The following is a 57671-nucleotide window of genomic DNA, read 5'->3' as shown; positions in this document are numbered from 1 at the left end:
TTCCGTTCGGTCCCGGGACGCAGGGGTTGTCGGCGATTGTCGGGCACGGCCGCTCCTCCCAGGTCTTGTCGGTGAACCCGTTGATCGAGGAGATCCGGTTGCGGATTTCGGCGACCTGCTGGTCGGTGACCTTGGTGTGGTTGTCGCTCTCGATCACCACGGTCAGCTGCTCGGTGCGGTAGCCGGGGAAGAGCTTGTCGAAGTGCTGCTGCGCCAGGCGCACCGGGTTGTCCGGCGGCAGGTATTTCTCGCTCATACCACCGAGCGACAGGTTCCCCAGCGGGATGACCAGCAGGATCATGCCGACGGCGATCGGGATGGCGAAGGCCAGCGGCCGTTTCATCACCCAGTTGACCAGCTTGCCCCAGAAGCCGGCCTCGACCTCTTCGCGCGTCTTGGTCTTCTGCAGCCGGTCCGCAAGCCAGTTGAGGTAGGCGCGTGAATACTTCCAGTTCCGCAGGAACGGCACCCGGAACGCGGTCCGCACGCCCAGCGCGTCCACGTGGCGGCCGAGGATGCCCAGGCACGCCGGCAGGAACGTGATCGACAGCAGGGCCGCCAGCCCCACCGCGGCGAAGATCGCGTAGGTCAGCGAATGGACGAATCCCTGTGGCAGCACGAGCAGGCTGGCGCTCGACGCGATGATCAGCACCGCCGAGAACGTCACGGTGCGACCGGCCGTCATCACGGTGCGTCGCACCGCGGCCTCGGTGTCGTAACCCTCGGCGATCTCCTCCCGGAACCGGCTCACCACGAAAAGCCCATAGTCGATGGCGATACCCAACCCGATCAGCGAGACCACCGGCTGGGCGAAGAAGTGCACCGGACCGAACATGGCCACCAGCCGCAGGATGCCCAACGCGCCCGCGATACTCAGGCCGCCCACGATGGCCGGCAGGCCGGCGGCGACCGCGCCGCCGAACACCAGGAACAACACGACCGTCACCAACGGCAGCGCCAGCACCTCCATGCGGCGTTGGTCGGTGGCGATGGTGCCGGTCAGGGCATTGGCGATCGGCTCGAGGCCGGCGAGCTGCACGGTGCCGCCGTCGAGCTTCTGCAGGTCGGGGGCGACGGCCTTGTAGTTGTTGAGGATGGTGTCGTCGTCATTGCCCTTCAACGGGATGGTGACGAAGGTGTGCTTCTTGTCCTCGGTCGCCATGCCCTTGATCTGGGCGTTGGGGGGCTCGGCGCCGGGGGCCAACGCGAGGTAGCCGGCCCAGCCGAGCACCTGGTCGGGATGGTCCTTGACGAACTTGTTGAGCTCGGCGACGATCTTGCTCCGCCAGGCCGGGTCGTCGACCGTCTTTCCCTTGGGCGCGGTGAACGTAGCCACAATCTGGCTGGTGCGGTCCCGGCCGTAGACGTTGTCGCCGATGATCGAGGCCGTCACCGACTGGCTGCCCTCGTCGTAGAAACCGCTCTGCGTGACGTGCTTGCCCAGGCTGATCCCGAAAGCGCCGCCGATCAGGCACAGAGCTACCGTGACCCCGATAACGATGTACCGGTAGCGGTACACCGTTCGACCCCACCAGGCGAACACGCAAGCTCCTTACTGGATCGTTATCGACCCGCGCATAGGTTTTCCAGTGTCACACACGGGTGGTCAACAGCGCTGACAGCGGCCGGAACGGCTGCAGCCACGCCCCCTGATCGGGCAGCGAATCCAGGCCGATCCGCGGCAACGGTTCCCGGAAGACACCGGCGATGTCCTCCAGGTCGACGAAGTCCAAGGTATCCGACGCTAGCGCCCAACTCGCGTGTTCGCGAAATCCGAGCACCTGGACGGGCACCCCGGTGTGAGCGATCTCCTCCAGCGGCTCCCGGAACGCCTGACCGTCGGCGGACGCGACGACCAGCCCCGCGAGCCCCTCGGAGCGCCGCTGTTCGATGTGGCTGAGCATGTCGCGATCGACGTCGCTGTCCTCGTCGATCTTCGGCTTGGCGAAGACTGCGAACCCCACGTTGCGCAGGGCGTCGACCCAGGGCCGCACCACGTCGGCGCTGCCCGGCGCGATGTTGGTGAAGACGGTGGCCTCGGGTTCGATCACGACGCCGGGCCGGCCGGCGCTGATCTCGGCCGTCCGCGCCAGCAGCCAGCGGCCCAGCGCGTCGAAGCGGGGACGTTCCAGGGCGGTGGGCCGGCGGCCCAGGATGGAGCCCAGGCCCATGTCGAGGTTGGGCGCGTCCCACACCAGCAGGACGCGCCCGCCCGACGGCTGGAAGCCCGACAGGCCGCCACCGGAGAGTTCCCCCGGGGATTCCGCGGGTTCGGATGCCGCCGCGGTCTCTTCTGCGAGGCTCATGTGCATTGCCTCATTCCGGGCCTCATTCCGGGCCTCATTCCGGCCTCACCCAGATCAACTCGGTCACGGTGCTGCCCGCCTCGTGGGCCTTCGTCTCGTACTTGGTGGTGGGGCGGGCGACCGAGATCGGCAACGGCGCGCCGGGATCCGCTCGGCGCAGCCGCGGTTCGCCGTCGCCGGCCTCGGCGATGTGCCCGGCGTACCCGGGGTGGTCCGTCGCCGCGTGCAGGACACCGCCGGGGAGTAGCCGGTCGGCGATCATGCCCATCGTGGCGGGCTGCAGGAAGCGGCGCTTGTGGTGGCGGGCCTTGGGCCACGGATCCGGGAAGAACACGCGGACCCCGATCAGCGAGCCCGGGGCGATCAGGCGTTGCAGCACCTCGATCCCGTTGCCGCGGATCATCCGGATGTTGGCGACCCGGTCGCGGTCGACCGCGCACAGCAACTGGGCCAGGCCCCGCCGGTAGACCTCGACCGCGATCACGTCGATGCCCGGCTCCTGCTTGGCCATCGCCAGGGTCGACGACCCGCTGCCGCAGCCGACCTCGAGCACCAGCGGTGCCGCGCGGCCGAACCAGCCGCGGGTGTCCAGCGGTTCGCCGCCAACCGAATCCCGGTCACCCAGCGACAGCCCGAGCTCGGGCCAGCGGCGCTCCCAGGTGTCACGCTGGGCCCCCGACAGCGCGGAACGCCGCGAGCGGAAACTCGTGGCCGGCAGGTGGCGCTGATCAGGGCCGGCCATGGGCGGGTCCGGCGCGGACCGCATCGCGGGTGCCCCCGCATCCACCGGTGTGTCGGGACGTATCCCCACGCCGGGTTGCGCATGCATCTGCTCATGGTGGCCCATAAATGTCCCTCGATGTCCGATGTAGCCGCCTCTGGTCCGGATTGATACCCAACGGTTGCCTTCAGCTGGTAACAGATAAACGGTGGCTCGCATCTCCCTCATTCAGGTGCCACCATTCGGTGGGACCGCTCAGCGACGGCGCGGGCCGCGGCGGGCCGCCGGGGTGGGCTGGGAGCGGGCCCGCACACCGGCCGCCCGGCAAATGCACCCGGCCTCGGAAACGACCCTACAGCGGTCGATGCCGCCGCCGGGCCGACCGAGGCCGGCGGGCCGACCGGATGGGGGCAGGACATGAAGGGGCAGGGCCACCGGATCTTCGTCGACGGGCTGACGCGGTTCGCCGCCGGGCTCGCCGAGCCCCGTGTGACGGCGATCGCCGAGCGCACCGCCGAACCGCTGCGCGTGGCGGTCCGTGGACGCCGCGGGGCGGGGCGCGGCACGGTGGCGCGCGGGCTGCGGGCGGCGGCCGGCGAGCGGGCCGCCATCGGCTCGGCGGCGTTGTGCGAGATCTCCCCGGCGGGTGAGGTTGCGCCCGACGTCGAGGTGATCGTCCACGTCGTCACCGAGGTGATCAAACCCGAGGACGCGGCCGCGATCGCGAGCGCCCGACAGCCGGTTCTGGCGGTGCTGAACAAGGCCGACCTGGTCGGCTCGCTGTCGGGCCGCACCGGTGACGGACCGATCGCGGCGGCGCGCACCCGGGCCGCCGAACTGTCCGCGCTCGTCGGGGTCCCCGTCGAACCGATGATCGGATCGCTGGCCGTCGCCGCGCTCGGCGGCCTGGACGGCGGCCTGTGGGCCGCGCTGCGGCTGCTGGCCGACCATCCCGGTCACGCCGACCTTTTCGATCTCTCCTGCGACGGGTTCCTCGCGGCGCAGTCCGCGGTGCCCGCCGACGTGCGGCGGCGCCTGCTGGACACGCTGGACCTGTTCGGCACCGCGCTTGCGGTGGCCGCGGTGCGCCAGGGCCGGACACAGGCCCAGGTCCGGGTCCTGCTGCGGCGCATGAGCGGCGTCGATGCCGTCCTGGGCGCGCTGGCCGCCGTCGGCGCCGAGGCGCGCTACCGGCGCGTGCTCGACGCCGTCGCGGAACTGGAGGCCCTCGCCGTCGGTGACGAGCGGATCGGCGGCTTCCTCACCCGGGACGACACCGTGCTGGCGCGGATGGCCGCCGCGGTCGACGTGGCGGAGGCGGCCGGGCTCGAGGCCGGCCCCGTGTGGGCCGACGGCCGCGACGCGGCCGCGCACTTGCCGCGCGCCGTGCGGTGGCAGCGTTACAGCCTCGGTCGGATGGGCCCCGTCAGCGACCTGCACCGCGCCTGCGGCGCGGACATCGCCAGGGGTTCGCTGCGGTTGTGGTCGCAGGCCTGCGGGTCGTTGCCCGAACAGTCGGGGCACGCGTGGTGAGCGGCGACGGCGATGCCGGCGATCCGGCCGACCGGGTCGATGCCCGGGTCGCGGCGGTGGCGCCGCGGCTGGGTCTGCCCGCCGTCACCCGCCGCGACGTGGTGCTGGTCGCCGGGCCCTGGTTGGCCGGCGTGAGCGCGGTAGCCGAGGCGCTGCGCGAGCGGTTGCCGCAGCACAAGTTCGTCGAGTCGGCGGACCTGGCTCCCGGTGACGCGCCGGCCGCCGTGGTGTTCGTCGTCTCCGCGGCGGCCCCCCTGACCCCGTCCGACTGCGCGCTGCTGGACGCCGCGGCCGGCAGCACCGACGTGGTGGTGGGTGTCGTGTCCAAGGTCGACGTCCATCACGCCTGGCGCGACGTGCTCGAGGCCAACCGCGAGACGCTGGCCGCGCATGCGCCGCGCTACGCCCGGGTGCCCTGGGTGGGCGCGGCGGCCCGGCCCGACCTCGGCGAGCCCCGGGTGGACGACGTGGTCGGCTGCGTCGCCGCCGGGCTCGCCGATCCCGACATCGCGCGGCGCAACCGGTTACGGGCGTGGGAGGCGCGGCTGTGGCACGCCGCGCAACGGTTCGACCGCGACGCCGAGGGATCCGGCCGCCGGGCCCGGGTCGATGCGTTGCGCGACGAGCGCAGCACCGCGTTGCGGGAGCGGCGCCAGGCCAGATCCGAGCGCACCATCACGCTGCGCGGCCAGATCCAGCAAGCCCGGGTCCAGTTGTCCCACTTCGCGCGCAACCGGTGCGCGTCGGTGCGCGGCGAGTTGCAGGCGGACGCCGCGAACCTGTCGCGGCGGGACATGCCCGGCTTCGAGGCCGGGGCGCGCAGCCGGGCGGACGAGGTGGTCGCCGAGGTCAGCGAGGGCACCGCCACCCACCTGGCGGACGTGGCGCAGGCGGTGGGCGTGCCGGTGGACCTGCCGGGCTTGAGGGACCTGGATGCCGGCTCGGGGGCGTTGCCGTCGGTCGACGCCGCCGCCCCGCCCCTCAGGTCGCGGCGGCAGGAGACCTGGCTGATGACGCTGCTGGGCGCCGGATTCGGGTTGGGCGTGGCGCTGACCCTGAGCCGGCTGGTGTCCGGTCTGGCCCCGCGGCCCAATGCCGCGGTGGAAATGGCCGGTGCCGCGGCCTGCGTGGCGGTCGGACTGGCCGTCACGTTCGTGGTGGTCCACCTGCGCGGCCTGCTGCATGACCGCGCGATGCTGGACCGCTGGGCCGGCGATCTGACGGCATCGCTGCGCTCGGTCGTGGAGGAGTTGGTCGCGACGCGGGTGCTGGCCGCCGAGGCGGCGCTGAGCACCGCACTGGTCGCCCGTGACGAGGCCGAGAACGTTGCCGTCGGCGAGCGGGTCGACGCCATCGACACCGAGCTGCGCGAGCACGCCGTCGCGGCCGCGCGGGCCGCCGCGGCGCGCGACAAGGAGATGCCGGCGCTGCGCGCCGCGCTCGAGTTCGTGCGTGAGGAACTGGGCGAACCGGGTATCCGGCAGAACGAGGGCCGTGCCGAGGATGCCGACACCGGCTGACCGCAGTCAAGGAGCGCAACGGCAGTGATTGTCGATTCCGGGATTGCCGACTTCGGGATTGCCGACTTTCGGCACTGGTTTCTGAATCGTTGTTGTGAGCAGGCTTATACCTGCCCGAGCCTCACTCGACAAGTTGCTCACGATAACCTGTAGTCAACGCCACCATGTCAATCGTTGTGTGGGCGCGGCGATAGGTACAGACGCCCGTAAGCACGCAGGAGAATTCAGGAGAGTCCGATGACCTCAGCGACCATTCCCGGTCTGGATAACGCGCCGACGAAGCATCAGGGTCTGCTGTCGTGGGTCCGGGCGGTCGCCGAGCTCACCGAGCCGGACCGGGTGATGTTCGCCGACGGTTCCGACGAGGAGTGGCAACGGCTCTGCGAGCAGTTGGTCGAGGCGGGCACGTTCCAACGGGTCAACGAGAAGAATTTCCCCAATTCGTTCGTGGCGCGGTCGGACCCCTCCGACGTGGCGCGGGTGGAGTCCCGGACGTTCATCTGCTCGGAGCGCGAGGAAGACGCCGGCCCGACGAACAACTGGAAAGACCCCGCCGAGATGCGCTCCCTCCTGACCGACCTCTACCGCGGCTGCATGCGCGGCCGCACGATGTGGGTGGTGCCGTTCTGCATGGGGCCGCTGGGCGCCGAGGACCCCAAGCTGGGCGTGGAGATCACCGACTCCGAATACGTCGTCGTCTCGATGAAGTTGATGACCCGGATGGGCACGGCCGCCCTGGAGAAGATCGGCGACGACGGGTTCTTCGTCAAGGCGATTCACTCGGTCGGGGCGCCGCTGGAACCGGGCCGGCAGGACGTGCCCTGGCCCTGCAACGACACCAAATACATCACCCACTTCCCGGAAACCCGGGAGATCTGGAGCTACGGCTCCGGCTACGGCGGCAACGCGCTGCTGGGCAAGAAGTGCTACGCGCTGCGCATCGCGTCGGTCATGGCCCGCGACGAGGGCTGGCTCGCCGAGCACATGCTGATCCTCAAGTTGATCTCCCCGGAGAACAAGGCCTACTACATCGCGGCGGCGTTCCCGTCGGCGTGCGGTAAGACCAACCTGGCCATGCTGCAGCCGACCATCCCGGGCTGGCGCGCCGAAACCCTCGGCGACGACATCGCCTGGATGCGTTTCGGTAAGGACGGCCGACTGTACGCGGTCAACCCCGAGGCGGGGTTCTTCGGCGTGGCGCCGGGCACGAACTGGAAGTCCAACCCCAACGCCATGCGGACCATCGCCGCGGGCAACACGATCTTCACCAATGTGGCGGTCGACGACGACGGCGACGTGTGGTGGGAGGACTTGGAGGGCGAGCCGCCGCACCTCATCGACTGGAAGGGCAACGACTGGTACTTCCGGGATACCGAAACCGCGGCGGCCCACCCGAATTCGCGCTACTGCACCCCGATGTCGCAATGCCCGATCCTGGCGCCGGAGTGGGACGACCCGCAGGGCGTGCCGATCTCGGCGATCCTGTTCGGAGCCCGCCGCAAGACGACCGTGCCGCTGGTGACGCAGGCCCGCGACTGGCAGCACGGGGTGTTCATGGGCGCCACCATGGCCTCCGAGCGCACCGCGGCCGCCGAGGGCACGGTGGGCTCCGTGCGGCGCGACCCGATGGCGATGCTGCCGTTCATGGGCTACCACGTCGGCGACTACATGCAGCACTGGATCGACATCGGCAAGAACTCCGACGAGTCCAAGCTGCCCCAGGTGTTCTTCGTCAACTGGTTCCGCCGCGGCGAGGGCGGCAAGTTCCTGTGGCCCGGGTTCGGGGAGAACAGCCGGGTGCTCAAGTGGATCGTCGACCGCATCGAGCACAAGGCCGGCGGCCAGGACAGCCCGATCGGGATGGTGCCCTCGGTCGAGGACATGGACCTCGACGGCCTCGACGCCAGCCCGGCGGACGTGGCGGCCGCGCTGGCGGTCAAGCCCGCCGAATGGCGTGCGGAACTGCCGCTGATCGAGGAGTGGTTCGAGTTCATCGGCGACAAGCTGCCCACCGGCGTCAAGGACGAGTTCGAGGCGCTCAAGCAGCGGCTGGCCGAGGCCGAGTAACCCGCGCGCCTGCCCGGCGGACAGTTGACACCCGTCAATTTCCGTGGCGGTACAGTCGGCGCATGCAGATTCGGGAGCACCTCGGCGCGGGCAAGCCGGCCGTCATCCTCCACCCTTCCGGCACGGTGGTCACCTTCGACGAACTGGAGGCGCGGGCCAACCGGCTGGCGCACTACTTCCGCAAGGCCGGCCTGGTCGAGGGCGACGCCGTGGCGATCCTCATGGAGAACAACGAGCACATCCATGCGGTGATGTGGGCGGCGCGCCGCAGCGGCCTGTACTACGTGCCGATCAACACCCACCTGACCGCGGCCGAGGCGGCCTACATCGTCGACAACAGCGGCGCCAAGGCGATCGTCGGCTCGGCGGCGCTGCGCAAAATCTGCGAGAACCTGGGCGAGCACTCCCCCGCAAGCGGGAGGGGCCCCCGGCCCGGTGGCCTGCCCGAACTGCGGCTGATCGCGTGCGAAGAAGGGGAGGCCGAGCTACGCGGCTGGCAGCGTTACCCCGAATGCGTTGCCGACCAACCCGATACGCCGATCGACGACGAACTCGAGGGTGACCTGCTGCAGTACTCCTCGGGCACCACGGGCCGCCCCAAGGGCATCAAACGCGAACTCCCGCACGTCGCGCCGGCCGAGGCGCCCGGCATGATGTCGGCGCTGGTGAGCTTCTGGATGAACCCGGACTCGATCTACCTGAGCCCGGCGCCGCTCTACCACACCGCCCCGTCGGTGTGGTCGATGAGCGCGCAGGCCGGGGGCATCACCACGGTGGTGATGGAGAAATTCGACCCGGAGGGCTGCCTGGACGCCATCGCGCGCCACCACGTCACGCACGGCCAGTTCGTGCCGGCGATGTTCACCCGCATGCTGAAACTTCCTGAGGCGGTGCGTAATTCATACGACCTGTCCAGCCTGCAAAGGGTGATGCACGCGGCGGCGCCGTGCCCGGTGGAGATCAAGAAACAGATGATCGACTGGTGGGGGCCCATCATCGACGAGTACTACGCCTCCTCGGAGGCGATCGGGTCGACGCTGATCAGCGCCGAGGAGTGGCTGGCCCACCCCGGCTCGGTCGGCAAGCCGATGTCCTGCCAGATCCACATCCTCGACGAGGACGGCAACGAGCTGCCCCCGGGGCGGGCCGGCGAGATCTACTTCGAGGGCGGCCTTTCCTTCGAGTACCTCAACGACGAGGCGAAAACCGCCGCCTCACGCGACAGGCGCGGGTGGGTCACCGTCGGCGACGTCGGCTACGTCGACGACGAGGGCTACCTCTACCTGACCGACCGGCGTCACCACATGATCATCTCCGGCGGGGTGAACATCTACCCGCAGGAAACCGAGAACCTTCTGGTCACCCACCCGAAGGTGCTGGACGCGGCGGTGTTCGGCATTCCCGACGACGAGATGGGCCAGCGCGTCAAGGCGGTGGTGCAGACCGTGGACCCGGCCGACGCCACCGAGGCGTTCGCCGGCGAGTTGCTGGTATGGCTGCGGGATCGGTTGTCGCACTACAAGTGTCCCCGGTCGATCTCGTTCGAGGCGCAGCTGCCGCGCACCGACACCGGCAAGCTCTACAAGGGGGAGCTGGTCAAGAAGTACTCGATGTGACGCTGCGCGTCGTCGATCTGGCCGAGCCGGCGCAGGCCGACGAGCTGATGCCGGCAGGGCAGCCGCCCGGGGTGGTGGTGGCCGTCGGGCCGGTCGCCGGTGCGCCCGAATACTGGCTCGAGCGAGCAACTTTCACCCTCACCGAACAGCGCTGCGAGGACCGGCGGGTCGTCACCGTCGACTCGGTGCCCGACACCCTGGCCGAGCTCGGCGAACGTTGCCGGCGCTGGCCGCACGCCAGCAGCGTCTGCGACGACGTGCTGCGCTCGGTCGATCCCGCCGGCCCGGCGCTGGCCGGCGTGCTGACCGAGTCGCTGGCCTACTCGACCCTGCAGGCGGGTCCGGAGTTCGCGCGCTGGCTCGCCGGCCGCGGCCCGACAAGCATGCCCGAGATCGCCGACCCGGTGCGACTGCAGCGCGACGGCGACACCCTGCGTATCGAGTTCAACCGGCCGCAGCGGCACAACGCGTTCTCCACCGACGCGCGCGCGGCGCTGCTCGACGCGCTGACCGTCGCTCAACTGGACCCCTCGGTGACGGGAATCGTGTTGCGCGGCAATGGTCCCTCGTTCTGCAGCGGCGGAGACCTGGCCGAATTCGGCACGCTCGCCGACCCGGCGAGCGCACACCTGGCCCGCACCCGGCACAGCCCCGCCCTGGCACTCGACGCGCTCACCGCCCGGCTGGGCCGGGACTGCCGGGCGCAGGTGCACGGCCGGGTGATGGGCAGCGGCCTGGAGATGGCGGCCTTCTGCGGGTGGGTCGACGCCGCAGCCGACACGGTGTTCGGGCTGCCCGAGCTGGCGCTGGGCCTGATCCCGGGCGCCGGCGGGACCGTCAGCGTGACGCGCCGCATCGGGCGCTGGCGCACGGCATATCTGGTGTTGTCGGGGCGTACGGTCGGCACCGCGACCGCACTTGCCTGGGGGCTGGTGGACGCGGCGCATGCGGGGGCCCCGGGTGGTGGCCGGTAGCCGGGAAAACATCGTCGCGGCGGTGGGGCGGATGGACGGTCATCTCAGATGCCGCCGCGGGCCACCAGCTGCGCGGCGATCACGTTGCGCTGGATCTCGTTGGTGCCCTCGCCGACGATCATCAAAGGCGCGTCGCGGAAGTACCGTTCGACGTCGTATTCGGTCGAGTAGCCGTAGCCGCCGTGGATGCGCACGGCGTTCAGGGCGATCTCCATCGCCACCTCGGAGGCGAACAGTTTGGCCATCCCGGCCTCCATGTCGGCGCGTTCACCGCTGTCGTAGCGCTCGGCGGCATACCGGGTGAGCTGGCGCGCGGCGGTGAGCTTGGTGGCCATGTCGGCCAGGTAGTTGCCGATGGACTGGTGCTGCCAGATCGGCCGGCCGAAGGTTTCCCGCTGCCGGGCATAGGCGAGCGCGTCCTCGAGCGCGGCCGTCGCCACGCCCAGCGCCCGCGCGGCCACCTGAATACGGCCCGTCTCAAGGCCTTTCATCATCTGGGCGAAGCCCTGGCCCGGCTCGCCGCCCAGGATGGCCGAGCGCGGAGCGCGGTAGCCGTCGAACGACAGCTCGCAGGCTTCGACGCCCTTGTAGCCCAGCTTCGGCAGGTCCCGCGACACCGTCAGGCCGGGGCCCGGTTCGACGAGGACGACGGAGATGCCCGCGTGACGCGGCGTGGCGAGCGGGTCGGTCTTGCACAGCAGCGCAATCAGCCCGGAGCGGCGCGCGTTGCTGATCCAGGTCTTGGATCCGTTGACCCGCAGGGTGTCCGGGCCGTCCGGCAGTGCGGTCGTCGCCATGTTCTGCAGGTCCGAGCCGCCGCCCGGCTCGGTCAGTGCCATGGTGGCGCGCAGCTCCCCGGTGGCCATCGGGGGCAGGTAGGTCCGCTTCTGGTCCTCGGTGCCGAACAGCGTCAGCAGTTTGGCCACCACGGTGTGACCGCCCATGGCGCCGGCCAGGCTCATCCAGCCGCGCGCCAACTCCTGGGTGACCTGCACATAACAGGGCGTCGACACCGGCGATCCGCCGTACTGCTCACCGATGGCCAGGCCGTAGATGCCGATGCGCTTCATCTGCTCGATCCACGCCTCGGGGTAGGCGTTGGCGTGCTCCATCTCGCGGACGGCCGGCTTGACGTCACGGTCGACGAACGCCCGGACCGTGGCGACCAGCATCTCTTCCTCGTCGTTCACGCGCGAACCACCCTCCGTGTTGACCCTCGGTCGGACAGCCTGCCAGCATGTGGCGTTGTGAGTGCGAACGGGTACGCGGGCCGGCGCGAGGGCGGGCCGTACTTCGACGACCTCTCGGTGGGCCAGGTGTTCGACTGGGCGCCGCCGGTGACGCTGTCGTCGGGGTTGGCCGCCGCCCACCAGGCGATCGTCGGCGACCGGCTGCGGCTGGCGCTGGACGCCGTTTTGTGCACCGCGGTGACCGGCGTGGCGGGGCCGCTGGTGCACCCGGCGCTGGTCTGCGATGTGGCGATCGGCCAGTCGACGCTGGCCACCCAGCGTGTCAAGGCGAACCTGTTCTACCGCGGTCTTGTCTTCCACGGCTTCCCGGTGATCGGCGACACCATCTACACCCGCACGGAAGTGGTTGGCCTGCGCGCGAATTCGGTGAAGCCGGGCCGTGCGCCGACGGGCATGGCGGTGCTGCGGATGACCACGATCGACCAGGCCGACCGGCTGGTGCTCGACTTCTACCGGTGTGCCATGCTGCCGGCCGGCCCGGAATGGCGGCCCCGCGAAGACAGGCCGGGCGACGACCTGTCCACGATCGGCGACGACGCGGTGCCACCGGCCTCGGATCCGACGGCCCGGTGGGACGGCGCGGTGTTCCGCGCCCGGGTGCCCGGCCCGCATTTCGACGCCGGGCTCACCGGTGCGGTGCTGCACAGCACCGGTGACGTGGTCAGCAGCGCGCCGGAACTGGCCCGGCTGACGCTGAACATCGCCGCCGCGCATCATGATTCGCGTGCCGGTGGGCGCAGGCTGGTCTACGGGGGGCACACGATCGGTGTGGCGCTCGCGCAGGCGAGCAGGTTGCTGCCCAACCTGGCGACGGTGCTGGGCTGGCAGTCCTGCGACCACACCGGGCCGGTGTATGAGGGCGACACCCTCCACAGCCAGCTGCACGTCGAATCCGCCGAGCCCACCGGCGACGGGGGCGTACTCGGGCTTCGCTCGCTGGTCTACGCACGCGGTGAAGCCGGGGGCGAGCCCGACCGGCCGGTGCTGGACTGGCGCTTCAGCGCGCTGCAGTTCTGAACGGCGTTGGCGCCGTGCGGTGTCGCCGCGGGGCCGGTCGGCCGTCAGGTACGGACCGCAACCAAGGACTTGATCAATCCGGCAAATCGTTCGTACCAGATGACCGAGGTGGGAAAGTAGCGGCGCATCTGCGAAATTCCGATCAGGTCGATCTCATCGACCTGCTCCTGTGCGTCCTCACGGGTGTACGTCCGAACGTGACCGCGGTTCCAGCGCATCGACACCTGCACGCGGGCTTCGTAGGGCAACCACTGCATGCCCGGAAAGAGCCAGTGCGGTTCGATCGGAAAATACCGGTACGGCGTCTGCACCCAATGGCGGTCGGCCAGGGCGTGGACGTTGTCCGCGAAGCGTCGGCGCTGAGTGTGTCCGCCGACATGTTCGAGCACGGAATTGGAATACACGAGGTCGAAGCGGTCGTGGGCAACAGCCCTCGGCGGGTCGCACGCGTCGCCCTGGATCGCGATGACGCCCTCGGTCACCGAGTCCGTTGCCAGCAGGTTCACCGTGGTGACAGACGCGGGCCGCACCGGCGCGAGTCGCCACGATTCGGGTGTGCCCCCCAAGTCCAGCACCCGCATCTCCGCGAAAGCCGGGAAGAACTCGAGAAGATGCCGCCATCGCCGTGCGCGGGCGCGCCCCGACAATGACCGCCTCGAATTGACGTCCGTGACCGCGTCGCGCAACCAGTTTGACATCCATCCCCGGTCTGTGAAGTCGGCTCCGCGAGAGAAAAGCGAAGAGCGGCGCGGCGTGTCATCTGTGGGAGGCAACTGCCGCGAAAAGAGTAATCCCTCCCGCCGCCAGACGCAAGCACACAACCTCGTGCCCTGCCAGCCGGAAGTGCCCCTCCGGGTCGCCCAAAACCCTCCGGCCCCAGTCCTTTACGCGGGCCCTTTACGGATCGCGACGTCGAGGTAGGGCAGGAACAGCCCGATCGGCAGGTCGGGGCGCTGTCGGCGCAACAAACCGGCGTAGCGGCGGGTGTCGGAGAGGCGATAGCGAAGCCGGCGAAGTGCGTTGTGCTCGATCTGGAAACTGTGCCGGTCGGCCAGGAATTCCAGGCCGCCGATGGGCCCCAGTGCCAGCTCGATGTCGTGAAAGCTGACACCGCGGCCGCGGCGGGTGAGTTCGAGCCCGGCCCCCGCCGCACTCGTGTCGAACGGTGACGCCCGGTACCGGGGTGTCTGCCGGAAATACTCCAGTGCCATCTCGTCGGGCAGCCAATGGAAGAACGGCAAGTCCGCGGTGTGGTCGTCGAAAAGCCAGAGGCGGTTCGGTGCTTCGACGATACACAGAATGCCGTTATCTGCCAGGAGCTTCCATGCTGCCCGCAAACTACGCAGACGCTCTTCGAGCGTCATGTGCTCAAGCGAAGCGAAAAAGATCACGAAGTCGAAGCTTTGGTGATCGAAGTGGGAGTCCATCTCGGTGGCGTTCATCGCATGAAGCGACTGCGCCCCGAGCCGGAGTAACCGCAATCTCGCCTTGGCCACCGCCACCGACTCCGGTGCGACGTCGATGGCGACGACGTCGCTGCCCTGCTCGGCCAAGGCGCAGAGTGACGAGCCGGTTCCACAGCCGATCTCGAAAACCCTTGCCCCATCGAGGCGATGCAACGAGTTGAGCCATGGGACGTATTCGTGTCGGTCATAGGTCAGGCGCCCGATGGTGTGGGCTTCGAGCTGCTCGCGACCGATTTCTGAATTCCAATAATCCTTTGTCGACCAGTTCTCCCGAAGGTGACTGCGGAACCTGTCCAGTTCGGCCGGCCCGAGGGCGACGAATCGTCGACGGAGATCGGGGGTGACGGTCTTGTCGGTGCGCCACACCAGGGCGCGGGCCAGCTCTTTCGCGCCATCCTTGGAGAGCCAAAGCCGCGCACCCCGTGCGCCCCGCCGGCAGTTGTTCACGACGTGTCTCCCGGGTCGGTAGTGAGCCCGCAAAGGCCGGTACGCCATGCTAGCGCCGGCTCCCGGCGAAATGGGAGGCCCTCGCGGCCGGCCGCACCGTTGCGGCGAGCACGCGCGTTGCGCCGGCGAGCACGGCACACGCCGGGGAAGTCGGTCCGGCGCCAGATGCCAACCCCGCCTTGGCCTGGAGGCTTTGGGGTCACCACGTAGCCGGGTGCCGGTCTCGCATTTCGCTGGGCACGAAGACGAAGTTGTTGACGTAGGCGCCATGCGCCGACCACCCGTCCTGCGGGCCGCCGATGTTCGCCGGATTCTGATGTTCGGCTGCGTCGAACTCCTCGACCGGCAGCCGGGCCTCGCCGATCTGGAAGTGGCCCGCGTAACCGAGTCCGGTCAAGAACTCGGTGATCTCGGCGAGGGCGTTGGGGTGATGGCGTTCCTCGGCTTCCACGAGAACCGCCGGCCGGTTACGGGTGAGGGTGTCCGCGGCCCCCCGTAACACGGCGAATTCGTGGCCTTCCACGTCGATCTTCATCAGGCCGATATCACCCAGGTGCAGATCGTCGAGGCGCGTGACCGGCACGTCGACGTGGGTGACCCGGCTGCCGTTCACGTTGCCCAGGACGTTGTCGGTGTCGATGGTGCTTCGGCCCGGTTCGGACTCGACCAACCGCATGGTGGCCACACCGGATGTGTCCGACAACGCCACCGCTTCCACCCGCACCGCCGCTCCGACCGCGTGGAACATCGATGCCAGGTCGCGGGCCTGGGCGGGTCTGGGCTCGAACGCAATGACCGATCGCGATGACGCGGACATTGCGATCGTGTACTCGCCGACGTCGGCGCCGATGTCGAGCGAAATCCGGTTCGGGTCGCACAGGGAGGCCGCCAACTGGACGTCCGGGCGGGATTGTCCGAGACGGCGGAGAATGTGGTACTTGCGTCGCCAGAACAGGCGCGGCGCGACAGATCGTGCCGCGGGGGCGAGCCAGTGTCTGGCTGAGTGTGCGACGGGCATCTGTCGTCTCTCCGGCAGCGGTGTGCTGAGCGTCAGCATAGTCGACCGGTGTGGCCGGCTGGCGCGGCCGCAGCGAAACCTTGCTCTGGCCCCGGATCTTGACCGACCGCGGGTCGTGACCGTCGGCGTGCGACCTGCATACTTATCGGCGATGGTGCGTTTGTCGAGGAAATGGGTGCCGGCGATGTGCATGGCGCTGGTGCTGGCCGGATGTGGTGGCGGGCATGTCAACCCCGGGCCACTGTCCGCGGTAGTCAGCCCGGCCATTCCGGCCGTCGTTCAGGACGTTCCCGGTCCGCTGCGCGGCCAGTACGAGGACCTGTTGGAACCGCTCTTCCCGCAGGGAAATTCGGCGGACAAGCAGTATCCGGCGTGGCCCGCGTCCTATGACGCGGGCATCCGTGTCTCGTGGCGGCAGTTGCAGCCCACCGATCCACGCACCCTGCCCGCCGACGCCCCCGACGATCGCAAGTTCGATTTCAGCGTGATCGACGATGCGCTGGCCGGTCTGGGCGACCGCAACATGCGGCTGATGCTTCGGGTGCATTCCTACAACTCCTGTTGCGACGCGTCCTATCCGGACAACACCAACATTGCGATTCCGGACTGGATGCGCCCTGCCGCGACCGTTTACACCGGGCCGGAACGAGTGTGGTGGACACCCGGGGTGAGGAATGTGGTCCCGAACTGGAACGCCCCCGAGTACCTGAACGCGTTCAGCGGGCTGCTCGCCGCGCTCGGACGGCGCTACGACGGCGACGAGCGGCTGAGCGTTTTCGAGTTCTCCGGCTATGGCGACTTCAGCGAAGATCACATCGCGTACTTGCGAGACGTGCTGGGCGCCCCCGGCCCGTCGCCCGACGACAGCGTCGCCAAGCTCGGCTATTACAGCCAGTTTCGCGATCAGAGCATCACCATCGACTCCATTCGCCGGCTGGTCGCGGCCAACGTGAGCGCCTTCCCTCACACTCAATTGCTGGTCAACACGCCGAACCCGGAAATCGTGCGCCAACTGCTCGCCGAGGACGTCACCAAGAAACTGTCCGCGCCGGTGGGGATCCGCTCGGATTGCCTCGGTGTGTACGCGCCATTGCCCGTGTGGGCAGACGCAGAGGGGTCGTACTACGTCCAGTCGAAAGACCCGCTCGTCGACGAGTTGAAAAACCGGCTTGCCACCGCGCCCGTGGTCACCGAGTGGTGCCAGTTACCCGATGGAACCGACCCGCGGTCCTACTACGACAAGGCGTTGCGCGACGTGGTGCGCTACCACGTGTCGATGACGGCGAGTTACAACTTTCCGGACCGGGATTCGGACGCACCGATGGCCCCCGATTTGTATGTGTTGTGGGCGCGAGCCAACGTGTTCGCCGGGTATCGGTACTCGGTGGAAGCCCGTCCGGGTTCGCAGTCGCTGCGTGACGGGAACGCGCAAATCGACGTCACCTGGACCAACGACGGCGCCGCCGCGGCCACCGAGAAATGGGTACCCGGTTACCGGCTGGTGGATTTCTCGGGAGCGGTGGTCCGTACGATTCCGGCAACCGTTGTCCTACGTAATCTGCTCGCTTCCGGGGGTAAAGATTCCGGTGCGCAACCGGCGCCGGCGTCGTTCACCGAATCCGTGACTGTGGCCCTGAAGGGTTTGTCACCGGGGCATTACACGCTGCGCGCGGTGGTGGACTGGCAGCAGCACAAACCCGACGCTTCCCGGGTGGTGAACTATCCGCCGATGCAATTGGCGCGCGACGGACGCGACGGCTCCGGCAGCTATCCCCTTGCGACGCTGGACATCCCGAGCGATGCGTCGCACTTCACCCGGCGATGAGCGGAGCCCGACCACCATCCGGGCGGCGGTAAGCCCACGTGGTCCGGCGCGGGAGCCGTCGCGGCGCTCGGGGCATCAAGCCGGAATCCCTTTGCTGTTTGCCCATCCAGCAGTCCTCTGAAGGCTACTGAAAATACCTCTCGAACGGGTTTACAAGCCGCGCCGCGGGAGTTAAATAAGAAGTCCGACGCCGCGTCCCGCTGCGCGGTTCATGACGGGTAACGAGGTGGGCAATGAGCGTAGCCGGTCGCCCGAGGATTAACCTCGTGATTCGCCGCGCGGGCCACCCGAGCTGTGCGGCCACCGCGAGGCCATCCCGTTCCTTGCAGAAGATCGCGCCGGTCGTGGCCGCATGCTCGACATTGTTGTTGGGCGGATGTGCGTTGTTGGGCGGATGTGCGTTGTTGAGCGGATGTGCCGCGCACATCAACTACGGACCGTTGTCCGGGGCGCTCGGCGCCCGGTTGAGGTCGTCCGCGCCGGCGAGCCGCCAACTACCGAATACCGTTCGCGAGATATCCAATCCGTTGCGTGGCCAATACGAGGATCTCTTGCAGCCGCTTTTCCCGCAGAGCAATCCGGCCGACGAGCAGTATCCGGCATCGCCCGGCTCCTACGACGCCAGCCTGCGCGTCTCATGGCGTCAGCTGCAACCCGTCGACCCGCGAACATTACCGGCCGATTCTCCCGACGACCGTCTGTTCGACTTCAGGATGATCGACGACGCGTTGACGAAGCTGGAAAAACGCAACATGAGGCTGACCCTTCGCGTGTTCGCGTACAACTCCTGTTGCGACGAGTTCTATCCGAACCATACGAATATCGCGGTTCCCGATTGGGTCGCCGCCAGTCCGGGCGCCACCACCAGCTATCCGGGACCGCAGAACAGTCCCGAGGCCTGGGTGACGCAGGTGGTGCCCAACTGGAACAACCCCGATTACCTGAATGCTTTTTCGCATCTGCTCGCCGCGCTCGGGCGCCGCTATGACCGGGATGAGCGGCTCAGTGTGTTCGAGTTCTCCGGGTACGGGGACTTCAGCGAGAACCACGTCGCTTATCTGCGCAGTGCGCTGGGTGCGCCGGGTCCGGCTCCCGACCGCAGCATCGCTGAACTGGGGTATTACAGCCAATTCCGCGATCAGAGCATCACCGTCGGCGCCATTCGGCAACTGGTGGCCGCCAATGTGAGCGCCTTTCCGCACAAACAGTTGGTGGTCAACCCGCCGAATCCGGAGATCGTGCGCCAAATGCTCTCCGGCGAGGTGACCGCGAAACTGTCCGCGCCGGTCGGGATTCGCTCGGACTGCCTCGGTGTCTACCCGGTGCTGCCGGAGTGGGCTGAGTCCGCCCAGTCTCACTACGTGCAGACCCACGATCCGGTCGTCGCTGAGATCAAACAGCGGCTGGCTTCGGCGCTGGTGATGACCGAGTGGTGCCAGCTGCCCCACGGATCCGACCCCCACTCGTACTATCGGAGAGGCCTCGACGACGTGGTCCGCTATCACGTGGGCATGCTGTCGAGCTTCAATTTCCCGGACCGGGATTCGGCATCGACGATGGACCCGGCGTTGTATGCGCTCTGGGCGCAGGCCAACGCTTCTTCCGGCTATCGGTATGCGGTCGAGGCCCGGCCCGGATCGCAGGCGATACGTGTCTCGAAGCCGTACCCGGTGGCGGGCAGGGTGGTGACCGTGCCGGTGGTGTGGACCAACTACGGTGCCGCGGCCGCCTTCGAGCGGTGGGCACCGGTCTACAAGCTGGTGGATTCCTCCGGGGAACGGGTGTGGGCCTTACCGGCAAAGGTCCAGCTCGACAAACTCGTTCGCGACGAACCCGGCTCGTTGCGGGGGGCGGTGGTCCCGGCTTCCAGCACCGAGGCGGTGCGCATCGACCTGTCGGGCTTGTCGCCGGGACGCTACACGCTGCGGGCATCGGTCGACTGGCAACAGCACGTACCCGGCGCCTCACACGTGGTGAACTATCCGCCCATGCAGTTGGCGCGCGACGGGCGGGATGCCTCCGGGTCGTATCCGATTGCGACGCTGGACGTGGGGAGCACCGGTACGCCCCTTCCGCAAGGATGATCGGTCGGCGGGCACAAGGCGGCACAATGGCTGCAGGATGCGTTGCCCGCTCAGGCGCAGGGACTGCTTTGGGATGCCACCCGCCGGCGATGCGGCATAATTCCACTGGAATTTGCGCCGCGGTATTCAGTGCAGAGGACCGACGCCATTCGCGTGACCCGCATCGAGGAAGGTTAATGGATGGATTTCCGCACCTTTGTCCGGACCCTCCTCGTGCGCTGGAAACTCGTCGTCAGCGCGTTGCTGGCGTGTCTGGTCGGTGCGGCGGTCGTCACGGTCTTTCAGAACAAGGCGTATCAGTCCTCGGCAACAATTCTCATCTCCTTTTCCGGGGCGACCGACCTCACTGACGTTTACTACGGAGGGCAGGCCGCTCTGGACCGATTGTCGTCGTATGCCGAGATCGCCGGCGGCCGAGCCGTGGCAGAACGCGCGGTCAACCAATTCCAGCTCCAGGTCAGCCCCGACACTCTGGTGAGCGAAACCGAGGTGAAGTACGCGGCGAAATCGATGCTGTTCACCATTACCGTCACCGACACCGGTGCCAAGCGCGCCGCATTGTTCGCGGCGGCGATGGCCGATTCTTTCGCCGGGATGGTCGCGACGCTCGATTCGAACCTTGTCCCGCTGGACGCGGGTGAGCGGCGGGCGAATGAATCCGGACCGGTCGCCAAGGCGACGGTGGTCAAACAGGCCGAGATACCCGATCGGCCGAGCAGGCCGGTGCCGGTGCGCAACATGGCGATCGGGCTTATCGCCGGAGTGCTTTTGGGTATCGCGGTGGCGCTGACCCGCGACGCCAGCGATCGCAGCGTGCGTGACCGGGCGAAGGTGGAACAAGTCACGGGTCTGCCGACTTTGGCGGAGCTGCCCGGAAAGCGCGGCACCGCGCCGCGGTTCGGCACCGACGTCACCTTCGACGACGCTGTGCGCGGCTTGCGCACCCGATTGCTCCGGGCAATGGGGCCCGACGTTCGCCGGTTGCTGATAGCGGCGCCGTTCGGCGGTGAAGGAACCACGACGACGGCGCTGAATCTGTCGATGGCCTTCGCCGAACTCGGCGAAGATGTGGTGCTGGTCGAGGGCGATATTCGTCGACCCGTGATCGCCAGTCTGCTGAAGGTCGCATCGGGGGAAGGGTTGGCGAGCGCGCTGGCCAACCCCGACATCGCCGCGGAAGCCACCAAGCCGACGGCGACGTCGAAGCTGTTCGTCCTCGCGTCGCGATCCATCCGCCGCGACGCTTTGCCCTGCAGCGCCTACCTTCCGGACGTCATCGACACGGTACTGGCGGAGCTGTCGTCACACTTTGACCGGACGGTGGTCGACGGCCCACCGGTGCTGGCGACGGCCGATACCGGACTTTTGGCCGGAGCCACGCAGGCCACGGTATTGGTCGTGCGGGCGGGGCGGACCACGATCGACGAACTCACCGAGGCGTTGAGCGCTCTGCGTTTGGCCGGCGCGAAGGTCGTCGGGGTCGTGCTGACCGACACCCGCGTGCCCGCACACATCAGGGCTGCGGCCCAGACCTATCGGGTAAAGGCCAGGAGATCCGCGTGATCCTCTACATGGGGGGTCGCTACCGCTTCGCGGTGGCCGCAGTGGCGCTGGGGTTTTTCCTGTTCGGCTGCTTCCTGGTCGGGGTGTTCTCGGTGCGCGACAGCGTCCACGGCGCGCTGCTGATCGCGGCGATGTTCAGTCTGGTCGTCTACTGGGCCAAACGGGAGGCGATGGTGGGGGTCGCATTGTTCTGGGCCTTCGCGGCGCTGCCGGCGGGCTTGCACGTCGGCAAAGTCGTGGGCCCGGGCGTGATCAACGCCTACCAGGTGGCGCTGCTGCTGGCGATCTGCTATTTGCTTCCGGTCGTGAAACTGCGGTTCGCCGACTACCTGTTGCCCGGGCTGCTCACGTTGGCCGTGCTGTTCTTCACCGTCGTCGGAGTAGTCGCCGGACATGCCGCCGACGTCGTCATGCTCGAATCGACGACCCTGCTCGAAATGATCGGCGGGTACATCTTGGCGTTGTTGGTCGTGTACGGCGGGTACGTCAAGGGGGTGGTGCGCGCCATGGTTCTGATCCTGTGGTTCTCCGCGGGCATGGCAGTCGTGAGTTCGTTGCATGCCGTCCGGCTGGCCGGCCGGGCGGAAAACCTGACGGGGACCGACTCCGGCGATGCCCTCCGCATCATCGTCTCCACCCAATCTCCGGCCGTCGCCGTATTGGCGGGCTTGGCCGCCGCCGCGGTCGTCGGGCAGATCAGGCCCGCGGTGTTTCTCGCGCTGGGTCCTCCCGCGCTGATCATCACGCTGCTGTCGGTCAGCCGAAACACGTTGATCGCATTGGCGGTGGCCACCATCGTGGCCTTGCTCGCCAGCTTCCGGTGGTCGAGCCTGAGCCGGGTGGTCGCCCTTGCGGTGATCACCGCGTTGGTGGCAGCGGTGACGGTCGCAGGAACCTTGTTCGTGCTGCGCGATTCGTCGAGCGGACTATGGCTGGCAAAGCAGTTCGCCGCATTCAACCACCGGGTGCTCGGCGGGGTTTCGACGGGGGCGCTCGCCGTCGACACGTCGACTCTGGACAGGCTGCAGGAAATCAGGAACCTCAACCGCGCGATCGCCCGGGCACCCGTCTTCGGCCACGGCGTGGGTTACGCCTACCAGTTGCCGTCGGGGGACGACGAGTTCAGCACGAAGTACCAACCCACCTACTCGCACAATTTCTACCTGTGGTGGTTCGTCAAAGCCGGGGCGGTGGGCATGGTGGTGTTCGCCCTGTTCGCGCTCACTCCGCTGATCCGTGCGCTGCGCCGGGCGTCGGTGCCGGCGAAGATCAGCGCCGCGGTCAGCGCCGCGCTCCTGGCGATATCGGCCGTGTGGCCGCTGCCGGAGATGCCGATCGACGCCTTGGCGCTGGGCCTTGCTCTCGGTGCGACGATGGCGTTCGCCGGCATGGCAGGCACGGACCGGGACGGGGCCCGGATCGGTGTCAACCCGGCGCCGGCGTATGCGGCTGCGCGCGTCTGACTTCGGCGGTGTGCGAAATCGGCGCCGGTGCGGCCCCGAAGGCCCTCACGTTCGGCCCTGGTAGTAGCCGATGATCTGGGTCGGCGTGATCGGGGCGGCGCTCTTGCGGCCGAGGAAGAAAACACTGCTGGCCGCGTCCAGCGAATGCCCCCGGTCGAGCATTCGGTCGACGAAGCTGAGCCAGAAAAAGCACAGCGACGTGACTCTGCCGAGCCGAACCGATCGGGTCAGCGCCCGCACGAAATAGTCGAGCGACCACCGCAACGCCGTGCCGGCTCCGGCCACACAGCCGGAGTCGACGCACTCGAAGCTGCGGAACAGGTACCGGTGGCCGCTATCGGTGAAACGGGTGAAGTCGTAGGGCCCTTCGCACACCTGCTGGAGAAAAGGCGAGTCGGCGTAGACGATTCCGCCGCTGCGCAGAACGCGGTGGATCTCGTTCACCACAACCGTGGGCTCCAGCATGTGCTGGAGCACGGCCTGGATGACCACGCCGTCGACGGAGCCGTCGGTCAGCGGGATCGCGTGTCCGTCTCCGACGAATTGCACCGCGGGGCTGAAGTAGATGTCGAAGGCGATGAGATCGACCGCCGGCTCGGCGTACAGTGCCGCCAGGCCGTCGCCCCGGGTACCGCCCCCGATCACGAGAATTCGGGGTCTTCGCCGCGCCGCGTCATCATCGGCCCCGAGCAGACGCAGCATGCGGGCGACGCTGGCGGACGCGGTGGTGTTGGCCGGATGGAGCAGTCGATTCAGCACGCGGTGGAACCTGGTCCGGCGGATCGGCGATGCGCCCCCCGAACCCCGCAACTTGTCGGCGTCGAGCACGCTGCGGTCGAAGTCGACAAGTGCCGGTACGCCCGAAACCACGGGAAAGGGCTCCTCGGCGTATCGGCAGGACGCGTTCGAGCAACGCCATGATCCGTCGGCGGGGCGCACCGGGCCGGCGCAGCGTGGGCAGATGATGAGGCCCTCGGCGACCATCGTCTCGAGGCTGAGCACCAGGTCACTGTAGCGTTCCGGTGCGCGCGGCGCCCCGATCGTGGCGACCGTAGAGCTCTGCGCGGCATCAACTGCCGGGGCGCCACTCCAGCCGGTTTGCTAACTCGGCGCCGCCGACCTCACCCATTTTTGTCCGCGCTGTTTCAGGCGTGCCATGTTGTACTCCGCCCACCAGCGCGCTCTTTTGCCTCGTAGGGAACTCTTGCAGCTTTTCAGATAACGTTGCGCGCCGCCTGCCGGCACCGCGTTTCTGTCCTCCAGCAATCGCAGACAGCGAAACGCCAAGTCGTAGGACCCGTAGCAGTGGTGCCCTATCAGAGCCAAATGCCTCAATTGCTCGTCGGTCATCCCGTCCGGACGGAAGAAATCACGCACATAGACGATATCGGCTTCCAGGATCTGATTCAGCGCCCGCTCGGGATTTCCGCCGACAGCGAAGTCGCCGATCATCCACTTCTTCACGTCCCCGGCAATGCAGTGCGGTAGGAACCCCTGACGCCGCAACTCCACATCAACCTCGCCGAATGAGGGCTGGTTTTGATACAGCGTGATGAATGACACCTCGGTCTGAATTGCCACCGCCCCGGCCAGCTTGTTCCGGCCATTTTCGAAGACGGAAAGCTCGCTTCCCTGGATGTCGATCTTCAGCAGATCGAGATGCTCGATTTCATCGATGTCGTCAAGCCGGTGCGTGTCGACCGGGACGCGATCGACCACCACGCCGAACGGATCGAAGAGCGTGAAAAGTCCTTGCGCTGTCAGATCGGGTTCGAGCAAGCTGGTCATCCCGCCCGGAGCCGGACAAACCTTCAGGGTCTGCGTGGTGCCGTCACCCAGAGCGTAAGGCAGGTAGGACTCGTTGGGCCCGCACGCTTTTTGCAGGGCGAGCAACGCCTCGCGCGCCGGCTCGAAGCCTGTCACATGACACAAACCCGCTTCGAGCATCGGCGTGTAGGGCCAGTCGCCGCAGCTCCGGCTCGCCCCGACATCCACGATGTGTGTCAGACGCGCCGGGCACAGGATGTCCCGCAGTGGCCCGCTCACCCGATCACCGTCAGGTGCTCGCACCGGCCGGCCGCAACCTCGGCCCGAAATCCGTGGTAGCAGTGGCGGCCACGCGTCGCGGTCCCGTCGAACGATCGACGGGTCTCGGGGAGCCGTTCATCGCTCGGCTTGGCCACGTCGCCACCTTAGCTCCCGGTCAGGAGCTTCCGGTCAGGAGCTTCAGGTCAGGGGTCTTCAGGTCAGGCCCGGCGTCGCATTAGGGTCTCACAGATGATGGCAGGGCTCAGGGAGTTTGCGCCGGCCGCGATCCGCACGTGGACGAAAAACGGCGCGGCCGGACTGCTGTGCGCCCTCGGGGTTCCGGCATTCGCGCGGCGGCGCCACCGCGACCGGCTCCTGATCGTGATGTTCCACGGTGTCGAACACGAACCACTGTCGCCGCCCTGCTGGCATGTGCTCGGCTCGGCGCTTTTTCGCCGTCAACTGCATTATCTCCGCGCGCATTTCACCGTCCTGCAGCTCGTTGAGGCCCTGGATCGGCTAGCGGCGGGGACGTTGCCGCCGCGCGCCCTGGCCATCACGTTCGACGACGGCACCCGCAATCTGGCGACAAACGCGGTCCCGGTGTTACGGGATTTGGCGCTTCCCGCGGCGGTGTTCCTGGCGACGGGTCCGATGGGCAGCGACCAGACCCTGTGGCCCGACCGGCTCTGGCTGGCCATCGCCCGCACCACCGAAACCGAGGTCGACCTGAGCGCGCTGGGGCTGGGCACACGTTCCCTCGGCGGTACCGCGGCCCGCGGCGGGGTCTACGCGGCCGCGGTTGATCGGCTCAAAGACCTGGCCGACGCGCGACGTATCGCGGTGCTGCAGCAGATTCTCGCGGTGCTGGGCTACCGCGACGGTGAACCGGGCTCGTTCGAGATGCTCTCCTGGGGCGAAGCGCACGAGATCATCAGCGACGGCCTGGTGACGCTGCATCCCCATACCGTGACCCATCCGATTCTGGCGCGCTGCAGCGACGAAGACGTCCAGCGCGAAATCATCGATTCGTGCTCGGTGCTCGAACATGAGACCGGCTCGAAGCCCACAATTTTCGCGTATCCCAACGGCCGCCCGCATGATTTCGACGAGCGCGCCAAGGATGTCCTGCGTGGCCGCGGCGTGCGTTGGGCGTTGTCGACCGCCCCCGGATTCGCCGATGCGCACTGTGACCCGCTGGCGCTGCCGCGGTTGGCAGTGGGCAGCGATTCGTCGTTCGCTTACTTCCGGCTCATGGTCTCCGGGGGGCTGCCGCGCCGCTACGGCGGCGGCCGCGGGATCACCGCCGCGCGCTGGGCCCCCCGGCCCCCTGGCGTGCGGCGGTGAGCCACAAGTCGTGCAGCGCCTCCCGCCAGTGGGCGACGTCGAACTCGCCGGCACGCGCGTGCGCGGCGGCGGCCAGGCGGTTGCGCAGGTCGGCATCGGCGACGAGCGACTGCAGCGCGGCCGCGAGTTGGACGGGATCGCCGGGCCTGACCAGCAAGCCGTTCACCCCGTCGGTGACCACCTCGGGTATCGCGCCCACCGCGGTGGTCACCGGCGCCACCCCGTTGGCCATGGCCTCCAGCACCGCCATCGGCAGTCCCTCGCTGTAGCTGGGCAGGACGAAGATCGCCGACTCGGCCAGCAACCGGTCCCGCTCGGCGGAGTCGACCCAGCCGACGACGGCGAGAATGTCCTCCAGCCCGCTGGCGTGGACCAATGTACGCACCTGGTCCACATCCCCGTCACCGGCCAACGTGATCCGCACGTTGGCCCGGATGTCGTCGCGCAGCATGCCGACCGCGCGGACAAGGTCGTAGGTTCCCTTGTTGGTGCCCAGTCTGCCCAGCGATACCACTCGCAACGGCTGACCCGAACGCGGCGACGGCGTGGCGGCAGGCATGACCACCGGGTTGTAGAGCAGCCGGGTGTGGGATTCGTCGAATCCCAGCCGCGTGCAGGACTTCTCGATGTGGGATCTGGCGAGCACGACCGAGTAGTCGGCGCGCAGCGCCGCCCGCACGGCGCGTCGCAGCGGCGGCGGCAGGCCGTCGAGCCACGGGAAGAAATGCGAGGTGTGGCCGTGGACGATCGACGGGACGCCCCGCAGCCGCGCGACGAACAACGGGACGGACTTGCGCACGATGCTGCCGCGCCACGAGTAGTGGACGTGTACGACGTCGACGGACCCGAACAACAGCAGCGCCGATGCCTTCAGCATGCCCGAGATACCCGTCCGCAGCCGCGTCGCGGCGGAGGCGTCGACATAGGTGGTCACGTGGCGGATATGGAACCGCGGGTCGGTGTCCTCGATGATCAATCGCATCACGGTCGCCATGCCGCCGCGGCTGTCGGGCCCGGCCGGTGCGTTGCCGATCGTGAGCACCCGGATCGGCTGCCGTGTCGCCGCCGGTGCCTTCACCCGCGAGCCGACCCACGCGCGCGACGGCGCTCTCTCGGCGGCCGTGCTTCGCGCACCCGACGGCGTCCTTCCTGGCGACCTGCTGCATCCCGCTGGGGAATCCCCGGCCGCGGCGCCGGAGTCAGTCGCGACCCTAGCAAACACATGCCACGGCCGCCTCCAGGACCTTCAGGGCCCGCAGGGCGCGGGCCGATCCGGCCGACGGCATGGTCACCACGACCGGATTGGACCCCGCCGGGAATATCGCCGATCCGCAGTCATGACTGATAGCTGCGTCCAGCCGGTTGCCGCCTCCCCCGCGCGTTGAATTCGCCGAATGCACGTCGACGTTTCGGCGGTGAGGCGCGCTCGCGGGAACCTCGGCCGGATCGGCTTTCGCGCCCCCGGGCAGAGTGAATGATCAAGGAATTGGGTTGAAATGCAATGAGCAATGCATACTGATCGGGTGATGATGCCGAAGTCACTGGGCAGAGCCATTGCACTGGCCGGTGTGATCGGATTACTGGCCCTGAGTGCGCCGCCATCATGGGCCGAACCCGACGAACCGGGTACGACGACCGAGCCTGCCGAAACCGACACGACCGCCAGGTTGACTCTGCCGTTGAAGGACCTGGGGTTCGACTCAGACATGGTCTTCTACGGATTAGACGGCATAGTGCAGTTGAGCGTGCCGGTCCCGCACGGATTGACGCCGTCCGCATTGAATGCGACCGTCGAGCCGGCGATCAATTCTCGCGCGGGAATCATCTCCGTCGCCCAGGACGATCGCGAAATCGTGAGGATGAATCTGCCCACCGCCGATCAGGCGCCGATCGTCATACCGCTGACCGGGGCAGAAGTGGTGGACGACTGGGTGACGTTTTCAGTGCGCGCATATCTCGTCCCCGAAGAAGGGTTTTGCGTCTACCCGTGGAGCCCGTTGCGGCTTGTCCGCGCATCGATCAGCTACACCGGGGTCGAGCAACCGCCCATCACCGTAGCCCAATTCTTGCCCCCGGTGCTGCGCAAACTCACCATCTTCGTGCCGCAGTCGCCTTCACCCGCGGAGTCCGACACGGCGATTCAACTCGCCACATCCTTGGCCGCGCACTACGGCCAGCAGGATCCCGAGATCGTCATGGCCCCGCTGGGCGACGGACAGGCGGCACCGCCGACGCCGCCGCGACCGCAGGAGCGGCAGATTGTCGTCAAAGAGGGACCCGACAACGGACTTTCCCTGCAGGGTGCGACCGGTATGCCGTGGCTGTTGATCTCGGGCACTCTGGGGCCGACCGAGGAATCAAACGCGGCGTTGCTGTTCAGCGATCTGTCCGGACTCGCCCTTGCTTCGCGGGCTTCTGTGCAATCGCTGAAGCCCAGCGTCCGGCTGCCCGGCGACAGCACCACGCTGCGGGAATTGGGCATGCCCTTCGCCACGTCCACGGCGCTGCGGCCACAGGTGTCGATCCCGTTGGACCAGACCCGATTTGGCAGGTCCATCCACGCGGTCCGGGTACACCTGCAGGGTTCCTACTCGCCGACGCCGGCCGACATGGGCGGCCAGATCGCCGTGACGATCGGACAGGAGACCATCGACCATTGGCCCACCGACGGTCATGGTGTGATCGACCGCTGGGTCGATGTCCCGGATCGGCTGCTGCAGCGATGGACCGCCCTTGACGTGACATTGGATCTTGCGGCCAACGCCGGACGTTGCGGTGACTTCTCCATCGTCGGCGCCGGAGACCGGGCCCTCACATTGACCATCGACGGCGACACCGTCGTGCAGAGCAGACCGGCCAAGCCGCCGGTGCCCGACGGCCTGCGTTCTGTGCCGCAGGCGCTCATGCCCAAGGTGCAGGTGGGTGTCGAGCCACGCTCCTTCGGTGACACTGCGCGTGCCGCCGACATCATGGTGGGCCTGCAGCGCATCAGCTCGATCCCGATCGGCACCGTCGTGACGACGCCGAAAAAAGCGCTCGAATCCTCCGATCCCGCCGTGGTGGTCGCCGCGGACGGATGGAACCATCCCGACGTCGTGCTTCCGGTGTCCGCGGGGTCCAGCGGGCCGATCACCCTCAACGCCTTCGGGACCGACGGCAAGCCGACCACGCTCTCACTGGACCCGACAATCCAGTTCGGTTCCCTGCAAGCGCTGTTCGACCGCGGCCGGTCGTTGCTGGTCGCGACGTCCAACGGCGCGCCCGCTCAGCTCGACGAACTCCTCCGGTGGTTCGGCAGCGACAGGAAGCACTGGTCGGGCATCAGGGGTGTCGCGGTGGTGTCCGTGCCCGGGCATGACCCTGTGACCGTCGATCCCAGGAACGTGGTCGCTGCGGGCGCAACACCGGGAAGCAACTCCGGCCTGGGCTGGCTGTGGTGGTTCGGCGGAGCGTGGCTTGCCGTGGCCGTCGTCGGTGCCGCGGTCATCGTGGTGCGCAGCGGGCGCATTTCACTGCGACGCTGAAATATCGACGCCGGGGTGTTCACGCAGTACCGTGTCCCGCGCCGTTGGCCGCTCATCGCGAAGCAAGGGATAGAAGCTTGATGGAACCCAGGGAAAAAAAGTTGATCGCCCGCTACAAGAAGATCTACAGCATCCCGGCCGAGGTCGATATTACCCGGCAGATGATTTTGCATCATTGGCAGCTTGAAAGACAACTGACGGCAGAATTGCTGCAATCCGCCCCCGGCGAAAGATGGGGCGTCTTCGATCGTTGTTACACGCGGCTGTACGACGAGTTGGACTGGCTCAACAAGTTCTCAGGCGATGCCGACACCGCACCGCCCGCTGAAAGATTCGCGAGATGGTTGCAATTAGTCGGTCCACCGCCGAAGTCGGTCTATGAAATCGGATCCGGGCACGGGGACCTGATTGTGTTCCTGGCCCGCAACGGTCACCACTGCAAGGGGAGCGAGATCACCGGCAAACGCGGAGAAGCGCTGGTGGCCGACGCGCACCCGAACCTTTCCTGGGGAAGGTCGGACGGTGTGCACCTGGGCACCTTCGAGCCCGCCGGGACTTACGATGCCGTGGTCTCCGATCAAGTGATCGAACATCTTCATCCCGACGATCTGGATTGTCATTTGCGGGGCGTCCACTCCATCCTGAAGAAGGGTGGGCGATATGTATTCAACACGCCGAACAGATATACCGGACCACACGACGTTTCTCGTGTTTTCAAAATCGCCGAACCACAAGGGATGCACCTCAAGGAATATACGAACCGCGAACTGGCCGAGGCGGTGCGGCGGGCCGGTTTCGTCTCCGTCCACTGTGGTTTCGTGCCCCGGAGATTTCGTGTGCTCGTGACGATCCTGGGCGCCGGAAATTTCGCTGACTCTGACAAGTTGGGATTCTTTTTCCTGCGGATCGAGTCGTCAGTCGAAAAGATTTTGGGGCTGTTGCCCGCGTCTGCGTTGCGCCGCTGGTGTGGCACCTTGCTGTGCAAGCTCGGTCTTTTCTCGGACAATGTCGCGCTGGTCGCCCAGAAGGGGTGAACGGGTATGCCGATGTTGCCGTCACACCGCACCGGCCAGCACCTCGGCGATGACGTCCAGCAAGCGATCCACGACGCGGTCGACGGCGAATCGGCGCGCGTAGTGGCGCGCCGCCGCGGCGCCCTGGTTCGCCGCGGTGAACGGGTCTGCCAGGGCATCGAAGGTGGCGGCGAGCCCGGCCACGTCGTCCACACCGACAGGCGGGCAGCCAGGAGGCTGGTATTCGGGCAGGCCGCCGGCGGGGGAGACGATCGGCATCACGCCCAGCTGCATCGAGAGCACCTGAACGCCGCTTTGTGAGGCACGCCGGTAGTGGGTGACCGACCCTTTCGCGGCGGCCAGTAGCGCCACGACGTCGCGATAGCGGTACCAGCCGGAGAGCCGGTGCGTGTGTTCGGGCAGGGCGCCCTCGTACCCAGGTCCGTCACCGATGAGCGCGAGGTCGTCGCCGCGCCAGCCGCCGCCGTCGACGTGTCGTTGCCAGGCGGCCAGCACGACATCGACGTTCTTGTACGGGTAGAGCCGGCCGACCATGGCGAAGCCGTGCCGTCCTTGCGGCCCCACCAGCGGCGGAACCAGCGTGGGGTCGAGGTCGCTGGTGAGCGGCGACACATACACACGCGTGCCGGCTACGTCGCGGCGAGTGGCGACGGCGGCTGCGACGTACTCGCTGTAGCTGAGGGTGGCGGCCGAGCGGGCGCCCCATCGGTCGAATATCACCGGTTCGTAGGCCCGCCGCTGTTCTATGGCGTCGTGCGGGCCGGCGTCGTGCACCAGCTGAATCCGCGGTGTCCGGCCGGCCAGCGCGATCCAGCGGGGATCGCGCACCAGTTCGGTGATCACCACGTCGGGTCGAAATGCGCGAACGCACCGCCGGGCCGAGAAGATAGCGGGCCACGACGCGGCGGCTCGTAAACCCGGGTCGAGCACCAGTTCGTAGTCGCGCGCGGCGTCGGACTCCGGATGCTGGTCGGTGGTCACCAACAGTACGTCGGTTCCCCGGCGGCGCAGAGCTTCGGCCTGCACCCGCGCCAGCGACCGCATCCACGGCGAAAGCCACAGCACTCGAGACGCGTTCACAGTACGGCGTTGACGGCGTCGAGGTAGGCGTCGGTCATCGCCCCCACCGTGTAGTGCTTGCGCATGCGTTCGAAGCCGCGAAGGCCAACGGACGGCAGAATGGCGGGGTCTGCCAGGATCCGGGCCAGGTGTTCGCGCCATCCCGACACCGACACGGGCTCCACGACAAAGCCGGCTGCTCCGAAATCCAGCATCTCCGGAACGGCGCAGACCGCCGACGCGGCAACCGGAACGGCCCGAGCCATGGCCTCGAGAATCACCAGCGGGAATGCCTCGGAGCGGCTCGGGACGCAGAGCAGATCGGCGTCGTCCAGTGCGGGTCCCGGGCCCGTTGACCATCCGCACCACCGCACCCGCTCTCGCAGCCCGGCGGGGGTGAGGGCCTGCAACCGCTCCCGATCAGGGCCGTCACCGAAGATCGAAAGCCTCCACCGCGCATCGGTGAGGCCGCCCAGCGCGTCGATCAACAGATGCGGGTTTTTGTGCTCGACGATCCGGGAGAGCATCACCAGGTGTGGCGGCTCGCCGGCCGCCCGGACATGGGGGGTCGGCGAGCCGGTCCCGGCGACACCGTTGGGCGCGGTGAAGCACCGTCCGCTGAGCCGGTGAGTAGCCGTAAGCATCTCCCAATGACGTTGTGCCAGTGCGACGAAACCGTCCGCACGGCACATCGCACCGGCGAGCGGCCTCGAGTAGATCGGCCGGTCCTCCTCGGGAGGGACATGCGGAGCGACCAACCAGCGCCGATCGCGGGATACCGCGCGCCACAACGTCGCGAATCCCGTCTCGGTGTTGGTGTCGCCACTGATGAGCACCGCCGGACCCGTGGGCAGGTCGACGAACGGCGCCCACCAGGGCTGGCGCACCACGCGCACGCCCCGGGGAATTTCCTTGATCAAAGGGCCGAAGCGTTGCATGCACACGATGGTGACCGGGTAGCCGCGGCGGTCCAATTCCGCGGCCAGCAGGGCTTTTTGCCGCTCGGCGCCCCCGTAGACGAGGCGGTTGGTGGTGATCACGATCGCCGGCAGGTCTGTGCGGCGGCGATCACGAACCCGCACAGCTGTTTTCGGGCGCTGCAGTCGTTCCAACAGCGTCGTGCCGACCAGAAACAGGTCCGCGGCGTGCACGCCGGCCTGGTGTTCGAGTAGCAGGGCGGTGTTGGTGCGTTCCACGTCCCGGTCGCGGCGCTGACCAGCCGCTAGGCGACCGACCGTGGAATCGTTTCCGCGCCCGACCACGCCGGGCGCCGGCTGAGCGCGGACTGCCCCGAGTTCGTCGGCGAGCAGAATGCGCCAACCGGCCCTGCGGGCACGGTCCTGCCAATCGGCTTCCTCACCGTGGCCGAGGAATTCCTCGTCGAAGCCGCCGATCGCGTCCCACGCCGCCCGACTGATCGCCAGGCAGTTGGCGCTCAGAGAGCCTTCTATGCTTTCGGATTCGGGAGGCTGCCGGGCATGAAGGTGTGACACGGGGGTGCCGCGGAGCGATTCGGCGTAGCCCGCGGCCGCGACCAGCGAGCGAATCAGTGTCCGGCGACGTGTCGCGCAGTCCCACGGCTCCCGACCGGGTGCGGCGTCGTCACGAACCATCGGCGAAACGGCGGCCACGCCGGGCCGGCGCAGCAACTCACGGGTGCGGTCCAACGGGCTCTGCAGACGGTAGTCGGCATGGAGCAACAACAGGTCGGTGCCGCCCGGCGTCTGTTCCACCAACGCGTTGAACGCTGCGGAGGAGCCGAGGTTTGCCGGTTGCGGCACCCAGTGGACCGTGGGGAACAGGATGGCGAGTTGCGCGCGACGGGGATCTGCGTCGGCGCCGCTGTGGTGGACGTAAACCGGCAGTTCGGGCACCTGCTCGGCGACGCTGCTCAGGCACATCTCGAGCAGTTCGTGGGGCGCGTGGGACACGATAAGGACGGCGAGCGGGCGCTCGGAATGCGGCGCGACGCCGCTGCGGGCCGGTTGGCGCAGATAGGCGCGGTCCATCCGGCGTTTCATCTGTGCCCGTTCCCGACGGGTCATGTAGGCCCGCTCCCGACGGGTCATGGCGTCGCCTGCATCCGGCGCAGGGAGGACATCGTCGACCAGGTGAGCGGGCCGACGGCCGCACTGGTGGCGAGGTAGACGATGGCGGCGGCGGCCAGAACCAGTACCACGTGCTGACCCGAAAGGAGCTCCGTCACAACGACACTCGCTCCCGTCGGTATCAACACCCGCAGCAAGAACAGCACCGGCGTACGGTAACCGCACTGGCGGCGCAGCCACCAGCTGGCGACGGTCATGTTGAACGCTTCCGTGCACACCAATGCGACACCCGCCCCCACGGCGCCCAACCTGCCGTCGAGAGCCAGGTTGAGCACGACGTTGATCGCCAAAGTGGCGGCGGACAAACCGAACCAGAACCGCTGGTGGTGGCTGGCGAACAGACCCTCGCCGAGGGTGGTGGTAACGAAGCGCAGAGCCACTGCGGTCAACAGCAACGTCAGCGTCGGCGCGCCGCGCTCCACGAACGCCTGGCTGCCAAACAATGCGATCAGAGGTCCGGCGACCAACGCGCCGACTACGGCGATCGGGACCGCCGGAAAATACATCAACTCGACACTGCGGCGGATGAACCCGGCAAATGCCACGACATCACGCGAAAACAACTCCGTGGCAGTCGAAAGTGTGGATTTGAGGAAGAACACCGACACGATCAGGGTGTTGATCGCGATCGAGAAGGCCAGCCCGTAGACGCCGACCTCCGTATGCGTGTTCACCAAAGACAAGATCACCCCGTCGACGCGCCAGTACAGGACGGTGATTACCGTCACCCCCATCAGAAAAAAGCTGTCCCGCAACAGATCAGCAGCCTCCCGCGGCGCGAAGACCGGTCGCAACGACACGTGCCGTCCGGCCGCATGGCTCTGGATGAGAACTTGCAACGCTGTCGGAATCAGCTGCACGACCGCGAACCAGATGACGTCCTCGCGTTCGAACACCAGAAAAGTCACCGCGGCCAGCGTGGCCAGTCGGCTGACGAGGTCGGAGATGGCCACCGCGGAAAACCGCACGGTGACCAGAAAAACCGGCTCCAGCCGGGTCGTCATCGTCAACATGAGCAGCTGTGCCGACAACACCACAAGCATCACGCGCACGTCGTGATCGTGATAGAGAAGCAACCCGGAGCCCGCTGCCAATGCCGCCAGCGGCACGCAGTACACCAGGGACAGTCCGTTGTAGACCCGCACGAGTCGTTCGAGGTCGGCGCCCCCGGCGGCGACGCGGCGCACGATCACGCGACCGATACCGAGGTCGACCAGGCTGATCCACATGCCGACGAACGCGACCGCCACGGTCAGCTGGCCGTAGCGTCCGGGACCCAGAAACCGCGCGGTCATCGCCACCGACACCGCCGAGGCCAGCATCCCGAGTACCCGGCAGACCAGCTGGACCGAGAACGCATGGGCCAGCCGCGCGACGGGTATCGCCGGCGCGCCCGTTCCGGGTGCGGTCGGCTCAGTCATGACCGGGGCCCACCTCGCGTTCTGGATGCCTGCACAGACGGCTTGCACCTCTAATAAACCAGAAGGTGCTCGCGCGTTGCACGAATTCGTGGCGGTCGCCGACATACGGTGATGACCGGCGGTGCGGCCGGCATGGCCTGGACGCCGGACTCTGCGCGGGCGCCGCCGAGATGCCTACATCGAAGCCGGCCCACACCTCGCGGCCAGGCCGCCGTCGCCGGCAGTGCGCGTGCTCGCAGAGCGGTGGTAGGGGCAGCGGCGTGGCACGAAGGCTGCGTAGGTGGCAGAAACCGTCACGGCTTCCCCGTGAGCTCGGTCGCCGCAGCGAGGTCGGGGCTCTCGCCGGCGGGCGCAATCACGTTCGGGCAATAGACATTGCGCGCGGCGACCTCCTCCACCCCAACTTGCAAATCGAAGAAAGCGGGATGGCGTGCCGCGATCAAGCTGCCGCCGGTCCGGATCTTCTCCTCCCGCTGGGCACCGGCCTCCGCCGCGCAGACGTCGTTTGCATCCTTGACCAGTGTTCTGTCATCCGGCCAGCGCCAACGCTGCTGGCCCCAACTGCTGCAACGAGTCGTGTCCAGGACCTCGCCGTGTTCGCAGGGATTGCGGATCACCGCCAGATAGTGCCTGTCCTGGGAACTGAAGTCGCTGCTCTGCAGGCGCGAGAACAGGGCAAGCATCGCGATCCCGGCGCCCAGAAAGGCGGCTCCGACGATTGCGCCGACGCGGCCGCGGTACCTGCGCGGGGGTTGGGGACACGGTGGCGGCGCGAGAAACGGCGACCGGCAAACCGGACGGTGAATCGGTTGCTGCGCTGAGCTGTTCCGGTTATAGGTCGGCATGTTTCACTCCACCTAGTATGCCCCGTGGCCTGCCAATACCGCTTTCACCGTTTTGGTGATGATCATGAGGTCGCCCGCCATCGACCAGTTGTCGATATAGGACAGATCCAGCCGGACCGACTCGTCCCAGGAAAGTTCCGAACGGCCGCTTACCTGCCAGATTCCGGTGACGCCCGGCTTCACCAGCAGCCGCCGATTGACATGACGGTCGTAGTTCTCGACTTCGCGGCGCAATGGCGGCCGTGGCCCGACCACACTCATCTCCTGTTTCAGCACGTTGATGAACTGGGGCAGTTCGTCGAGGCTGAACCGGCGCAGAACTCTGCCGACGGGTGTGATGCGCGGGTCTTCACGCATTTTGAACAGGACCCCGCCGGCTCCCTCATTGAGGTGCAGCAGACGGTCGACTTGGGCGTCGGCGCCTGTCGCCATCGTGCGCAACTTCAGCATCGTGAAGGGCTGACCGTTGAGACCAATGCGTTCGGAACGGTAGAAGACAGGTCCTCTGCTGGTCAGCTTGATGGCGATCGCACAGGCGACCAGAAGCGGCGACGCTACACAGAGCGCTGCCAGCGCGAAGAAGAAGTCGAACGCGCGCTTTTGAAACCGCTGGGTCCCTTCGTATCGCGGCTTCTCGACATGCAGGAGCGGGAATCCGGCGATGGGCCGCAGGGTCAACCGTGCGCCGGCGACGTCGACGACCCCCGGCGACACCGTGAGGTCCACATCCGTCGTTTCCAACTGCCACATCAGGTTTCTGATCGCGTGGAACCCTAACTTCTCCGTCTGGGTCACCACCACGGCGTCCGCACCGCAGCAGGTGATCGCATCCAGCGCGTGGGATTCGTCACCGAGGATGGGTACTTCGCGGTCTCCGGCGGTCAGGGATTCGCCGCGGGGGGGACCGTATCCCGGTATGCACACCCCGACGACGACGTAACCGTCGCCTGGATTGCACTGCATTTCATGGACCATGCGTGAAACTTCGCGCCGGTGTCCGATCGCCAATACCGCCGTCTGGTACTCGCCGTGCTCACGCCTGCCGCAGATGTATCTGCGCCACATGCTGCGACTGCTCAGCAGTCCGATGGTGCCGACGGGAAGTGCGACGGCCAGATAGCCGCGGGCCAGCTCGATCCTGGCGAGGAGCGTCACCATCGCGATGATTCCGAACGTCCAGAACGACGCGCTGCAGATGCGTCGATACTCGTCGATCCCCGCTCCGATGACGTGCGTCGACCTGGTTCTGAATATCGTCAGACACGACAGCCACAGACCGATGAAAACCAAGGAGAACAGCGTCATCAGCGGGCCCGGGTAACCCGAAAGTTCCGGGTAGGCGCCGAACCGCAGGTATTGGGCGAGCATCACCGACCCGCAGACGATCAGCGAATCGGTGGCACGTATCCGGTGCGAATACCGGATCTGCCAGCGCTGCCCGGTATTTCGACCCTGCGGCGGTGTCGGATAAGAGTTGACCGGTGAACCATTCGTCGGCCGCTGGATTACTGAGGTCATCACCGTCAACCTGTGTCTACACACTCGTCGTTTCGGACTGCATCCAGAATTGGCCGGTGTCGGACGGGTCGGCGCAGGCGCCGACCGGCGTGACCGCGTGATGCGCGCCCGGGTGGCGGATGAGCTGCGCCCGTGTCACGCGAAGTAAGGCGATGGGACCATGCAGCAGATAGCGACGCGCCAGCCGGCGGGGCTCGTTGATCAACCTGAACAGCCATTCGAGTCCGCAGTCCTGCATCCAGCCGGGAGCCCGCTTGACGTCGCCCGCCAAGTGGCCGATCGCGGCGCCGCACGGCAGGAATATCCGGGCACCCGACGCGCAGCCGTGCTGGTCGATCCACTGCTCCTGCCGTGGCTTGCCGAGGCTGACGATCAGAATGTCGGTGCGTGCACTGCGGATCGCCGCAGCCCACTCGGCGGAGGACGACGCGATGCTGCGTGCGTCCGGCGCCCACATTCCTGAAATAGCAAGCGCCGGAAAACGTTCACGCAGAACACCGGACAGCAGGCGGTGGGTCTCGACGCTGCCGCCGAAGAAGCCGACCCGCTGACCGGTCCTTTCGGCCAACAGCAGCACGCTGGGGAGCAGGTCTGTGCCGGTGATTCGAGGCCACCGTTTGCCGGTGAGCAGCCGGCCTCGCCAGGCGATCGGCATGCCGTCGGCCAGAAACAGCCATTCCAGCGCGCCGACGGGCGCCGCGCTGGCGTTGTGGAAATGGCCCAGGTGGTCGAGATTGACCGACCCCACCGCCAAGCCGACACTTGATGCCGATAGCAGCCGGGAGGCGATGACCGACAACACCTCGTCGAATTCGCGACGCTCAACGATGCTGCCGCTGAGGGCCATTCGCACAACTGCGGCGGGCCGCGTGTCGGGGATCATGTCGATGCTTTCCCGCGGTTGGCGATGCGATGACACCTCAAAGCGGCGCCGGGCTCCGGTGGGGGCGATCAGCATGATGCCGCCTTCTTTACCGCCGCCAATCGGCTCGTCGCCAGGGGCCATTCGACGCCGAAGTCCTCTCCATGCCAGCGGATCCCGTACTCCCCCGCCGGCACCTGCCCGCCGCTGGCGTGACAGCTGACTACGCACGATTGCTTGCCTTGGCGCCGCGACCACGAGTAGCGGGGGGAACCGCCGCCGTCGACGAAGCCGCCGGCTGTGGCCACTGCTGAATGTGCTCGGGGAAAGAGCCGGTCCGTGGTCATCGCCCGGCCTACACGTATCCGCCGGAGGGAGGGCGTGCCATGATCGTGGGGATGTTGCCGTACCGGGGCCCGACCGATCTCGCGGCACCAGCCATGGCGGCGCGCGGCGCCGCGCCCAGCACGCTTGGCGACATGCCGGCTCCGTGCAGGCCGGCGTCCGACAAAGGGGTGACGGAGCCGATCATCTGGGCCGAGGGAATGACGCTCGTCCAGCTCGCCGGCACCGACAAGGGGCCCAGCGAGGTCGCGGTGCCCAGGCTCCCCAACAGTCCGGGGCCGAGCGATCCGAGCGCCTCGGCTCCCGAGGCGGCCGCCCCGGCTGCCTCGGCGGCCGCACCTTCCGCAGCTCCTTCCACAGCGGTGAAGGCCCCCGCCAAACCCTGTCCGCTCTGGGCGATTCCGAGGATGGAGGACAGTGCGTAGACCGGGGTTGCCGCCGCCATGGACCAGGAGGGCAAGGCGTAGGCCGCCACCTCGAAACCCGGCGACGAGCCGGTAAGGCCCGCCAGGGTCGAAGCGGGCGACGAAAGTGCCGACAGCATGGAAGGAATCGAGGAAACCAGGTTGGCCAGCGACAGCTGCTGTGCCGGCGATGCCGCCGCGGAGTTGGCAACCGCCGTCGCCTGAGTGGCCGCCCCTGCCGGGTTCACCACCTGCGGCGGCTGGACCAGTTGCGTCAATTCGCAAGCGATGGCCGAATGTGCGGCGTATTCGTAGAGGGCCGCGGCATCCTGCGCCCACATCTCGCCGTATTCGGCTTCGGTGGCGGCGATCGCCGCCGAGTTCTGGCCGAAAAAATTGGTGGCAACTAATGTCGCGAGTCGGACCCGGTTGGCGGCGACCGCGGTCGGCGGCACCGTCATCGTGAACGCGGCCTCGTAGGCCTCCACGGCGAGTCTGGCTTGGCCGGCAGACTCCGCCGCGCGGGCGGCAAGGCCGACCGTCCATGCCACATAGGGTCCGAATGCGGATGCCATCGACAGCGACGCGGGGCCCAGCCATCGTCCCGCGGTCAAACCGGCGACCACTGATCTGTAGTGGCCCGCCGCGAAGTTCAATTCGGCGGCCAAGTTGTCCCAGGCCACCGCGGCGGCAGACAGCGACCCGGCGCCGGGGCCGGCATACATTCTTGCGGAGTTGACCTCCGGCGGCAGGCCACCGAAATCGATCATGTCAAGCTCCGAGCGGCGGTGCACTCCTGCGTCGTGCGGGCCGTGATCGCGCGACAACCGCACCAGAGATTGTCCCGCCCAGGCGCATGCGAGTCACCGAGCCGACCCGGTGAACGCGTCCACCGAGGCCCGCAACTCACCTGCCTGCGTGGCTGCATCCGAAACCGCCTGCCTGGTTGGTGACACGTGGTACGTCGCACAGCACTGGAGGTTGTGCGATTGCCTTCCCGAGGCCCCATGTGTCAGCGATGACGACGACACGTGTCCACTGAGAGTACAAGGAGCCGGTCCAATTAAAACTTATTATCTGTAAAACACAAGTAAAATATGCTCCAAGTCACAATTCCGCCCCATGGTGCACCGTTCCGCCTCAAGGTTTGGGCACGCGCCGATGTGAGCTGCGTCAACGGCATCTGATGTCGACCGCTGCGCTGCCCGCCGCTGCGCGCTCGCTCGGTCGCGCCGCACGCAGTCCGAGGTCCGGCCGGGTCCGGCGGGTCCGGCGGGTCCAACGGGTCTGCCGGTCACGCCGCCCGGTCCGTTTCCCCCGTCGGCCGCCTGCATGTCATGGGACACCCCAGCGACCTCGCGGCGCAGGGCGTCGGAAGCGTCCCGGGCCCTGCTGCACACGAGTCGGCGCTGAGGAAAAGGCCATTACAATGGGCGCGGACGCACCGCGTCGCGGGCGTTGAGGACCCGATACACGCGGGCCCGGGCTCGGCCAGCGGGCAAACGCGCGGTTGGCTTCGTCAGGGCGGTGGCCGGAGCGGCCGCGACTGCGTCAGCCGTCTCGACGACCGGGCCCACGGCGGTCGGATCGGGCGAGCCGACGGGCGCAAGGGATCCCGCCCCACGACTCCGCCGGGCCCGGTCATCGTCAAGAGCGACGAATGCGTTGGAGGCGGTTTGCGTACCAGAAGTATTTTACTAGCACCAAAACAATTCGTTTAGTCTTATTAGAAGAGAAGCAATCCCCCGGTCCCTGGGACCGGGACGTGAGCACTCGGTGGCGCATCGCCGTCGTGACCGACTCGCCCCTTGCGCCGCGGGCCCGGCACCCTGCGAGCACCATGGTGGGGTGAGTTCGGCACCGGACGTGTGGCCCAGAAGTTGGGGGAGCAGCGGGCTGGCCTACCTGACCGGGCGACCCGACGGCCCCCCCGACTTCTCCCGGGCGAACGTGTTGGGCCGCGCCGGGCGGGTGGCCGCCGCGGTCACCGCGCGCACGGGGGTGGCCGTCGATGCGGCCGGACTGCTGACCGGGCGCGCCGCGCTGCTCGGACTGTCCCGCGGGGGCCGAGTGTCGGCCGGCGGCGCCACGCGGTTGCTGGCGGCCCGCGACGACTGGTGTGCGCTCACGCTGTCTCGGCCCGACGACCTCGCGGCCGTCCCGGCGCTGCTGCGGGCCGACGACGTGCCCGAGGACCCGTGGCCGGCGCTCGCGCATTGGGCCGCAACGCGTCCGGCGTCGGAGATCACCGAACGTGCCACCCTGCTGGACATTCCGGCAGCCCGACTTGGTGAGGCCGCGCCCACGGCGCCCCGGATCCGCCGAACGGGCCCGCGCGCGCCCGCCCGCGGAGTGCCGGGCCTGCTGGTGGCCGACCTGTCCTCGATGTGGGCCGGCCCGCTGTGCGGGCAGTTGCTGGCACGCGCCGGGGCGACCGTCGTGAAGGTCGAGAGCCCGCGCCGCCCGGACGGCACCCGGGCGGGCGGCCGCGCCTTCTTCGACTGGATCAACGGCGGAAAGCTCTCCTATGCCGTGGATTTCGACCGCGCGGCCGACGAGCTGCGCGAACTGCTCGCGGCCGCTGACGTCGTCATCGAGGGCTCACGCCCGGCGGCCCTGGCGCGGCGCGGGCTCGGGCCCGGGCACGTGGCGCCCAGAGCGGGCCGAATCTGGTTGCAGGTCAGCGGATATGACGATCAGCCCGGACGGCCCGCGTTCGGGGACGATGCCGCGGTCGGCGGCGGCCTGGTCGGCGCCGGGCCGGAGGGGCCGGTCTTCTGCGCGGACGCGGTCGCCGATCCGTTGACCGGTCTGGAGGCGGCCTCGGCGGTGACCGAAGCGCTGGGCCGGGGCGGCGGCGAACTGATCCGGGTGTCGATGGCCGGCATCGCCGCGACCTATGCCGCGCTGCCGGCGGAGCCGTCGGTGTCGCCCTGCGCGGCGCCGCCACCGCGGCCGCCGGCCGCGTGCCTGCCCGCGGCCGCACTCGGCGCCGACAACGGCGAGGTACGCCGTCTGGTCGCCGAAAGACGTTGCCCGGCATGCTGATCAAGCAAGCGGCATTGCTCGACGGCAGGATCGTCGACATCAGGGTGGACGAGCTCGTGCGGGAGGTCGGCGCGCCGCCGGGCGACCTGGCCGCCCGGCACGGGGAAGGCGTCCTCTACGCCAACGGCGGCACGGTCCTGCCCGGACTCCACGACCACCACGTGCACGTCCGCTCGGCCGCCGCCGCGCTGGACTCGTTTCTCGTCGGGCCGCCCGGCGTGCGCACCGACACCGAGCTGAGGCGACTGCTCTCCAATGCCCCGCCGGGTCCCGACGGATGGATTCGCGCCATCGGATACCACGAATCGGTCGCCGGGGAGTTGGACCGCAGCTTCCTGGACGCCGTGGTGCCCACGGTCCCGGTGCGCATCCAGCACCGCAGCGGCGCGCTGTGGATCCTCAACTCCGCGGCGCTGGGCCGGGTCGGGCTGGCCGAGCACCCCGACGGGCGCCTGCGCAGCGGCGAGCGCGGCTGGTCGGACGCCGTGCTGCGGCGCGAAAGCGACCTGGCCGAGCTCAGCCGCCGCATCACCGCCTACGGCGTCACCGGCGTCACCGACGCCACCCCCGACCTCGATCCGGCCGAGATGGAGTCGCTGTCGTCGGCGCAGCGCCGCGGCGAGTTCCGGCCGCGCCTGGGCTTCCTGTCGCCGGGCAAGAGAATCCTGCGGGAAGATCGCCTCGACCTCGACGACCTCGCCCGCTGGATCGGCGAACGCCACGCCGCCGGCGGGCCGGTCGCCGTCCACTGCGTCACCGCCGCCCAGCTGGTGGTGGCGATCGCGGCCCTGCGCGCCGCCGGGAGCCATCCGCTGGACCGGATCGAGCATGCCGCCATGGTGCCCGACGACACCTTGGCCGACCTCGCCGATCTCGGGGTCACCGTGGTGACGCAGCCCAACTTCGTCGCCGAGCGCGGCGACCAGTACCTCGCCGACGTCCCCGTCGCCGAGCACGGGCAGCTCTGGCGCGTCGCGTCGTTGCTCGAGGCGAGGGTGCCGGTGGCGCTGTCCACCGACCTGCCGTTCGGCCACGGCGACCCGTGGACCGCGATGCGCGCCGCCGTGTACCGCACCACGCCGAGCGGCGTCGTTCTCAACGCCGGCGAACGTGTGTCGGCGCGCCGGGCCGTGACGATGTTCCTCGGCCGGCCGGAGCGGCCGGGCCGGTCCCGGAGCATCGAAACCGGGCAGCCGGGCGACCTCTGCGTGCTCAGTGAGCCGCCGGCCACGGTGCTGGCCGAGCTGGACGCCGGCATGGTCGCGGCCACCGTCATCGGCGGCGAGCTCGCCTACTTCGCGATGTGAGCGGCGGTCAGGCCACCGCGGTCAGCGCCGCACGCAAGCTGTCGCATTGGCTGTCGAAAAAGCGTTGTGACACTGCGGCTTTGGGCGCCCACATGTCGAAGCCGTGGAACGCCCCGGGGATGACCTCGACCTGGCACGCCACCCCGGCGGCCCGCAGCCGTTCGGCGTACGCGAGGTCTTCGTCATGGAACAGGTCGTGGGTGCCGACCCCGATCCACGCCGGCGGCAGCCCCCGCAGGTCGGTGCGCCGGCCCGGGACGGCGACCTGCGGGTCGGCACCGCCCAGATACGCCGCCCACCCGAACCGGTTGCTGCGCGCACTCCACAGCCGGTGGTTCGGATTATGGCCGGACGCCGAGCTGCGATCGTCGAGCATGGGATACGCCAGCAGCTGGAACAGGGGGCTGACTTCCGCGCGGTCGCGGGCCAGCAGCGCCAGGGCCGCGGCGAGCCCGCCGCCGGCGCTGGCGCCCCCGATGGCCACCCGCCGCGCATCCACGGACGGCAGCTCGGCCAGCCAGGTCAACGCCGCGTAGCAGTCCTCCAGCGGTGCCGGATAGGGATGTTCGGGCGCCAGACGGTATTCCACCGACGCGACGGTGATGCCCAGGCGGGTGCTGAACCGGCGGCACACCGGGTCGTCCTGTTCGGCGCTGCCGAGCACGTAGCCGCCGCCGTGAATCCACAGCAGCGCGGGCGTCGTCCCGGAAACGCCGACGGGCCGGAACAACCGCACGCCGCTGCCCGGGCCCAGGTCGATCACCTCGACGTCGCCGGCGCCGCCGCGTCCGCGCAGCCGCGCCACCGCCCGCATGATCCGCAGAGTCCGCGGGCCGATCATGTGCCGAGGCGTGAGACGGGCGACTTTGCGCAGGTCGGGGTGAACGTCGCTGTTGGGCATGGGTCGAGTATCGCTCACGCGGCGGGCCGCCCGAGCCGGCGGATCCGGTGACCCCGCGCGCCGAACCACCGCGCGCCGCCGGCGTGCGGCTGTGGCAGGCTCAGGGTTGGTCGGGCAAAGATCGGGGTATCGGTGGGAGTGCCGACGGCCGCGTACAGGCCGGCATGTCGGCGGTGCGGGTTGGTCGTAACCTCTCCCGACGGGCGCCCCATGCGCCCGGGCCGGCGGTTCGGGCAGGATGCGAGGGACAGAAGTGTTGGGGCATCTCTACGATCGGGCGCTGGGCGGCGAACGGTGCTGGATCCGCCACGAGGACGGCGAGGTGCGCCCGCTGCCGGTTCACCGCTGGCTGGGTGTCCGGTCCCCGCCGGGTGAGTCGGCCGCACCCGATCAGGCCCTCGACGAAGACTTCGACGAAGCCGTCACGCAGCTGTGCAACGGGCCGACCATCGAACTCGGTTGCGGTCCGGGGCGATTGGTGGCCCGACTGATTCAGCGGGGGGTCCCCGCGCTGGGTATCGACCGATCCGCGACCGCGATCCGCCTGGCGGGTCGCGGCGGTGCGCCGGCCCTGCTGGGCGATGTCTTCGAGCCGCTGCCCGGAACGGGGCAATGGCAGACGGTTCTGCTTGTCGACGGCAACATCGGCCTGGGCGGAGACCCGCTGCGCATCCTGGGCCGCGCCGCCGAGTTGCTGGGCCGCGGCGGGCGCTGCGTCGCCGAGTTCGACGCCGAGGCGATCGGGATCCGGGTGCGCTGGGTGCGCCTGGAGTCGGCCGGCGACATCGGGCCCTGGTTCCGCTGGGCATCCGTCGGTGTCGACAGCGCCGAGACGCTGGCCGCGCAGGTGGGGCTGACGCTGACCGACGTCCGCCTGGTGGGCGCCCGGGTCGTCGCGAGCCTCGCGGCCCGGTAGCCCGGCCGGACGCCCTCGACGCAAACGTCAGTTTCCGTGGAGTGCGCGAGGGTACCCTCGCGTGATGACGGCGAGGGTCCCGAGCACGACATCGTGCGTGAAATGGTTGCTACGGGCCCGCCCGGGCGATTACGCGCTGGCCTTGAGCGTCGCGGGGGCATCGCTCCCGATCGTCGGCAAGCACCTGGAACCCCTGGGCGGCGTCGCCGCGATGGGCGTCTGGGGTGTGCGGCAGGCACCGGAAGCCCTCGCCGCGATGGCGAAAGACCTCCTGACGCCCGGGATCCGGGACACGCGGCGGCGCGACCGGCAGTACATGCGCGACGTCTCCGTCGCGGCATTGCGCGAAGTCGTGCCCACGGCGGACCTCGACGGCGAATGGCCGGCCGCGGACCGGACCCCGCCGATCTGGGACGCGCTGCGCCAGCACCGCTACCTCTATCGCCGTGCGGTGCACTACGGCGACCACCCCGCGCAGGTCCTCGACGTCTGGCGGCGCAAGGACCTGCCGGCGCGGCCCGCGCCCGTCCTGGTGTTCCTGCCCGGCGGCGCCTGGGTGCACGGCAGGTGCGTGGGGCAGGGGTCGGCGCTGATGTCGCGGCTGGCCGAGCAGGGCTGGGTGTGCCTGGCCGTCGACTATCGCGTTGCGCCGCATCACCGGTGGCCGCGCCACATCATCGACGCCAAGACCGCCATCGCCTGGGCGCGCGCCAACGTCGACAAGTTCGGCGGCGACCGCGATTTCGTTGCGGTGGCGGGTTGTTCGGCCGGCGGGCACCTGGCCGCGCTGGCCGGCCTGACCCCCGGCGACCCGCAACACCAGGAGAAGCTGCCGGAGGGGGCGGACACCTCCGTGGACGCGGTGGTCGGAATCTACGGCCGCTACGACTGGGAGGACCGCTCCACACCCGAGCGCGCCCGCTTCGTCGACTTCCTGGAGCGGGTGGTGGTCAAACGCTCGATCGGCCGCCACCCCGAGTTGTACCGCGACGCGTCGCCCATCGCGCGGGTGCACCGCAACGCCCCGCCGTTCCTGGTGATTCACGGGAGCAAGGACTCCGTGATCCCCGTGGCGCAGGCGCGCAGCTTCGTCGAAAGGCTGCGCGCGGCGTCGCACTCGAAGGTCGGCTACGTCGAATTGCCCGGTGCCGGCCACGGCTTCGACCTCATCGACGGCGAACGGGCAGGCGAGATGGCGCACGCGACGGCGCTGTTCCTCAACCAGGTCCATCGCACCACGACCCGGATCGGCGCAAAAGAGGTCATCTGAGGCCGCCGCTGAGTATCGTCGCCGTATGGGCAAGGGGCAGCGGTGAAACGGCTCAGCGGCTGGGACGCGGTCCTGCTGTACAGCGAAACGCCGAACGTGCACATGCACACGATCAAGGTCGCCGTCATCGAATTGAGCGCGGACAGAAGCGACTTCGGCATCGACGCCTTTCGCCAGGTCATCGGCGGCCGGCTGAACAAGCTCGAACCGTTCTGCTATCAGCTCGTCGACATCCCGTTCAAGTTCCACCACCCGATGTGGCGCGAGCACTGCGAGGTCGACCTCGACCACCACATCCGTCCCTGGCGGCTGCCGGCGCCGGGTGGCCGTCGCGAGTTGGACGAGGCGATCGGCCGCATCGCCGGCACCCCGCTGGACCGCGAACGGCCTTTGTGGGAAATGTATTTCGTCGAGGGCCTGGCCGACAACCGGATCGCGGTGGTGGGCAAGATCCACCACGCGCTCGCCGACGGCGTCGCCTCGGCCAACCTGATGGCCCGCGGCATGGACCTGCAGCCCGGGCCCGAAGGCGGCCCCTACGTGCCGGACCCGGCGCCCACCACGGGCCGGTTGGTGGGTTCGGCGTTCGCCGATCACCTGCGTCACATCGGGAGGCTGCCGCGGACCATCCGCTACACCGCTGAGGGGCTGGGCCGGGTGCGCCGCAGCTCGCGCAAGCTGTCACCGGAGCTGACCCGGCCGTTCGAGCCGCCGCCGACCTTCATGAACCACAAGATCACCCCGGAGCGGCGGTTCGCCACCGCCACGCTGGCGCTCGCCGACGTCAAAGAGACCGGCAAGCGGCTCGGGGGCACCATCAACGACATGGTGCTGGCCATGTCGACCGGTGCGTTGCGCACCATGCTGCTGCGCTACGACGGCAAGGCCGATCCGCTTTTGGCGTCGGTGCCGGTCAGCTTCGACTTCTCCCCGGACCGCATTTCCGGCAACTACTTCACCGGAATGCTGGTGGCGCTGCCCGTGGACATCGACGATCCGCTGGGGCGGGTCCAGGCCTGCCACGAGAACGCGATCTCGGCCAAGGAGGGCCACCAGCTCATGGGCCCCGAACTGGTCAGCCGGTGGGCCTCCTACCTGCCGCCGGCGGCGACGGAATCCTTCTTCCGGTGGGCGTCCGGCCGGGAGGGACACAACAAGGTGCTCAACCTGAACATCTCGAACGTCCCCGGTCCCCGCGAGCGCGGCCGGGTCGGCGGGGCCCTGGTCACCGAGATCTATTCGGTGGGTCCGTTGACCGCCGGCAGCGGCCTCAACATCACGGTGTGGAGCTACGTCGACCAGCTCAACATCTCGGTGCTGTCCGACGGCGCCACCCTCGAAGATCCCCACGAGGTGACCGATGCCATGGTCGCCGACTTCATCGAAATCCGCCGCGCCGCAGGGATTGCCGAGGAGCTGACGGTCGTCGGGACCGCGATGGCCCAAGCGTGAACACGGCCTGATCCCGCGGGCACCCCGGGGAGTGGTAACGGGGCTCTCGGCGGATGCCAATGCCATTTCCGGGTGACGCTCGGGGACGGTTACCATCAGTCGGGAACAGTCACCGACTTGGTAAGGAGCTTCGGCGCACCGTGAGCACAGGGAACGAACAGGCCGGCACTGAAGAACCCGAAGTCCTCGTCGAGCAACGGGACCGGATCCTGATCATCACGATCAACCGGCCCAGGGCCAAAAACGCGGTCAACGCCGCGGTCGCCCGGGGCCTGGCGGACGCGATGGACCGGCTCGACGCCGAGGCCGGTCTGTCGGTGGGGATCATCACCGGCGCGGGCGGATCGTTCTGCGCCGGAATGGATCTCAAGGCTTTCGCGCGGGGCGAACTTCCCGTCGTTCAAGGCCGCGGCATGGGTTTCACCGAGCGTCCGCCGGACAAGCCGCTGATCGCCGCGGTGGAGGGATACGCCCTGGCCGGGGGCACCGAGCTGGCGCTGGCCACCGACCTGATCGTGGCGTCGAGGGACTCGGCGTTCGGGATCCCCGAGGTCAAGCGCGGTCTGGTCGCCGGCGGCGGGGGATTGCTGCGGCTGCCCGAGCGCATCCCCTACGCGGTCGCGATGGAGCTGGCGCTGACCGGGGACAATCTGCCCGCCGAGCGCGCCCACGAACTCGGGCTCGTCAACGCGCTGGCGGAGCCGGGCCAGGCGCTGGAGACAGCGATCGCGCTGGCCGAGCGGATCGCCGCCAACGGGCCGCTCGCCGTGGCGGCCACCAAGCGGATCATCATCGAGTCTCGCGGCTGGAGCCCGGACGCCATGTTCGCCGAACAGATGAAGATCCTGGGCCCGGTGTTCGCGTCCAACGATGCCAAGGAGGGCGCCATCGCGTTCGCCGAGAAGCGTCCTCCGCGCTGGACGGGCTCCTGATCCCCGATACACTATGTTCGTAGAGTCTCGGTGTGATCCGAAAACGCCCGGTGATCAGAAAGATCGAGGATGAGCATTTCGTTGCTGCTCGAGATGGCCGTGTCGGGCAACCCCGATCGCACGGCCGTCGTCTGTGACGACGTGCGGTTGACGACGCAGCAGCTCAGCGATCTCGCCGACGTCGGCGCGGGCGTCATCGCGGCCTCGGGCGCCGAGCACGTGGCGTACGTCGGCACCGGCGGCGCCATGCTGCCCGTGCTGATCTTCGCGGCGGCACGCGCCGGGGTGGCGTTCACCCCGGTCAACTACCGGCTGTCGGCCGACGGCATCCAGACCCTGATCCGGCGGCTCCCCGCACCGCTGGTCATCGTCGACGGCCGCTACCGCGACATGATCGGGGACGCGTCGCAGCGGGTGCTGGTCTCCGACGACTTCCTGGCCGCCGCGCGCGGCGCCGAGCCCCCGGAAAACCCGGCGGAGTTCGCCGACCCGGACTCGGTTGCGGTCGTGCTGTTCACATCCGGCACCACGTCGCAACCCAAGGCCGTCGAGCTCACGCACAACAACCTCACCAGCTACGTGACCGGCAGCGTCGAGTTCGAGTCGGCCGCCGCCACCGATGCCGCGCTGATCTGTGTGCCGCCGTATCACATCGCCGGCGTGAGCGCCGCGCTGTCCAATCTGTACGCCGGGCGCACGATGGTCTACCTGCCCAATTTCGACGCGCGCGAGTGGGTGCGGCTGGTCAACGCCGAGCGGGTGACCACGGCGACGGTGGTGCCCACGATGCTGGACCGCATCGTCACCGCGCTTGAGACCGACGGCCACCGCCTGCCGTCGCTGCGCAACCTGGCCTACGGCGGCTCCAAAGTCGGACTGCCGCTGGTGCGCCGGGCGCTGGAACTGCTGCCGGGGGTGGGGTTCGTCAACGCCTACGGACTGACCGAGACCAGCTCGACGATCGCGGTGCTCACCCCCGACGACCACCGCGCTGCGCAGTCCGCGCCGGACGCCGCCGGGTCCCGGCGACTGGGCTCGGTCGGGCGGCCCGTGCCCGGCGTCGAGGTGCAGATCCGCGACGAGCAGGGCACGGTGCTCGGTCCCGGGGAGACCGGCGAGCTGTTCGTGCGCGGCGAGCAGGTCTCGGGACGCTACACCGGGATCGGTTCCGTGCTGGACGAGAACGGCTGGTTCCCGACGAAAGACATCGCCATGGTCGATGAGGACGGCTACCTGTTCATCGGCGGGCGCAGCGACGACACCATCATCCGCGGCGGGGAGAACATCGCCCCCGCTGAGCTGGAGGAGGTGCTCGTCGAGCACCCCGACGTGCGGGACGTGGCGGTGGTCGGGGTCGAGGATCCGCAGTGGGGCCAGGCGATCGTCGCCGTGGTGGTGCCGGCTCCGGGGTGCGAGCCCGACCCCGAGGAACTGCGCGAGTTCGTGCGTAAAAACCTGCGGGGGTCGCGGACCCCGGACCGGGTAGTGTTCCGCGATGAGCTGCCGACCACCCCCACTGGCAAGGTGCTGCGCCGGGAGATCATCGAAAAGCTGGAAGGACTGCACGCATGATCAAGAACGGAACCCGTCTCGCCAGCCAGGTGTGCGACACCCAGGTCATCGTGGTCCGCAGCGCCGACAGCCTCGACGACCTGCGCTGCGGTGGCGCGCCGATGGTGGCCATCGGCGCGCAGCGGTCGGGCGAGCCGGACCCGGCGTTCGCCGGGGGCACCGTGATGGGCAAGCGCTACGTCGACGACAACGGTGCCGAGGTGCTGGTGACCAAGCCCGGCGCCGGGAGCCTGAGCATCGGCACGACCCCGCTGCAGCTCAAAGAGGTCAAGCCGCTGCCGGCCAGCGACTGAGATCAGCCGTCGCGCTTGTCGGGCAGGCCGTTGCGGATAACGAATTCCTTTGCCTTGATCAGGAATTCGATGTGATCGCCGACATGGTGGAGCGGGTCGATGCTGTGCGTCGAGCGGGACAGCACGATCGCGCCCTCCAGCGCGGCGATCGACATCACCGCCAGTGACGCCGCGTCGTCCTCGTCGAAGCCGTCGGCGACGAACGCCCGGGTCATCGCCGCACACCAGCGGCCGAGGATGGCACCGGCCTCCGTCGACAGCGCGCGTTCTTCGTCGGTCGAGCCGATCGCGGCCGCCACCACGGGGCAGCCGGCGCCGAAGTCTCCGTCGGTCAGCAGACGTTCCCAGAACTCGACGAACTCGCGCAGCAGGGCCCGCGCGCCCCAGCCCGCGGCGTCGTCGATCATCGCGGTGATGGAATCGCCGGAGTACCGTAGCGCTTCGCTGAGGATCTGACTGCGTCCGTCGGGAAAGTGGTGGTACACCGAGCCGCGCGGCGCCCCGCTGCGGGCGAGCACTTCGTCGATGGTCACCCCGGCTGCTCCGCGCTCCCGCATCACCTCGGCGGCGCTGATCAACATGTTCATGCGCGTGTCGCACCGCTTCGCGGCGGGACGGTCGGGCGCTTTGTCGGTGGTGGTCAGCCTGTTAGTCGGCACTGTCGTACCTCCCGTGGCCGGCGTCATGCAGCGTGCGAATGCCGGGGTGCCGGCCAAGGCATGCTACGCGGACCGAACCGGAACCGCCGCCGCTTGAGGTCGGGTAGCGCACGGATGAACTGGTAGCCGGCGACGTTGAGCTCGATGATCCACATGGTTTACTCCCCGGCCGTGTGTGGCCTTTGACTATGCTGAGAACCATATAAGACATTTGTCCAGCAAGCAACTTTCATTCCCTAAGTAACCCGCATACCACCGGAAACCGGTGAGACGGCCGTCACAATGGCGGATCGGCGCGCATGGTTAGGGCCGGTCTCTATGGTGCCTCGCATAATCATCGGGCTGGCGAACGCCGAAAACGCCGAGCGTGCACTCGGCGCGAGACGTCAGCCCGTGAATCTGAGCCGGGCCGAAATCTCGCAGTGAGTGCACGCTCGGCGTGCGGGGCGGTCAGCCCGGCCTAGCTCTCCAGGGTGTAACCCATCGGCATCAGCACGCTTTTCTGCTGGGTGAAGTGCTCGACGCCTTCCGGCCCGTTCTCGCGACCGATGCCGGAGTTCTTGTAGCCGCCGAACGGGCAGCAGGGGTCGAACGCGTACCAGTTGATGCCATAGGTCCCGGCGCGGATCTTCTCCGCGACCTTGATCCCCTTGTCGATGTCGGTGGTCCAGACGCTGCCGGCCAGGCCGTACACCGAGTCGTTGGCGATCTTGATCGCGTCCTCTTCGGTGTCGTATCCGATGATGCTCAGCACCGGGCCGAAGATCTCCTCCTGCGCGATCGTCATCTTGTTGTCGACGTCGGCGAACACCGTGGGCTGCACGAAGAAGCCGCCGTCCAGGCCCTCGGGGCGGCCGCCGCCACACACCAGCCGGGCGCCCTCCTCGATGCCCTTGGCGATGTAGCCCTCGACACGGGCGCGCTGCTTCTCCGAGATCAGCGACCCGATCTGGGCGGCCGCGTCCGACGGCGGGCCGACCGGTAACGCCTGCACGAAAGTGCTTACCGCGTCGACGATTTCGTCGTAGCGCGAGCGGGGGGCCAGGATGCGGGTCTGGGCCACGCAGGCCTGCCCGGTGTTCATGATCCCGGAGAACACCAGCATCGGGATGGAGGAGGCCAGGTCGACGTCCTCGAGCAGGATGGCCGCCGATTTCCCGCCGAGCTCCAGCGTGCACGGCTTCAGCATGTCCGCGGCGCGGCGGCCGATCTCCTTGCCGACGGCGGAGCTGCCGGTGAAGGAGAAGAGGTCGACGGCTGGGTTGGAGGTCAGCGCCTGGCCGGTCTCGATTCCTCCGGGCACCACTGAGAGCACGCCCTCGGGCAGGCCGGCCTCGGCCAGGGTCTCCGCGAGAAGGTTTGCACTCAGCGGAGTTTCGGCCGCCGGCTTGAGCACCACGGTGCAGCCGGCCAGCAGCGCCGGACCCAGCTTGTTGACCGCGAGGAACAGCGGCACGTTCCACGCGACGATGGCGCCCACCACGCCGATCGGCTCCCGGTAGACGATGGTCTGCCCGTAGCCGCCGTTGCGGATCTCGCGCCACTTCACGTCGTCGGCCGCGGGGCCGGCGAAGTAGTTCATCGCGCCCATCGAGCTCATCCAGTGCATCGTCTCGATGCCGGTGGGCGGCTGACCGGTCTCGGCCGCCAGGACCGCGGTGAACTTGTCCTTGCGCTCCTCCATCAACTTGAGCGCGTTGGCGATGACGGCCGCGCGTTCCTTCGGCGGCGTGGTGGGCCAGGGGCCGTTGTCGAACGCGGCGCGCGCCGCGGCGATCGCCGCGTCGACGTCGGCCGCCGCCGCCAGCGGCGTCTTGCCGACGTATTCCCCGGTGGCCGGGCAGTGCACCTCGATCACGTCGGAAGTCGACGGCGCCGTCCACTTGCCACCGATGAACAGTTTGTCGTATTCGGTCTTCTCGCTCATGGGCGTCACCCTACCCAAGCGAAAGCAAAACGAGAACATGTTTCATTACTGCGGTGACAGGACCAGCACCAGATTGCTGACCAGGAACTCCCGCAGCAGCGGCACAGAGGTCGGCCCCCACGCCCAACGGGGGTGGTAGCGGGGGAATGCCGCGACGAGCGCGCCGGTGCTCGCGGCCCACCGCAGGCCGTCGGCGGCCGACACCGCGAACAACGACGACCCGTAGTCGTTTTTGGGCCGGTGGCCGTGTTTGCGGGCGTAGCGCGCGGCGGCGCGTGCGCCGCCCAGGTAGTGCGTCAGCCCCATCTCGTGGCCGCCGAACGGGCCCAGCCACACGGTGTAGGACAGCACCACCAGCCCGCCCGGCCTGGTGACCCGCAGCATCTCGCCGCCGAGCTGCCAGGGCCGCGGTACGTGCTCGGCGACGTTGGACGACAGGCAGATGTCCACCGAGTCGTCGGCGAACGGCAGCGCCATGCCCGACGCCCGTACGAACGTGCTCCCGCCCGGCCTTGCCCCGGCCCCCGCGGGGCCGTCCGCGTGCATCTCGTCCGGGTCCGGCTCGACGCCGATATAGCGGATACCGGCCTGCTCGAAGGCCGCCGCGAAATAGCCGGGTCCGCCGCCGACGTCGAGCAGCGTGCGGCCGGCCGGGACCTCGCCGCGGGCCGCCTGCCACAGGTCGCCGACCATCGCCGCGGTGTCGGCGGCCAGGGCCCGGTAGAACCGCGGCGGGTCGGGCTGCTCGTAGCGGAACGCCGACAGCAGCCGCAGCGAGCGGGCCAGCGTCGCCCGGCGGGCGAAGATGTCGGTGACGGCCACCGGCCAACCCTATGGCCGCGCGTCACACTGGTCGCCCGGCTGGGTTGGACGGCCGGTCTCCTCCTCCCGCCGCTGCGCGGCGGGCATCGTCGCCCGGCTGGGTTGGACGGCCGGTCTCCTCCTCCCGCCGCTGCGCGGCGGGCATCGTCGCCCGGCTAGGCTGAACTCGATGTCTTCCCTGCGCTCAGTACTGCTGTTGTGCTGGCGCGACACCGGACACCCCCAGGGCGGCGGCAGCGAGGCCTACCTGCAGCGCATCGGCGCGCAGCTGGCCGGCTCGGGTATCGCCGTCACACTGCGGACCGCCCGCTATCCGGGCGCGCCGCGCCGCGAGGTGGTCGACGGCGTACGGATCGTGCGTGCCGGTGGCCGTTACTCGGTGTACGTGTGGGCGCTGTTGGCGATGGCCGTGCAGGAGGCCGGGGCGCGGTTGGGGCTCCCCCGGCTGCGGCGGACGCGGCCCGACGTGGTTGTCGACGCGCAGAACGGTCTGCCTTTTCTGGCCCGGCTGGTGCACGGCCGCCGGGTGGTGGTGCTGGTCCACCACTGCCATCGCGAGCAGTGGCCGGTGGCCGGGCCGGTGCTCGGCCGGGTGGGCTGGTTCGTCGAGTCGAAACTGTCACCGTGGCTGAACCGGCGCAACCAGTACCTCACGGTGTCGCTGCCGTCGGCTCGGGACCTGGTCGCCCTCGGGGTGGCCGACGAGCGGATCGCGGTCGTCCGCAACGGCCTCGACGAGGCGCCGGCGGCGTCGTTGTCCGGCCCGCAGGCGGCGACCCCGCGGGTGGTGGTCCTGTCGCGGCTGGTGCCGCACAAGCAGATCGAGGACGCGCTGGAAGCGGTCGCGGAGCTGCGGAGGCGCAGACCGGGCATACCCGGTCTGCGCCTCGACATCGTCGGCGACGGATGGTGGCGGCAGCGGCTCGTCGACCACGTGCGCTCCCTGGGCATCGCCGACGCGGTGGTCTTCCACGGCCACGTCGACGACATCACCAAACACCATGTGCTGCAGAGCTCGTGGGTGCACGTGCTGCCGTCGCGCAAGGAGGGATGGGGCCTGGCGGTCGTCGAAGCGGCCCAACACCGGGTGCCCACCATCGGCTACCGGTCCTCGGGCGGTCTGTCCGACTCGATCGTCGACGGGGTGACCGGCATCCTGGTGGACGACCGCGCCGAGCTGGTCGACCGTCTCGGGGAATTGCTGTCGGATCCGGTGCTGCGGGATCAACTCGGAGCCAAGGCGCAGACCCGCACGGGTGAGTTCTCCTGGGCGCAGAGCGCGACCGCGATGCGCGGTGTGCTGGAAGCGGTACAGGCCGGCCGACTCGTCAGTGGTCTGGTCGGCGTCGGCATCTGACGGCGCGCCGCCCCGCGACACATAATCCTGTGCGACGTCTCCCGGCGTGTCGCCGTCATGGTTTATGTGTCGCCGAGGGCGGCCTCGACGCCGGCACCTTCGCCGCGGCGGCGCCGAACCGCGCCGACCGCCGCGCCGGCGCCCCCGGCGATCAGCAGCGCCAGCCACGCCAGGTGCGCGGCCAAAGTCGCGTCGCGCCGGGCCCCGGACGCCCCCGCGGTGTCGCCGCCGACCCGGTAGAGCGCGATCTGGTTGTCGCGGTAGACCGGCGTCAGCGCATCCAGGGTGCGACGGGCCGCGCCCATGTCACCGGCGCTGCCGGATTCGACGACCAGCCACCCCACACCGGCGCGGGCCGCCGCGCACGGGTCGGGCCCGGCCAGCAGCAGGTCCTGGACCGTGCGGGCGTGGGCGCCCTCCCCGGGCACGACGACCCCGGAGATGACCAGGTCACCGGTGGTGAGGACGTCGGCGCGCACCCACCGCGGCAGTGGGTCCAGCACCGGTGCGGGACCGGACCACGAAAAGCGCCGCATGGTCCCGGCCGGCAGCGCCGCGACGGTTCCCGGGGCGCCGGGCCGATCGTTGACCGCCGCCGCCACGGCCGCCCACCCCGGCGGATAGCGCACCGGCGCAACCTTGCCGCCCACGCCCCACGCCAGGTCGGGCAGGGCCGCGATCAGCAGCACGCAGCCCACCAGGGCGGTGGCTGATGGTTTCAGCGGCCTCACCCACCTGGGCAGCGTCACCACCGCGCCGGCGCCCGCCAGCGCATAGCCGGGCATCGCCAGTGCCACCCACTTCTGCCCGTCGCGCAGCACGCCGAGGCCCGGCGCGGCATCGACCAGCGCGCCGAGCGCGCGCAGACCCGGACCGGTCGCCAGCGCGGCCGGCACCAGCACCGACACCACCGCCAGCACGAGCAGCGGCGCGGTGGCCCGCCGGCGCGCCACCGCCGGCGCACCGGCCAGCACCACGCCCAGCAACGCAACGGCCGAGAAGACCGCGAAAAGTGTTGCCCGCGAAGCGGGTACCGCCTGGCCGTTCCAGATACCGCCGAGGCTGGCCAGGCTGAGCAGCGTGCCCAGGCCGGGCTCGGCGCGCGGCGCGAACGCCCTGACGCCGAGCGCGTTGGCCGCGGTATGGGCGGTCAAGGACGATCCCATCGCCGCCGCCGTCAGCCAGGGCAGCGCCGCCACCAGCGCGGCGCCCAAAGTCGCCGCGGCGCACAGCCGGCGCGAGCGGCCCGCGCCCGGCGCACCGACGCACACCAGCGCGACCGCCGCGGCGAGCAGCAACCCGGTCGGGGTCAGGCCGGCCGCCGCGATCCAGAAGACCAAGGCGGAAAACGCGCCCGCGCCGCCTCCGGACGACCGCAGCGCGAGCATCGCCGTCGCAACCCAGGGCAGGCAGCCGTAGCCGACCAGCAGGCTCCAGTGCCCCTGCAGCAACCGTTCGGCGACGTACGGATTCCAGATCGCCAGCGTGGTCGCGACGAACTGGCCGGCCGCGCCGGCCGCCGGCAGCGCCGTGTCGACCAATCGTGCCGCACCCCATCCCGCCAGCCACAACCCCGCGACGAGCAGCACCTTCACCACGACGCCGCCGTCGACCAGCCGCGAGGCCAGTGCCACCGCGAAATCCTGCGGCGTCGCCCGCGGCGCCGACGTCAATCCGAGGGCGGCGTCGGACAGGTACGACCGCGGCGTCGACACCGCGTCGCGCAGGAGCAGATACCCGGGCCCCAGCAACGGTGCCGTCACCAGCAGCGCCAGGGCCAGCGCGTACCCGGGCCGGATCCAGCGCACGGGGGGCCTGGCCGAGCCGGGCTATTCCCGCTCGGGCGGGGG

General features: G+C 68.8%; 45 protein-coding genes (1 of these 45 running past the window's edge). 22 read left to right on the top strand and 23 right to left on the bottom strand.

The window, feature by feature from the left end; all coding sequences use genetic code 11:
• The 3 genes from mmpL3 to trmB all read right to left on the bottom strand — a co-directional run.
• Positions 1-1543: part of a trehalose monomycolate exporter MmpL3 coding region (mmpL3, locus tag FPZ47_RS06310; RefSeq protein ID WP_246859824.1), annotated on the bottom strand (this coding region is incomplete at its 3' end). 1034 nt of the annotated region lie to the left of the window's left edge; the window shows 1543 of its 2577 annotated nt.
• A gap of 49 nt (positions 1544-1592) precedes the next feature.
• Complete coding sequence (locus tag FPZ47_RS06305; protein WP_144950227.1) at positions 1593-2306, bottom strand: NYN domain-containing protein; 714 nt, start codon at positions 2304-2306, stop codon at positions 1593-1595.
• Between the two features lie 34 nt (positions 2307-2340).
• Complete coding sequence (trmB, locus tag FPZ47_RS06300; RefSeq protein ID WP_210419841.1) at positions 2341-3153, bottom strand: tRNA (guanosine(46)-N7)-methyltransferase TrmB; 813 nt, start codon at positions 3151-3153, stop codon at positions 2341-2343.
• 291 nt (positions 3154-3444) lie between these two features.
• Between trmB and FPZ47_RS06295 the strand changes: the two genes are divergently transcribed.
• From FPZ47_RS06295 to FPZ47_RS06275, 5 genes are all read left to right on the top strand, one after another.
• On the top strand, positions 3445-4560 hold the full coding sequence (locus tag FPZ47_RS06295) for a hypothetical protein (RefSeq protein ID WP_144950231.1): 1116 nt from the start codon (positions 3445-3447) through the stop codon (positions 4558-4560).
• On the top strand, positions 4557-6080 hold the full coding sequence (locus FPZ47_RS06290) for a hypothetical protein (RefSeq protein ID WP_144950233.1): 1524 nt from the start codon (positions 4557-4559) through the stop codon (positions 6078-6080). The genes FPZ47_RS06295 and FPZ47_RS06290 overlap by 4 nt, the downstream gene beginning before the upstream one ends.
• Positions 6081-6317: 237 nt before the next feature.
• Positions 6318-8147: a phosphoenolpyruvate carboxykinase (GTP) gene (locus FPZ47_RS06285; RefSeq protein WP_144950235.1), complete on the top strand. Its 1830-nt coding sequence runs from the start codon at positions 6318-6320 to the stop codon at positions 8145-8147.
• 62 nt (positions 8148-8209) lie between these two features.
• Entirely contained in the window at positions 8210-9763 is a 1554-nt protein-coding gene (fadD4, locus tag FPZ47_RS06280) for a fatty-acid--CoA ligase FadD4 (protein WP_144950237.1), read from the top strand.
• Positions 9764-9810: 47 nt separating this feature from the next.
• Positions 9811-10737 (top strand): enoyl-CoA hydratase/isomerase family protein, encoded by a 927-nt coding sequence (locus FPZ47_RS06275; protein ID WP_144950281.1) that lies wholly within the window; start codon positions 9811-9813, stop codon positions 10735-10737.
• Positions 10738-10781: 44 nt separating this feature from the next.
• On the opposite strand, the gene FPZ47_RS06270 is transcribed toward FPZ47_RS06275, so the two are convergent.
• Positions 10782-11927 (bottom strand): acyl-CoA dehydrogenase family protein, encoded by a 1146-nt coding sequence (locus FPZ47_RS06270; protein WP_246133331.1) that lies wholly within the window; start codon positions 11925-11927, stop codon positions 10782-10784.
• Positions 11928-11984: 57 nt separating this feature from the next.
• On the opposite strand from FPZ47_RS06270, the gene FPZ47_RS06265 reads away from it, so the two are divergent.
• Complete coding sequence (locus FPZ47_RS06265) at positions 11985-13004, top strand: MaoC family dehydratase (protein ID WP_144950239.1); 1020 nt, start codon at positions 11985-11987, stop codon at positions 13002-13004.
• Between the two features lie 44 nt (positions 13005-13048).
• Here FPZ47_RS06265 and FPZ47_RS06260 read toward each other — a convergent pair whose 3' ends face one another.
• The 3 genes from FPZ47_RS06260 to FPZ47_RS06250 form a co-directional block, all read right to left on the bottom strand.
• Positions 13049-13585 carry a class I SAM-dependent methyltransferase gene (locus FPZ47_RS06260; protein WP_246133332.1) on the bottom strand — a complete coding sequence of 179 codons (537 nt, stop codon included), beginning with the start codon at positions 13583-13585 and terminating at the stop codon, positions 13049-13051.
• Between the two features lie 303 nt (positions 13586-13888).
• Positions 13889-14917: a class I SAM-dependent methyltransferase gene (locus FPZ47_RS06255; RefSeq protein WP_168209374.1), complete on the bottom strand. Its 1029-nt coding sequence runs from the start codon at positions 14915-14917 to the stop codon at positions 13889-13891.
• Between the two features lie 199 nt (positions 14918-15116).
• Positions 15117-15935, bottom strand: coding sequence for an FkbM family methyltransferase (locus tag FPZ47_RS06250; RefSeq protein ID WP_144950245.1), 819 nt, complete (start codon positions 15933-15935; stop codon positions 15117-15119).
• A gap of 151 nt (positions 15936-16086) precedes the next feature.
• Between FPZ47_RS06250 and FPZ47_RS06245 the strand changes: the two genes are divergently transcribed.
• The 4 genes from FPZ47_RS06245 (at position 16087) to FPZ47_RS06230 (ending at position 22870) form a co-directional block, all read left to right on the top strand.
• A complete protein-coding gene (locus tag FPZ47_RS06245; RefSeq protein WP_246859822.1) occupies positions 16087-17760 on the top strand; it encodes a copper resistance CopC family protein in 1674 nt (557 codons plus the stop codon).
• Between the two features lie 233 nt (positions 17761-17993).
• Positions 17994-19844 (top strand): hypothetical protein, encoded by a 1851-nt coding sequence (locus tag FPZ47_RS06240; protein ID WP_425461757.1) that lies wholly within the window; start codon positions 17994-17996, stop codon positions 19842-19844.
• Between the two features lie 180 nt (positions 19845-20024).
• Positions 20025-21407 carry a tyrosine-protein kinase domain-containing protein gene (locus FPZ47_RS06235; RefSeq protein WP_144950247.1) on the top strand — a complete coding sequence of 461 codons (1383 nt, stop codon included), beginning with the start codon at positions 20025-20027 and terminating at the stop codon, positions 21405-21407.
• Positions 21404-22870 carry an O-antigen ligase family protein gene (locus FPZ47_RS06230; protein WP_144950249.1) on the top strand — a complete coding sequence of 489 codons (1467 nt, stop codon included), beginning with the start codon at positions 21404-21406 and terminating at the stop codon, positions 22868-22870. Before FPZ47_RS06235 ends, FPZ47_RS06230 begins: the two co-directional genes overlap by 4 nt.
• A gap of 45 nt (positions 22871-22915) precedes the next feature.
• On the opposite strand, the gene FPZ47_RS06225 is transcribed toward FPZ47_RS06230, so the two are convergent.
• The 3 genes from FPZ47_RS06225 to FPZ47_RS28275 form a co-directional block, all read right to left on the bottom strand.
• Positions 22916-23872 (bottom strand): class I SAM-dependent methyltransferase, encoded by a 957-nt coding sequence (locus tag FPZ47_RS06225; RefSeq protein WP_144950251.1) that lies wholly within the window; start codon positions 23870-23872, stop codon positions 22916-22918.
• 99 nt (positions 23873-23971) lie between these two features.
• Positions 23972-24916 carry an FkbM family methyltransferase gene (locus tag FPZ47_RS06220; RefSeq protein ID WP_144950253.1) on the bottom strand — a complete coding sequence of 315 codons (945 nt, stop codon included), beginning with the start codon at positions 24914-24916 and terminating at the stop codon, positions 23972-23974.
• A complete protein-coding gene (locus tag FPZ47_RS28275) occupies positions 24913-25053 on the bottom strand; it encodes a hypothetical protein (RefSeq protein ID WP_168209373.1) in 141 nt (46 codons plus the stop codon). Before FPZ47_RS28275 ends, FPZ47_RS06220 begins: the two co-directional genes overlap by 4 nt.
• Before the next feature lie 94 nt (positions 25054-25147).
• Between FPZ47_RS28275 and FPZ47_RS06215 the strand changes: the two genes are divergently transcribed.
• The gene (locus FPZ47_RS06215) at positions 25148-26245 is read left to right on the top strand and encodes a polysaccharide deacetylase family protein (protein WP_246133333.1); all 1098 of its coding nucleotides are present in this window, start codon (positions 25148-25150) and stop codon (positions 26243-26245) included.
• Here FPZ47_RS06215 and FPZ47_RS06210 read toward each other — a convergent pair.
• The gene (locus tag FPZ47_RS06210) at positions 26199-27323 is read right to left on the bottom strand and encodes a glycosyltransferase family 4 protein (protein ID WP_144950255.1); all 1125 of its coding nucleotides are present in this window, start codon (positions 27321-27323) and stop codon (positions 26199-26201) included. The two genes, FPZ47_RS06215 and FPZ47_RS06210, sit on opposite strands and share 47 nt — an antisense overlap.
• A 430-nt stretch (positions 27324-27753) precedes the next feature.
• Here FPZ47_RS06210 and FPZ47_RS06205 point away from each other — a divergent pair, with 430 nt between their 5' ends.
• Together FPZ47_RS06205 and FPZ47_RS06200 are read left to right on the top strand one after the other, a co-directional pair.
• The gene (locus FPZ47_RS06205; protein WP_144950257.1) at positions 27754-29769 is read left to right on the top strand and encodes a hypothetical protein; all 2016 of its coding nucleotides are present in this window, start codon (positions 27754-27756) and stop codon (positions 29767-29769) included.
• Positions 29770-29870: 101 nt separating this feature from the next.
• Positions 29871-30803, top strand: coding sequence for a class I SAM-dependent methyltransferase (locus FPZ47_RS06200; protein WP_246859820.1), 933 nt, complete (start codon positions 29871-29873; stop codon positions 30801-30803).
• A gap of 21 nt (positions 30804-30824) precedes the next feature.
• On the opposite strand, the gene FPZ47_RS06195 is transcribed toward FPZ47_RS06200, so the two are convergent.
• The 7 genes from FPZ47_RS06195 to FPZ47_RS06165 form a co-directional block, all read right to left on the bottom strand.
• Positions 30825-31868 carry a glycosyltransferase gene (locus tag FPZ47_RS06195; protein WP_246133337.1) on the bottom strand — a complete coding sequence of 348 codons (1044 nt, stop codon included), beginning with the start codon at positions 31866-31868 and terminating at the stop codon, positions 30825-30827.
• Between the two features lie 11 nt (positions 31869-31879).
• The gene (locus tag FPZ47_RS06190) at positions 31880-33883 is read right to left on the bottom strand and encodes a glycosyltransferase (protein ID WP_144950293.1); all 2004 of its coding nucleotides are present in this window, start codon (positions 33881-33883) and stop codon (positions 31880-31882) included.
• A 44-nt stretch (positions 33884-33927) separates the two neighbouring features.
• The gene (locus FPZ47_RS06185) at positions 33928-35391 is read right to left on the bottom strand and encodes an oligosaccharide flippase family protein (protein WP_144950261.1); all 1464 of its coding nucleotides are present in this window, start codon (positions 35389-35391) and stop codon (positions 33928-33930) included.
• Positions 35392-35684: 293 nt separating this feature from the next.
• The gene (locus FPZ47_RS06180; RefSeq protein WP_144950263.1) at positions 35685-36236 is read right to left on the bottom strand and encodes a hypothetical protein; all 552 of its coding nucleotides are present in this window, start codon (positions 36234-36236) and stop codon (positions 35685-35687) included.
• Positions 36237-36248: 12 nt separating this feature from the next.
• On the bottom strand, positions 36249-37754 hold the full coding sequence (locus FPZ47_RS06175) for a sugar transferase (protein ID WP_144950265.1): 1506 nt from the start codon (positions 37752-37754) through the stop codon (positions 36249-36251).
• A 16-nt stretch (positions 37755-37770) separates the two neighbouring features.
• Positions 37771-38760, bottom strand: a complete 990-nt coding sequence (locus FPZ47_RS06170) for a WecB/TagA/CpsF family glycosyltransferase (RefSeq protein WP_246133334.1) — start codon at positions 38758-38760, stop codon at positions 37771-37773.
• A 211-nt stretch (positions 38761-38971) separates the two neighbouring features.
• Entirely contained in the window at positions 38972-40135 is a 1164-nt protein-coding gene (locus FPZ47_RS06165) for a PPE family protein (RefSeq protein ID WP_144950267.1), read from the bottom strand.
• A 1078-nt stretch (positions 40136-41213) separates the two neighbouring features.
• Between FPZ47_RS06165 and FPZ47_RS06160 the strand changes: the two genes are divergently transcribed.
• Positions 41214-42413, top strand: coding sequence for a CoA transferase (locus tag FPZ47_RS06160; protein ID WP_246133335.1), 1200 nt, complete (start codon positions 41214-41216; stop codon positions 42411-42413).
• On the top strand, positions 42407-43720 hold the full coding sequence (locus tag FPZ47_RS06155; RefSeq protein ID WP_144950268.1) for an amidohydrolase family protein: 1314 nt from the start codon (positions 42407-42409) through the stop codon (positions 43718-43720). The genes FPZ47_RS06160 and FPZ47_RS06155 overlap by 7 nt, the downstream gene beginning before the upstream one ends.
• Positions 43721-43727: 7 nt before the next feature.
• Here the strand turns inward: FPZ47_RS06155 and FPZ47_RS06150 are convergent, their stop codons facing one another.
• Entirely contained in the window at positions 43728-44621 is an 894-nt protein-coding gene (locus FPZ47_RS06150; RefSeq protein ID WP_144950270.1) for an alpha/beta hydrolase, read from the bottom strand.
• A 253-nt stretch (positions 44622-44874) separates the two neighbouring features.
• Here FPZ47_RS06150 and FPZ47_RS06145 point away from each other — a divergent pair, with 253 nt between their 5' ends.
• The 6 genes from FPZ47_RS06145 (at position 44875) to FPZ47_RS06120 (ending at position 51056) form a co-directional block, all read left to right on the top strand.
• On the top strand, positions 44875-45537 hold the full coding sequence (locus FPZ47_RS06145; RefSeq protein ID WP_144950299.1) for a class I SAM-dependent methyltransferase: 663 nt from the start codon (positions 44875-44877) through the stop codon (positions 45535-45537).
• Positions 45538-45601: 64 nt separating this feature from the next.
• Complete coding sequence (locus tag FPZ47_RS06140; protein WP_144950273.1) at positions 45602-46807, top strand: alpha/beta hydrolase; 1206 nt, start codon at positions 45602-45604, stop codon at positions 46805-46807.
• Between the two features lie 42 nt (positions 46808-46849).
• Positions 46850-48259 (top strand): WS/DGAT/MGAT family O-acyltransferase, encoded by a 1410-nt coding sequence (locus FPZ47_RS06135; RefSeq protein WP_144950275.1) that lies wholly within the window; start codon positions 46850-46852, stop codon positions 48257-48259.
• A 140-nt stretch (positions 48260-48399) separates the two neighbouring features.
• Positions 48400-49191, top strand: coding sequence for a crotonase/enoyl-CoA hydratase family protein (locus FPZ47_RS06130; RefSeq protein WP_144950277.1), 792 nt, complete (start codon positions 48400-48402; stop codon positions 49189-49191).
• A gap of 69 nt (positions 49192-49260) precedes the next feature.
• Positions 49261-50763 (top strand): class I adenylate-forming enzyme family protein, encoded by a 1503-nt coding sequence (locus FPZ47_RS06125; RefSeq protein WP_144950279.1) that lies wholly within the window; start codon positions 49261-49263, stop codon positions 50761-50763.
• Entirely contained in the window at positions 50760-51056 is a 297-nt protein-coding gene (locus tag FPZ47_RS06120; protein WP_145039351.1) for a hypothetical protein, read from the top strand. The genes FPZ47_RS06125 and FPZ47_RS06120 overlap by 4 nt, the downstream gene beginning before the upstream one ends.
• Before the next feature lie 2 nt (positions 51057-51058).
• Here the strand turns inward: FPZ47_RS06120 and FPZ47_RS06115 are convergent, their stop codons facing one another.
• The 3 genes from FPZ47_RS06115 to FPZ47_RS06105 form a co-directional block, all read right to left on the bottom strand.
• Positions 51059-51643 carry a TetR/AcrR family transcriptional regulator gene (locus FPZ47_RS06115; RefSeq protein WP_484213802.1) on the bottom strand — a complete coding sequence of 195 codons (585 nt, stop codon included), beginning with the start codon at positions 51641-51643 and terminating at the stop codon, positions 51059-51061.
• Positions 51644-52175: 532 nt separating this feature from the next.
• Positions 52176-53642 (bottom strand): aldehyde dehydrogenase, encoded by a 1467-nt coding sequence (locus FPZ47_RS06110; protein ID WP_144956766.1) that lies wholly within the window; start codon positions 53640-53642, stop codon positions 52176-52178.
• A gap of 45 nt (positions 53643-53687) precedes the next feature.
• Positions 53688-54464, bottom strand: coding sequence for a class I SAM-dependent methyltransferase (locus tag FPZ47_RS06105; RefSeq protein ID WP_144956769.1), 777 nt, complete (start codon positions 54462-54464; stop codon positions 53688-53690).
• Between the two features lie 169 nt (positions 54465-54633).
• Between FPZ47_RS06105 and FPZ47_RS06100 the strand changes: the two genes are divergently transcribed.
• The gene (locus FPZ47_RS06100) at positions 54634-55821 is read left to right on the top strand and encodes a glycosyltransferase family 4 protein (RefSeq protein WP_144956772.1); all 1188 of its coding nucleotides are present in this window, start codon (positions 54634-54636) and stop codon (positions 55819-55821) included.
• A 62-nt stretch (positions 55822-55883) separates the two neighbouring features.
• On the opposite strand, the gene FPZ47_RS06095 is transcribed toward FPZ47_RS06100, so the two are convergent.
• Positions 55884-57629, bottom strand: a complete 1746-nt coding sequence (locus tag FPZ47_RS06095; RefSeq protein ID WP_144956775.1) for an MmpA family trehalose lipid delivery protein — start codon at positions 57627-57629, stop codon at positions 55884-55886.
• Between the last annotated feature and the right edge of the window lie 42 nt (positions 57630-57671).

Source organism: Mycobacterium helveticum (assembly GCF_007714205.1).
Taxonomy (GTDB): domain Bacteria; phylum Actinomycetota; class Actinomycetes; order Mycobacteriales; family Mycobacteriaceae; genus Mycobacterium; species Mycobacterium helveticum.
This window is presented reverse-complemented; position numbering and strand designations above follow the sequence as displayed.

Coding starts and splice junctions, on each gene's coding strand:
- FPZ47_RS06305 (WP_144950227.1), bottom strand. CDS start 2,306: ATGAGCCTCGCAGAAGAGACCGCGGCGGCATCCGAACCCGCGGAATCC.
- trmB (WP_210419841.1), bottom strand. CDS start 3,153: ATGGGCCACCATGAGCAGATGCATGCGCAACCCGGCGTGGGGATACGT.
- FPZ47_RS06295 (WP_144950231.1), top strand. CDS start 3,445: ATGAAGGGGCAGGGCCACCGGATCTTCGTCGACGGGCTGACGCGGTTC.
- FPZ47_RS06285 (WP_144950235.1), top strand. CDS start 6,318: ATGACCTCAGCGACCATTCCCGGTCTGGATAACGCGCCGACGAAGCAT.
- fadD4 (WP_144950237.1), top strand. CDS start 8,210: ATGCAGATTCGGGAGCACCTCGGCGCGGGCAAGCCGGCCGTCATCCTC.
- FPZ47_RS06275 (WP_144950281.1), top strand. CDS start 9,811: ATGCCGGCAGGGCAGCCGCCCGGGGTGGTGGTGGCCGTCGGGCCGGTC.
- FPZ47_RS06260 (WP_246133332.1), bottom strand. CDS start 13,585: ATGCGGGTGCTGGACTTGGGGGGCACACCCGAATCGTGGCGACTCGCG.
- FPZ47_RS06250 (WP_144950245.1), bottom strand. CDS start 15,935: ATGCCCGTCGCACACTCAGCCAGACACTGGCTCGCCCCCGCGGCACGA.
- FPZ47_RS06245 (WP_246859822.1), top strand. CDS start 16,087: ATGGTGCGTTTGTCGAGGAAATGGGTGCCGGCGATGTGCATGGCGCTG.
- FPZ47_RS06240 (WP_425461757.1), top strand. CDS start 17,994: ATGAGCGTAGCCGGTCGCCCGAGGATTAACCTCGTGATTCGCCGCGCG.
- FPZ47_RS06235 (WP_144950247.1), top strand. CDS start 20,025: ATGGATTTCCGCACCTTTGTCCGGACCCTCCTCGTGCGCTGGAAACTC.
- FPZ47_RS06215 (WP_246133333.1), top strand. CDS start 25,148: ATGATGGCAGGGCTCAGGGAGTTTGCGCCGGCCGCGATCCGCACGTGG.
- FPZ47_RS06205 (WP_144950257.1), top strand. CDS start 27,754: ATGCATACTGATCGGGTGATGATGCCGAAGTCACTGGGCAGAGCCATT.
- FPZ47_RS06190 (WP_144950293.1), bottom strand. CDS start 33,883: ATGAAACGCCGGATGGACCGCGCCTATCTGCGCCAACCGGCCCGCAGC.
- FPZ47_RS06185 (WP_144950261.1), bottom strand. CDS start 35,391: ATGACTGAGCCGACCGCACCCGGAACGGGCGCGCCGGCGATACCCGTC.
- FPZ47_RS06180 (WP_144950263.1), bottom strand. CDS start 36,236: ATGCCGACCTATAACCGGAACAGCTCAGCGCAGCAACCGATTCACCGT.
- FPZ47_RS06175 (WP_144950265.1), bottom strand. CDS start 37,754: ATGACCTCAGTAATCCAGCGGCCGACGAATGGTTCACCGGTCAACTCT.
- FPZ47_RS06170 (WP_246133334.1), bottom strand. CDS start 38,760: ATGGCCCCTGGCGACGAGCCGATTGGCGGCGGTAAAGAAGGCGGCATC.
- FPZ47_RS06165 (WP_144950267.1), bottom strand. CDS start 40,135: ATGATCGATTTCGGTGGCCTGCCGCCGGAGGTCAACTCCGCAAGAATG.
- FPZ47_RS06155 (WP_144950268.1), top strand. CDS start 42,407: ATGCTGATCAAGCAAGCGGCATTGCTCGACGGCAGGATCGTCGACATC.
- FPZ47_RS06150 (WP_144950270.1), bottom strand. CDS start 44,621: ATGCCCAACAGCGACGTTCACCCCGACCTGCGCAAAGTCGCCCGTCTC.
- FPZ47_RS06140 (WP_144950273.1), top strand. CDS start 45,602: ATGACGGCGAGGGTCCCGAGCACGACATCGTGCGTGAAATGGTTGCTA.
- FPZ47_RS06125 (WP_144950279.1), top strand. CDS start 49,261: ATGAGCATTTCGTTGCTGCTCGAGATGGCCGTGTCGGGCAACCCCGAT.
- FPZ47_RS06120 (WP_145039351.1), top strand. CDS start 50,760: ATGATCAAGAACGGAACCCGTCTCGCCAGCCAGGTGTGCGACACCCAG.
- FPZ47_RS06115 (WP_484213802.1), bottom strand. CDS start 51,643: ATGAACATGTTGATCAGCGCCGCCGAGGTGATGCGGGAGCGCGGAGCA.
- FPZ47_RS06110 (WP_144956766.1), bottom strand. CDS start 53,642: ATGAGCGAGAAGACCGAATACGACAAACTGTTCATCGGTGGCAAGTGG.
- FPZ47_RS06100 (WP_144956772.1), top strand. CDS start 54,634: ATGTCTTCCCTGCGCTCAGTACTGCTGTTGTGCTGGCGCGACACCGGA.